Below are 54,153 nucleotides of genomic sequence, written 5' to 3' on the forward strand. Positions count from 1 at the left end.
GACGACGGTGTGCTGTTGGACCCGGCCCTTGTCGAACTCGTTGCCGGAGATCAGCAGCACCCTGTCGCCCGTGGCGAAGAGGTGGTCGAAGGTCTCGGGCCTGTTGTAGTCGGCCACGGCGATCCGCACGCCGCGGGCCGCGAAGTCGGCGGCCTTCGCCTCGTCGCGTACGACGGCGGTGATCTGCTCGGCCGGAACCTTCTCCAGCAACTGGTTGACGACGTGGCGGCCGAGGTGTCCGGTGGCTCCGGTGACGACGATGCTCATGGTGGAGGACTCCTAGTGGGGGTGCGTCTGTCGCTAACCCTAGGAGCGGCGCTAACCCAGGGAAAGTACCCACTTTGAAGTAAGGTACGGGCATGGGAGTTAGTGCTGTGCGGAAGGCGGCCCGTGACGACGGCGAGGCGATGTGCCCCCACCGCCTCGTCCTCGAACACGTCACCAGCCGGTGGGGCGTCCTCGTCCTGATCGAGTTGCTGGACCGCCCCCACCGGTTCAGCGAGCTGCGCCGGGCGGTCGGGCGGTTCGGCCGGGGCGTCAGCGAGAAGATGCTCGCCCAGACCCTCCAGGTCCTGGAACGCGACGGGTTCGTGCACCGGGACGCCAAGCCGGTGATCCCGCCCCGGGTCGACTACTCGCTCACCCCGCTCGGCCGTGAGGGGGCCCTACAGGTCCGGACGCTGGCGCGCTGGACCGAGACCCGCATGGACCAGGTCCGGGAGGCCCGGGACCGGTACGACGAAACAAAGCGCCCGGCACAACCCACCACACGAGACACCCGGCCGGCCTGAGGGGAATTGCCGGGCCGCCGAGACTCGGCGCCACAGCCGCCGCAAGTTGAACAACTTACGTCGCCGGAAGCGGCCGGAGGCGTCGGCTGCTGGGACGCTGGCCGAGTCGGCCGCCTGGAAGGCACGGCCGGGACGGTGTCAGCCGCTCGGTGGCCGGAGGCGTCAGCTGCTTGCGTTGTTGGGTGGCGGTTGGGTGGCGGTCCTGGGTGTGGTGCGGGCGGGGGCCCGGGTGGTGTGGTGCGTCCGGGCCCTCGTTCTGCAATCCTGCCGTACGGTCGGTCGCCGGCACCGCGGAACGTTCAGCCCGCGGCGGCCGATGGCGGTCAGCCGATGACGGTCCAGGTGTCGTTGCCGGCCAGCAGGGCCGCGAGGTCCCCCTTGCCGTGCTGCTCGACGGCCGCGTCCAGCTGCTCGGCCATCCGTGTCTCGTACACCGGGCGCTCGACGCTGCGCAGCACGCCGATGGGCGTGTGGTGCAGGGTGTCCGGGTCGGCCAGCCGGGACAGGGCGAAAGCAGTGGCCGGCGAGGCCGCGTGGGCGTCGTGGACGAGGATGCGGTCCTCGTTGTCAGGCGTCACGGTGACGATCTCCAGATCACCGGTGACCGGGTCGCGCACCACACCCCGGCCGCCGTCAGGCCCGAACCGGACCGGCTGCCCGTGCTCCAGGCGGATCACCGCCTCCTGAGCGCCGTGCTGGTCCTTGAGCGCGTCGAAGGCACCGTCGTTGAAGATGTTGCAGTTCTGGTAGATCTCCACCAGCGCGGTGCCCGGATGGGCCGCCGCCTCCCGCAGCACCCCGGTGAGGTGCTTGCGGTCGGAGTCGATGGTCCGGGCCACGAACGACGCCTCCGCGCCGAGCGCCAGCGAGACGGGGTTGAACGGCGCGTCCAGGGAGCCCATCGGGGTCGACTTGGTGATCTTGCCGACCTCGGAGGTGGGCGAGTACTGGCCCTTGGTGAGGCCGTAGATCCGGTTGTTGAACAGGAGGATCTTCAAGTTGACGTTGCGGCGCAGCGCGTGGATGAGGTGGTTGCCGCCGATCGACAGCGCGTCGCCGTCGCCCGTGACGACCCAGACGGACAGATCGCGCCGGGTGGCGGCCAGACCGGTCGCGATCGCGGGAGCGCGGCCGTGGATGGAGTGCATCCCGTAGGTGTTCATGTAGTACGGGAAACGGGAGGAGCACCCGATGCCCGACACGAACACGATGTTCTCCCGGGCCAGCCCCAGCTCCGGCATGAAGCCCTGCACCGCCGCCAGGATCGCGTAGTCACCGCACCCCGGGCACCAGCGCACCTCCTGGTCCGACTTGAAGTCCTTCATCGACTGCCGGGCCACGGCCTTCGGCACGAGCGAAAGCGCCTCGATCGTGTCCGTGCCGCTCGTGGACGTCTCAGCCATCGATGGCCTCCTTCAGCGCCGCGGCGAGCTGTTCCGCCTTGAACGGCATTCCGCTGACCTGGTTGTAGGAGCGGGCGTCGACCAGATACTTCGCCCGGATCAGCAGGGCGAGCTGACCCAGGTTCATCTCCGGGACCACCACCTTGTCGTAACGTCTCAGCACCTCCCCGAGGTTCCCCGGGAACGGGTTGAGATGGCGCAGATGGGCCTGTGCCACCGGCAGCCCCTGAACCCGCAGCCGCCGCACCGCCGCGGTGATCGGCCCGTAGGTGGAACCCCAGCCCAGCACGAGGAGGCGCGCGCCGTCCGGATCGTCGACCTCGATGTCGGGCACCTCGATGCCGTCGACCTTCGCCTGCCGGGTGCGGACCATGAAGTCGTGGTTGGCCGGGTCGTAGGAGATGTTCCCCGTGCCGTCCTGCTTCTCGATGCCGCCGATGCGGTGCTCCAGACCCGGCGTGCCCGGAACGGCCCACGGGCGCGCGAGCGTCTGGGGGTCGCGCTTGTACGGCCAGAACACCTCGGTGCCGTCGTCCAGGGTGTGGTTGGGGCCCTGTGCGAACCGCACGCGCAGATCGGGCAGTTCCTCCAGCGCGGGGATACGCCACGGCTCGGAGCCGTTGGCCAGGTAGCCGTCGGACAGCAGCAGCACCGGCGTACGGTACGTCAGCGCGATCCGGGCCGCCTCCAGGGCCGCGTCGAAGCAGTCGGCCGGCGTGCGCGGCGCGATGATCGGCACCGGGGCCTCGCCGTTGCGGCCGAACATCGCCTGCAACAGGTCGGCCTGCTCGGTCTTGGTCGGCAGACCGGTCGAGGGCCCGCCGCGCTGGATGTCGATCACCAGCAGCGGCAGCTCCAACGAGACGGCGAGCCCGATGGTCTCGGACTTCAGCGCCACACCGGGGCCGCTCGTCGTCGTCACCGCCAGGGAGCCGCCGAAGGCCGCCCCGAGCGCGGCGCCGATGCCGGCGATCTCGTCCTCGGCCTGGAAGGTCCGCACACCGAAGTTCTTGTGCTTGGACAACTCGTGCAGGATGTCCGAGGCCGGGGTGATCGGGTACGAGCCGAGGAACAGCGGCAGGTCCGCCTGGCGGGAGGCGCTGACCAGGCCGTAGGCCAGGGCCAGGTTCCCGGAGATGTTGCGGTAGGTGCCCACCGGGAAGGCCTTCGCGGCCGGGGCGACCTCGTAGGAGACGGCGAAGTCCTCCGTGGTCTCGCCGAAGTTCCAGCCCGCGCGGAAGGCCGTCAGATTGGCCTCGGCGATCTCCGGCTTCTTCGCGAACTTCGTCCGCAGGAACCTCTCCGTGCCCTCGGTCGGCCGGTGGTACATCCACGACAGCAGGCCCAGCGCGAACATGTTCTTGCTGCGCTCGGCCTCCTTGCGGGTGAGGTCGAAGTCCTTCAGCGCCTCCACCGTCAGCGTGGTCAGCGGCACCGGGTGCAGCCCGTAGCCGTCCAGCGAGCCGTCCTCCAGCGGGCTGGTGGCGTAGCCGACCTTCTGCATCGCCCGTTTGGTGAACTCGTCCGTGTTGACGATGATCTCCGCGCCGCGCGGCAGGTCGCCGATGTTCGCCTTCAGCGCGGCCGGATTCATCGCCACGAGGACGTTCGGCGCGTCGCCGGGCGTGAGGATGTCGTGGTCGGCGAAGTGCAGCTGGAACGACGAGACACCGGGCAGGGTGCCGGCGGGGGCCCGGATCTCCGCCGGGAAGTTCGGCAGTGTCGACAGGTCGTTGCCGAACGACGCCGTCTCCGAGGTGAACCGGTCACCCGTGAGCTGCATACCGTCACCCGAGTCGCCCGCGAACCGGATGACCACCCGTTCCAGTTGCCGGACGTCCTTCGTACCGCCCGGTTTGCGCTGCTCTCCTACGACGGCACCGTCGGCCTGCTCCGCTGGGCTGCTGACCTGGCTGGTCACTGAACTGGACCTCCTTCGAGGCTGCTGTCCGGGCATGGTCGTCCCAGGGACCTTCCCAGGATCAACCCTACGTCGCTTAGGGTCGCCTTCCCGCGGTCATTCGCATGATGGACGGCATTCCGAGACGGCCCGTCGTCCTGACGTGTCACGATGTCCCCCCGGCTCTTTCGATGACGCTCCCGGCTCGTTCCCCGGTACTCACTTCCCGTTCTGGCACACGGCCATCCCGCATCCCGGGAAACGCGACCGGCCGGCCCCCGGCCGGCACCCTGTCAGGCCATCGCGGTCCGGACAGGCCCTCACGAATTCAGATAGGTGAGAACGGCCAGAACCCGCCGGTGGTCCCCCTCGCTCTGCGACAGGCCGAGCTTCAGGAAGATGTTGCTGACGTGCTTCTCCACGGCCCCGTCGCTGACCACCAGCTGCTTGGCGATCGCCGAGTTCGTCCGCCCCTCCGCCATCAGCCCCAGGACCTCCCGCTCCCGCGGCGTGAGCCCCGCGAGCACGTCCTGCTTGCGGCTGCGGCCGAGCAGCTGCGCGACGACCTCCGGGTCCAGGGCCGTACCGCCCCTCGCCACCCGTACCACCGCGTCCACGAACTCCCGCACCTCGGCGACGCGGTCCTTGAGCAGATATCCGACGCCGCGGCTGGAACCGGCCAGCAGTTCGGTGGCGTAGCGCTCCTCCACGTACTGCGACAGCACCAGCACCCCGAGGTCCGAGTGCGCCTTGCGCAGCCGTACGGCGGCCCGCACCCCCTCGTCCGTGTGCGTCGGCGGCATCCGCACGTCCGCGACCACCACGTCCGGCAGCGCACCCTGCGCGGCCAGGTCCGCAATGGTCTTGATCAGCGCCTCGGCGTCTCCGACGCCGGCCACCACCTCGTGCCCGCGGTCGGTCAGCAACCGGGTCAGGCCCTCTCTGAGCAGCACCGAATCCTCGGCGATGACCACCCGCACCCTGTCCTCCACGTCCTGCACGATCCTCCGGCCCCCCACAGCCCGAACCTCCGACGGTGCCCGTCCGTACGGAGGTCCAGCATTCCAGCAATCCCACCGCACCGCGCACGCGGCATCGGAACAACGGCACGAAATTCCGGCGCCGCACGAGCGGCACCGGAAGAGGGGACCGCTTCATGCCTCATTCGGTTGCCTGCCGCCTCGTGGCGCACGCGCGTGTGCTGCGGGGCGATGTGGTGCCGGGCTGTGTGCGGCCGGGCTGTGTGCGGCCGGGCTGTGTGCCGCGGCCCCATGTGCTGAGGGTCCGTGTGCCGCGCGTCCGGGTGTCGCGCGATCGTGTGCCGCGGACCTGCGCGCCGCGCGCCCGTGCTGCCGTGGGCCGTGCGTTTGCGGTCTATGTGGTGCGGGCCTGTGTGCTCGGGGCCCGTGTGCTGCGCGCACCCGTGTGCCGTGTGGCCCGAGTGTTGTGCACCTGTGTGCCGTGCACCTGTGTGCCGTGGGCAGTGGCTGAGGGCCTGTGTGCTGATCCGTGTCCTGCGCGCTGGATCGGCCGCGGGCCTATGTGTGGCCGGCCTATGTGGTGTCGGCCCGTGCGGCTGCGCGTCCGCGGGTCGCACAGTCAGCGTGGCATGGCCGCACGGGGCCGGCCGCCACCCATGTCGGGCGGCGGCCGGCCCCGTGCGACGGCCGGTGTCAGCCTCGCCAGGGCAGTTCCGCCGTCACCCGGGTCGGGCCGCCGGGCGGTGAATCCACCACCAGGATCCCGTCCACCGCGTCCAGCCGCTCCGCCAGCCCGGCCAGACCCGAACCCCCGGACACATCGGCTCCGCCCACCCCGTCGTCCACGACCTGCAGCATCAGCCGGTCGTCCGACCGCCAGACATCCACCGACGCCCAACGCGCCCGGGAGTGCTTGCTGATGTTCTGCAGCAGCTCCGAGACCGTGAAGTACGCGATGCCCTCGATCGCCGGCGCGGGACGCCGTGTCAGGTCCACCTCGACCTGCACCGGCACGGTGCAGCGGGAGGCGACCGCGGAGAGGGCCGCGTCCAGACCGCGGTCCGTCAGCACGGCGGGATGGATACCGCGGGCCAGGTCCCGCAGCTCCTGGAGCGCCGTCTTCACCTCGCCGTGCGCATCCTCCACCATCCGCGCCGCCGACCGCGGGTCCTCGGCCAGCTTCTCCTTCGCCAGCCCCAGGTCCATGGCCAGCGCCACCAGCCGGGCCTGCGCCCCGTCGTGCAGGTCCCGCTCGATCCGCCGCAGGTCCGCCGCCGCCGTGTCGACCACCACGCCCCGGTCCGACTCCAGCTCCACCACCCGCGCCGACAGCCGCGACGGCCCGAGCAGCCCGTGCACCAGCAGCCGGTCCACCATCGTCAGCGCCCGCACGATCCATGGCGTGGCCAGTGTGAACAGCAGCCCGACCAGCGCCGTGACGGTGATCTCGAAGGGGTTGTCGAGGTAGATCCGGTGGTGTTCGTCGCCGTAGAGCTGGATGCCGCCCTGTCCGCCGTACACCGGGAAGAGCCAGAACCACAGCGGATACGTCACCAGCGACCAGCCGATCGCCCAGAAGTTCACCGCGACGACGAAGGAGAACACCGCCCAGGGGAAGTGCAGCAGCGCGTACAGCAGGTGCCGCCACGACGTGCCGCTCTTCAGGACCGCGCCCATCCAGGCCATGACGCCCGGCTTGCGCATCCGCAGCGGCTCGGGTTCGGCGACCTCCAGGTCGAGCAGTGCCCGCGCCCGTGCCCGCTCCAGCAAGCCCAGACCGCGGCATCCCGCCAGCGCCCCCGCGAGGACCGGAATCCCGAGGAAGGTCACCAGCAGCCCCGCCCCCAACGACACCATCGTCACCGCGTACGTGAACATCAGGATGCTGATCGGCAGGCTCAGCAGCACATAGCCGAACTCGCGCCAGCTGCGCGCCGCGAACGGCGCGCGCAGTGCGGCCGGCAGCCGGCGCCGGCCCGCACCGTCGTGTTCGTACCGGTGCCCGTACCCCTGTCCGTACTCCGTGGCCATCGGTGTCGTCCCGTTCCCCTCGTCAGCGGCCTTCTGCCGTACCCCCACCCTCCTGCGCCGCGGGTCCGCGGACCATGGAGGCCGTCGGCGTCTTGGACGGGGGGTTTTCCCCACCCCGGGCCGACAGGGCTCCGTCCGGGTCCGTAGCCCTCAGCGGTCAGGAGGTTTCCGTCCGGTCCCGCCAGGGCAGCTCGGCGGTGACCGTGGTCGGCCCGCCGACCGGGGAGTCGACCACGAACAGCCCGTCGACCGCGCCGAGCCGTTCCGCGAGCCCGCGCATCCCGCTGCCCGCGTCGAGCCGCGCCCCGCCCCGGCCGTCGTCCCGCACCTGGATGAGCAGCCGGTCCTCGGACCGCCAGACGTCGACGGACGCCGTCCGCGCACCACTGTGCTTGCTGATGTTCTGCAACAGCTCCGAGACCGTGAAGTAGGCGATGCCCTCGATCGCGGCGGCCGGTCTCGCCTCCAGGTCGGCGGTCACCTTCACCGGCACCGTGCACCGGGAGGCCACCGAGGACAGCGCGGCGTCCAGGCCGCGGTCGGTGAGGACGGCCGGATGGATGCCCCGGGCCAGGTCGCGCAACTCCTGGAGTGCGAGCTTCACCTCGCCGTGCGCCTCCTCGACCATCGCCGCGGCCGAGTCGGGATCCTCCAGAAGCTTCTCCTTCGCCAGGCCGAGTCCCATCGCCAGACTGACCAGCCGGGCCTGCGCCCCGTCGTGCAGGTCCCGCTCGATCCGCCGCAGGTCCGCCGCCGCGGTGTCCACCACGACCCCGCGGTCGGATTCCAGTTCGGCGATCCGGCGTTCCAGCTCGTCGGAGGGCGACAGCAGACCGCGCACCATCGCCCGGTCCACGTTCGCCAGGCCCCGCGCGAGGAACGGCAGCACCGGCCACAGCACGAACAGCGAGGTGAACGTGATGACGAAGGTGAGGATCCCCCAGGGCAGCCGGATGAAGTCGTACAGCAGGGTCCGCCAGCCCACCGGGTCCTTCAGCGCCATCCACAACCGCTGGAGCAGCCCGCCGCCCCTGCCGAGCGGCAGCGGGCTCGGCTCGTCCACCCGCACCCCGAGCAGCGCCCGGGCCCGCGCCCGTTCCAGCTTGCCCAGGCCCCGTGCGCCGAACAGGGTGGCGGCGAGCAGCGGAAAGCCGATCACGGTGAGGGTCAGCGCGCCACTGGTGACGAGCGCCGTGGTCGAATAGGTGAAGCCGAGCAGCGCCATCGGCAGGTTCGCCAGGAGATTCGCGATCTCCTTCCAGGTGTGCGTGTCGAAGGCGAAACGGGCCGGCGGCAGACGGTCGTCACCGTCGGTCGCGGCCGCCCCGGCGGATGGCATGCGAGCGGTCATACGGGCTAGCGTGCCGTGTGGCGCGCCCCCGCGCCATGAGGTCCGCCGCCGCGGGGCCCGGGGGAAAACCCCACCTTTCGGTCCGGCCCGCGGACCGGGGCGAGCGGAGTCTGTGACGGGCTGCTTACCGTCTCTTTATCAGGGCCTAGACTCCCGTGCGTACAGGTCGTCGAATCGTGTCGCGTCACAGGATTCACCAAGGCACTCAGGTCAACCTGGTCAGGGAGCGAGGGACGGACGTTGCGGGAGACGTTGGGGGACTCGACCGCCGTCGTCGCGGCGGACTACTTCCGGTCCTATTCGGTCGTGGGACTGCTCGCGCTGCTGGGCGTGCTCTTCGTCGGGGTGGCCTTCGGCGCCGGCCGGCTGCTGCGCCCCGTCGTCCCCACACCCGAGAAACTGCTCACGTACGAGTGCGGCGTCGACCCCGTCGGCGAGGGCTGGGCCCACACCCAGGTCCGCTACTACGTGTACGCCTTCCTCTACGTGATCTTCGCCGTCGACTCGGTCTTCCTGTTCCCCTGGGCGACCGTCTTCGCCGACCACGGATACGGCGGGACCACGCTCGTCGAGATGTTCGTCTTCCTCGGCTTCCTCGCCGTGGGCCTGCTGTACGCATACAAGAAGGGCGTCCTGACATGGACGTGACCCGCACCAACCCCGAGCCCGTGCTGCTCCCCGAGCCCGGGCGTCCCCCCGCCGAAGGCAGCGGGCGGCTCGGCGCGCTCGCGCGTCTGGCCCCGGAACCGATGAAGATCGTCCTGAACTGGGGCCGCCGCTACTCGCTCTGGGTCTTCAACTTCGGCCTCGCCTGCTGCGCGATCGAGTTCATCGCCGCGTCGATGGCCCGCCACGACTTCATCCGCCTCGGCGTCATCCCGTTCGCGCCGGGCCCCCGCCAGGCCGACCTGATGGTCGTCTCCGGCACGGTCACGGACAAGATGGCGCCCGCGGTGAAGCGGCTGTACGAGCAGATGCCCGAGCCGAAGTACGTCATCTCCTTCGGCGCCTGCTCCAACTGCGGCGGCCCCTACTGGGACTCCTACGCCGTCACCAAGGGCGTCGACCAGATCATCCCGGTGGACGTCTACGTACCCGGCTGCCCGCCCCGCCCCGAGTCGCTGCTCCAGGGCATCCTCAAGCTCCAGGAGAAGATCGCCGGGGAGTCGCTGGGGGAGCGCTACGAGGCCGGGAGGCCGTCCACCGCCGCCCTGCAGAGCGGCCTGGTCCGCCCGCCGACCGCGGAGGGAGGCGCGCGATGACCGCCGTCGGCTGGCTCCCCGCCCCCGTCGAGGAGATCTTCGGCCCCGAGGCCACGGCGCAGGAGTCCTACGGAGTCCTCACCGTCGACGTGCCGCCGCAGTCCTGGATCCCCGCGCTTGAGACCGCCCGCACGACCCTGACCTGCACCTATTTCGACTGGCTGAGCGCGGTCGACGAACCCGGCACGGGCTTCAGGGTGTCCGCGCACGTCGTCGCCCTGGCCCCGGTCCGGCGCCTGCTGCTCCGCACGACCGTCCCCCACGAGGCGCCGGCGCTGGCCTCCGCCGTCGGTGTCTACGCCGGCGCCGCCTGGCACGAGCGCGAGACGCACGAAATGTTCGGCGTCCGCTTCGAAGGCCACCCCGGCCTGCACCACCTCCTGCTCCCCGAGACCTTCGAGGGCCATCCCCTGCGCAAGGACTTCGTCCTGGCCGCCCGTGTCGCCAAGGCATGGCCGGGCGCGAAGGAACCCGGCGAGTCCGACCACGGCGGACCCAAGCGCCGCCAGATGCTTCCCCCGGGCGTCCCCGACCCCAACGAATGGGGCCCTCTGAAGGGCCAACTCCCCCCGGCCCCGACCCGCCCGACCCGCCGCACCCGCACCACAACGGAAGCCTCCGCCGCACCGACCACCACACCACCCCGCCGGTCCCGCACGACATCGGAGGGCTCCACGAGCCAGACGGAGCCGACAGGTCCCCGCCGCTCGCGCACCGCGGCGGAGGGCTCCGCGAGTCAGAGGGGCGCGGCTGGACCCGGCGTGTCGGGTGCGGCGGCGGAGGGTTCCGCTGGTCAGACGGGGTCGGCGGGTCCCCGTCGGTCGCGTACGGCGGCGGGGGGTTCCGCGAGTCAGAGGGGGGCGGCTGGTCCCGGTGGGTCGGGTGCGGCGGAGGGTTCCGTCGGCCAGACCGCGGGTGCGGCGGCGGCCGAGGGGGCGGCGCCGACGGAGGCATCCGGACCCGGTGCGGCGAGCGCCGCCTCGGAAGGTGTGGCTGCTCGGCGAGCCGAGCGCGCCACCTCGACCACCCCGCGCCGCGCGCGCAGCGCGAGCCAGGGGTCTGCCTCCCAGCGGGCACCGCAGGCCGAGCGGGCTGCGCAGGCCGAGGCAGTAGAGGGGCAGGAGCAGGCTGAGGCAGTAGAGGGGCCGGAGCAGGCTGAGCGGGCGGAACAGGCTGAGGTAACAGAGCAGGCGGCGCGGGCTGAGCGGGCCGAGGCGGTAGACGGGGCTGAGCAGGCGGGGCAGGGGTCGGGGACGTCGGATACGGCCGAACCGACCGACACCGCGGCAGCGGCGAAGCCGTCGGCGCCCACGGGCCCCCGCCGCTCACGCGGCGCGTCGGAGGGGTCCGCCGCACAGCGCGCCGGTGCGTACGCCGAGGCGGGGCAGGAACCCACGGCACCCGACACGGCCACCCGGCGCCCCGCCCGACCCACGGCGCCCCGCAGTTCGGACGCGCCCTGGCACCACGCCCGCCCCGCCTTCGACGAACCGCAACCACCCAGGCCCCCGCAAGCGGAGCCCCACCCCACCGAGGCCACCCCGCAAACCCCGGACAAGGGCGAGGCCGCGGGACCGGACAAGAACGGCCCAGCCCCCAAGGCCGAGGAGAATGGCCCAGCCCCCGAAGCTGAGGAGATCGACCAGGTCCCCCAGGCTGAGGAGAACGGCGGCGCTCGCGAGGGTGAGGAGACGAGCCCGGAGACGGAAACCCGTCCGATGCCCGAATCCGGCCGTGCGTCCCAGGCGTCGCCGGACACCCACACTCATGCCAACGCCAACGCCAACGCCAACGCCAACGCCAACGCCAACGGCGACCGTCGCGAACCCGCGACCGACAAGCCGGCGGCCCAGGAGGCGGCTCCCGAAGGCCCCCGGTCCGAGCGAGCGGAGTCGGAAGGGCCTGCCTCCAAGGAGTCCGCGTCCGAGGCGCCCCGGCCCGGGGGAGCGGCGGCTGAGGAGCCTGGGCCCGACCAAGGGGCGTCTCAGATGCCCGGGGCCGCGGAACCCGGCCGCGAGGGACCGGTCCCCGGAGAATCGGTCCCTGGGGAATCGGCCTCTTCGGACGAGCCGCCCACGGCCGGTCCAGCCACCGGCGCCAACGCCCCTGCCCCCGACGCTCCCGATCCTGACGGCCCCGCCCCCGACACCCCCATAGGAGGCCCGCAGTGAACGGCGTGCTGGACGTCGCCCTGCGACTCCTCGTCGTGTTCGTCGTCTTCCTCACCTTCCCCCTGATCGTCGGTCAGACCGAGCACAAGGTGATGGCGCACATGCAGGGCCGCCTCGGCCCGATGTACGCAGGCGGCTTCCACGGCTGGGCCCAACTCATCGCGGACGGCGTCAAGTTCGCGCAGAAGGAAGACGTCGTCCCGAACGGCGCCGACCGCCGCATCTTCCAGCTCGCCCCGGCCGTCGCCCTCCTCCCGTATCTGCTCGTCCTGCTCGCCATCCCGATCGGCCCCGGCGAGGGCGCGGTCGGCCAGGTCCTCGACGCGGGCGTCTTCTTCGTCCTCGCCGTGATGGGCGTCGGCGTCCTCGGCTCGCTCATGGCGGGCTGGGCCAGCGCCAACAAGTTCTCCCTCCTCGGCGGCCTGCGTACCGCCGCCCAACTCCTCGCCTACGAACTCCCGATGCTGCTCGCCGCCGCCTCCGTGGCGATGGCGGCCGGCACGGTCTCCCTCCCCGGCATCCTCGACGCCTTCGAGTGGTGGTGGCTGCCCTGGCAGATCGTCGGCGCGCTCGTCTTCTTCGTCGCCGGCCTCGCCGAACTGCAGCGCCCGCCCTTCGACATGCCCGTCGCCGACTCGGAGATCATCTTCGGCGCCTACACCGAGTACACCGGCCTGCGCTTCGCCCTGTTCCTGCTCGCCGAGTACGCCGGAATCATCGTCCTGTGCGGTCTGACCACCGTCCTGTTCCTGGGCGGCTGGCACGGCCCGTGGGGCGCCGACGGCCTCGGCTGGGTCTGGACCCTGCTGAAGACGGCGCTCCTCGCCTTCGTGGTCATCTGGCTCCGCGTCACCTACCCGCGGCTGCGCGAGGACCAGCTCCAGAAGCTCTCCTGGACCCTCCTCGTCCCCCTTTCCCTCGCCCAGATCGCCCTCACCGGCATCGTCAAGGTGGTGATCCAGTAGCCATGGCCCCCATCCCTGGCAGCGGCCTCGCCAAGGGCCTGGCCGTCACCCTGCGCACGATGACGAAGAAGACCGTCACCGAGCAGTACCCCGACGTCCAGCCCGACCTGCCGCCCCGCACCCGCGGTGTGATCGGCCTGTTCGAGGAGAACTGCACGGTCTGCATGCTGTGCGCCCGCGAGTGCCCCGACTGGTGCATCTACATCGACTCCCACAAGGAGACGATCCCGGCCGCCACCCCCGGCGGACGCGACCGCAGCCGCAACGTCCTCGACCGCTTCGCCATCGACTTCTCCCTCTGCATGTACTGCGGTATCTGCATCGAGGTCTGCCCCTTCGACGCGCTGTTCTGGTCCCCGGAGTTCGAGTACGCCGAGACCGACATCCGCGAACTCACCCACGAACGCGACAAGCTCCGCGAGTGGATGTGGACCGTCCCGGCCCCGCCCGCCCTCGACCCCGGCGCGGAGGAACCCAAGGAGATCGCCGCCGCCCGCAAGACCGCCGAGAAGCTGGCCGCCGCCCAGGCCGAGCCCCAGGAGGGAGACACATGAGCCTCGCCGCCCCCACCCATGGCTTCCTGTCCCCGACGGGTGTCGAGATCGCCTTCCTCCTTGTCGGCCTGGTCACCTTCGGCGCCGCGCTCGTCACCGTCACCACCCGGCAACTGGTGCACGCCGCCCTGTGGCTGGTGGTCACCCTCGGCGGCCTCGCCGTCGAATACCTCCTGCTCACCGCCGAGTTCATCGCCTGGGTGCAGGTCCTCATCTACGTCGGTTCCGTCGTCGTCCTCCTCCTGTTCGGTCTGATGCTCACCAAGGCCCCCATCGGCCGCTCCCCGGACGCGGACTCCGGCAACCGCTGGGCCGCCCTGACCGTGGCCGTCGCCGCCGCGGCCGCCCTGGTCTGGGTGGTCGTCGACGCCTTCCGCTCCACCTGGATCGACCTGGACGGTGCCGCCGCCGGAACGACGAAGGTCACCGGCGAAAGCCTCTTCCGGCACTGGGTCCTTCCCTTCGAGGCCCTGTCCGTCCTCCTCCTCGCCGCCCTGGTCGGCGCGATCGTCCTGTCCCGCAAGGCGAAGGCGGACGCGGCCGGCCCGCAGGTCCCCGGCGCCCGCGACGGCCGGGCCGCCGCCGAGGAAGCCGAAGGAGTCCGCTGATGCACCTCGCCTATCCCGTCGTGCTCTCCGCCCTCCTGTTCTGCACCGGCCTGTACGGCGTCCTCGCCCGCCGCAACGCGATCCTGGTCCTGATGTCGGTCGAGCTGATGCTCAACGCCGTCAACCTCAACCTGGTCGCCTTCGACGTCTGGCTCAGCAAGGCCGCCGCGGAGACCCTGCACTCCGGCCAGGCCCTGGCCCTGTTCACCATCGCCATCGCCGCCGCCGAGATCGGTATCGGCCTGGCGATCGTCCTCGCCGTCTACCGCAACCGCGGCACCTCCGACATCGACCGGCTCCGCGACACCGCCGAGGGCCACGAGAGCGACGGACCCGACCGCGGCGACCCCGCCGCCGAGAAGGCTGAGGCCACCGCGTGACCACGACCACCCTCGCCGTCCTCGTCCCTCTCCTGCCGTTCCTGGGCGCCGCGGCCGGGCTGCTGCTCGGCCGCACGGCCCCCGGCTTCGTCCGCCCGCTCGCCGTCCTGCCGACCCTCGCCTCCCTACTGCTTGCGGTCCTGGTCGCCATGCGGCAGGGCGGCGGCGACGCCATCGACTCCGCCACCGAGCTGACGCCCACCGGCTCGGTCCCGATCGAACTCGCCCTGCACATCGACGGCTTCGCCGCCCTCGTCGCCCTCCTGGTCGGCTTCGTCGCCACGTGTGTGCAGGTCTACTCGACCGGCTATCTGCGCGACGACCCGCGCTACCCCTCCTACGCCGCACTCGCCTCCCTGTTCACCTCCGCGATGTTCCTGGTCGTCTACTCCGGCGACCTGATCGTGCTGCTGGTCGGCTGGGAAGTCATGGGCATCTGCTCCTACTTCCTGGTCGGCCACTACTGGGAGACCCCGGAGGCCCGCGCCGCCTCCCTCAAGGCCTTCCTCGTCACCAAGCTCGGTGACGTGCCCTTCCTGATCGGCCTGTTCGCCCTCGCCACCGACGCCGGGTCCTTCCGCATCACGCGTGTCCTCAACACCGTCGCGAACGGCGGACTCGACCACCCGACCGTGATCGCCCTGCTGCTTCTCGCGGGCGTGGCGGGCAAGTCGGCGCAGTTCCCGCTGCACACCTGGCTCCCCGACGCGATGGCGGGCCCCACGCCCGTCTCCGCGCTGATCCACGCCGCGACGATGGTCGCCGCCGGTGTCTACTTCGTCGCACGTCTCCTCCCCGTCTTCCAGGCATCCACGGCCGCGATGGTCGTCCTCGCCGTCATGGCCGCCGTCACCATGGCCGGTTCGGCGCTCGCCGCGCTCGCCCAGGACGACATCAAACGCGTCCTCGCCTACTCCACGATCGGCCAACTCGGCTATATGACCGGCGCCCTGGCCGTCGGCGACCGCGGTGCCGCCGTCTTCCACCTCCTGTCCCACGGCGCCTTCAAGGCGCTGCTGTTCCTCGCAGCAGGCGTGATCATCCACGCCGCCGGCACCAACTCACTGGCCGCCATGTCCCGCATGGGCCGTCTGCGCGACCGCGTCCCCGACGCGTACTGGACGATGACCGTGGCGCTCCTCGCGCTCGCCGCGATCCCGCCCTTCAGTGGCTTCTTCTCCAAGGAGTCCGTCCTCGGCGCGGCCGAGCACGTCGCCACCGGCCACACCGAGCACGCCCCCGGCGGCGCGGGCTGGATCGTCCTGCTCGCCGGACTGCTGACCGCCCTCCTCACCGCCGCGTACGCGACCCGTCTGTGGCTGCTCGCCTTCCGCGGCCGGGGAACCGAGGCCCCGGACCACGGCCGTCAGCCGCTCACCATGACCGTCGTGCTGTGGGTGCTCGCCATCCCGTCACTCGCCTTCGGCGGCTTCGTGTTCCGGCTGCTGCCCGACTGGTTCGGCGGTGGCAGCCTGGCCCCGACCCTCACCACCTCGGTGCTCGGCACAGGCCTCGCCCTGGTGGGCGGTCTGGTCACCTACGGTGCCTGGCAGCGCACCACCGCCTTGGCCGCGCGCACCCCGATGGGAGCGGTCGCCGCCCACCCCGAGGCCGACGCCGCACTGGTCGAGGCGGAGGCCATCGCCAGCCACCGGCCCGCCTACGGCGACGTGGCCTACGCCCCCGATCCGGCCGATCCCGGGCGGCTGCTGCTCGGCCCGCTCCACCGGCCCGCCGCCACCGGCTTCCACCTGGATGCCGTGTACGCGGCGCTGTTCGTCCGACCGGTCCAGGCCGGAGCGAGTCTCGTCCGGTTCCTCGACCGCGAGGTCGTCGACACCTACGTACGCGGCGCGGCGGCGCTGCCCCGGCTGCTCGGGGCCGCCGTACGGCGCGCCCAGACCGGCAACGTACAGACCTATGTGAGCGCGCTGCTCGCTGGCACCGTCGTCCTGGCGGTCGCCGTCCTCCTCGTCGCCACGGGAGCGTGAGCAGGCGTGATCGATATCAACGAGTCCGTGATGCAGTTCCTTCTGGCGTTCGTCGTCGTCGGCCCGCTCCTCGGCGCCGCCGCCGCTCTGCTGCCCGCGCCGCCCGGACTGAAGGGGAAGTCGCCCGAGCAGGCCGTGCTGCGCCACGGCGTGACCGTGACCGGGGCCATCCTCGCCGCCACGATCGTCCTCGCGCTCGGCTTCGACCACGACCATCCGTCGAAGATGCAGGCCACGACCGACATCAGCTGGATCCCCGCTCTCGACGTGCGGATCCACCTCGGCATCGACGGCATCTCCCTCCCCCTTCTGGTCCTGACCGCGCTGCTGACCTTCCTCTGCGCGCTCTACTCCTACTTCAAGCTGCCTGCGGGCCCGTCCCCGAAGGCGTTCGTCGCCCTGGTGCTCCTGCTGGAGTCCGGCACTCTCGCCACCTTCGCGGTCCTCGACCTGCTGCTCTTCTTCCTCGCCTTCGAGATGGTGCTCATCCCGATGTACTTCCTCATCGCCCGCTGGGGCGGCGAGGGGCGGACCCAGGCCGCCTGGAAGTTCATCCTGTTCACGCTGCTCGGGTCCGTCGTCATGCTGCTCGGCCTGCTCCTGATCGGAATCAAGGCGGGCACGTTCGACATGATGGCACTCGCCACTGACAACGGCCGGTCGCTGACCACATCCGTGCAGGTCATCGCCGTTTTGGCGGTGGGAATCGGGCTCGCGGTCAAGACGCCGATGTGGCCGCTGCACAGCTGGCTGCCGGACGCCCACACCGCCGCGCCGACCGTCGGCTCGGTCCTGCTGGCCGGTGTCCTGCTGAAGATGGGTACGTACGGGTTCGTCCGGATTCTGCTGCCGGCGGCGCCCGACGGCTTCCGCACCTTCGCCCCCTACCTCGCCGCCTTCGCCGTCGTCGGGATCATCTACGGATCCCTGGCCTGCCTGGCCCTCGCCAAGCAGGGCGCGAAGGGCGACCTCAAGCGGCTCATCGCCTACTCCTCCGTGGGCCACATGGGCTTCGTCCTGCTCGGCATCGCCACGATGACCCCGACCGGCGTCAACGGCGCGCTGTTCGCCAACATCGCCCACGGCCTGATCACCGGCCTCCTCTTCTTCCTGGTCGGCGCGGTCAAGGAGCGCACGGGCAGCACCGACCTCGACGCCCTTTCCCTCCCGTCGCCCGGCCACCCCTCGTCGAACGGCTCCACCGCGCCGCACCTTCCGGCCGGCGCCGCGCTGTACGGCAAGGCACCGCGGCTCGGCGGCCTGCTGGCCTTCGCCGCGGTCGCCTCCCTCGGCCTGCCCGGACTGGCCGGGTTCTGGGGCGAGATGCTGGCCCTGTTCGGCGCGTTCCGTCCCGCGGCCGGCCTCAGCCGTCCCGCGTTCCTCACGTTCATGGCCATCGCCGCGTTCGGCACGCTGCTGACGGCCGCGTACCTGCTCATCGTGGTCCGCCGCGTCTGCATGGGCCCCGTACCGCAGCAGGAACCGAAGCTCGCCGACGTCCGCACGTACGAGTTCGCGGCCTGGACGCCGCTCGTCGCCCTCACCGTCGTGGCCGGACTGTGGCCCAAGGCACTACTCGGGCTGACCGACCCGGCCGTGCAGCAACTCCTCGCAGGAGGCACCCGATGAGCCACCCGGCCCAGCCCCTGGCCGAGTCGCTGGTCCAGTCCGTCGACTGGCTCGCGATCGCCCCGCCCACCATCGCGGCGATCGTCGGTCTCGGCGTCCTCGTCGCCGACCTGTTCGTGCCCGACGCGAAGAAGGCCGTACTCGGCTGGTGCGCGGTGGCCGGACTCGCCGTCTCGGCCCTCCTGCTGCTGCCCCTCCTCGACGCCGACCGCAGCACCTTCTGCCAGACCGGCGACCCGCGGCTGTGCAGCTACACGGCCGACCGGTTCACCCTCGTCATCCAGTTCCTCGTCCTCGGCGGCGCCCTCCTGGCCGCCCTGCTGTCGGTGACCGCACTCAAGGACGGACGCAGGAGACTCCCCGAAGGGGAGTTCTGGTTCCTGCTGCTCTCCTCCGCCGCGGGCGCCGCCCTGCTGCCCGCCTCCCGGGACCTCGCCACCCTCGTCGTGGCTCTGGAGGTCGCCTCGCTGCCCGCGTTCGCCCTCGTCGGCATCCGGCACGGCGACCGCAGGTCCTCGGAGGCCGCCCTGAAGTTCTTCCTGTCCTCGGTCACCGCCACCGCGGTCAGCCTGCTGGGCATCAGCTTCGTGTACGCCGCGACGGGCACCCTCTACCTCACCGGGATCGCCGACCGCATCCAGCACGTCGACGGACAACTCCACACGCTCGCCCAGACCGGCGTCGTCCTCACCCTGGTCGGCTTCGCCTTCAAGACCGCCGCGGTGCCCTTCCACTTCTGGGTGCCCGACACCTACGTGGGAGCGCCCCTGCCCGTCGCCGCCTACCTGTCGGTCGTCGGCAAGGCCGTCGGCTTCTCCGGCCTCATCCTCGTCACCGTCGTCGCCTTCCCGTCGTACGCCGACGCCTGGGGCCCAGCCCTCGCCGCGCTGGCCGCCCTCACCATGACCGTCGGCAACGTCGGTGCCCTGCGCCAGCAGGCCACGCGCGCGTACAGCGCGGTACGGCTGCTCGCCTGGTCCTCCGTCGGCCAGGCCGGCTACCTCCTGGTCCCGATCGCCGCCGCCGGATACTCCGCGGACGCCCGCACATCGATCGGGTCCACGGTCGCCTACGCCCTCATGTACGCCGCCGTGAACCTCGGCGCCTTCGCCGTCGCCGCCCTGGTGGGCCGCACGAGGGCGCTCAACCGCGTCAGCGACTACCGCGGCCTGTACGCCTCCAACCCCATGACCGCCCTGCTCCTGGCCTTCTTCCTGCTGTGCCTCGCGGGGCTGCCGCCGGGCGTCATCGGCCTCTTCGCGAAGGTCACCGTTTTCTCGGCGGCCGTCGACGCGGGCCTCGGCTGGCTGGCCGTCGTCATGGCCGTCAACGTGGTCATCGCGCTCGTCTACTACCTCCAGTGGACGGCGCTGCTGTTCCGTGCCCCCGAGCAGGAGCCCGCGCGGCACCGGGTCCCCGCTCCCCTGACAGCCGCCATCGCCCTCACCGGAGCCCTCGGCATCGCCCTGTCCGGGGCGCCCCAACTCGTCCTCCGCTTCGCCGGCACCGGCCTGTTCTGAGCACCCCGCACGCGCGCGGAGCAGCCGGACCACGCGCGCGTGCCCGCCGCCGCGGTGGCCGTCACCCGGACGGCCGACCCGCGGCGCCGCCCTCACAAGGGAACTCGCGGCCCTCGCCTGGCGTTGACCAATACGGGAGGGTCCACTGGACGTGACACCACGGCACCAGTGGCTTCGCAGATCAGCAAGCACACCAGCAAGCAAAGGGTTCCCCTGCTGCACGATTTGGAGGGCGTACCGTGCACCGCCGGCACAACGGGCTCAGGACCGCAGTACTCCTCGGGGGACTGTCCGCACTCATCATCGTCATCGGCAGCTTCTTCGGCCGTACGGGCCTGATCGTCGCGGTGCTGATCGCCCTCGGCACGAACGCGTACGCGTACTGGAACAGCGACAAACTGGCGCTACGCGCGATGCGTGCCCGCCCGGTGAGCGAGTTCGAAGCCCCGGCCCTCTACCGCATGGTCCGCGAGCTGTCCACGCAGGCCCGTCAGCCCATGCCCCGCCTCTACATCTCACCCACGGAGGCGCCGAACGCGTTCGCGACGGGCCGCAACCCGCGCAACGCCGCCGTGTGCTGCACCGAAGGCATCCTGCGCATCCTGGACGAGCGCGAGTTGCGTGGTGTCATCGGCCACGAGCTGAGCCACGTCTACAACCGGGACATCCTCATCTCGTCGGTCGCCGGCGCCCTCGCCTCGGTGATCATGTTCCTGGTCAACTTCGCCTGGCTGATCCCGATCGGCCGCTCCGACGACGACGAGGGCCCCGGCCTGCTGGGCATGCTGCTGATCATCATCCTGGGCCCGCTCGCCGCGAGCCTCATCCAACTGGCCATCAGCAGATCCAGGGAGTACGAGGCGGACGCCTCCGGGGCCCAGCTCACCGGCGACCCGGTCGCCCTCGCCAACGCCCTGCGCAAGCTCGACGCCGGCACCAAGCAGCTGCCCCTGCCGCCCGAGCCGAGGATCGAGACCGCGAGCCACATGATGATCGCGAACCCGTTCCGCCCGGGCCAGGGACTGTCCAGGATGTTCTCGACGCACCCGCCCATGGCCGACCGTATCGCCCGACTCGAAAGGATGGCGGGCCGCAACCGCTGACGACCGTCCTGAGCACCGTCTGACCTGTCCTGAGCGGCGTCGCTCGTCCTCGTCCCGTCTGAGAGGAAACTGAGAGACTGCTGTGCCAGGCTGGCGCGCCCCGCCACGCTGAGGAGCGCCCCGATGGGTCTGATCAACGGCTTGCCCGCCCATGTCCTGCTGGTTCACATAGTCGTCGTGCTGGTACCGCTCGCCGCGCTGGCCTTGGTGGTGGCCGCGCTGTGGCCGCGCGCGGCTCAGCGCCTGGGCCCGCTGCTGCCGCTTCTGGCCCTGGTCGCCCTGGTCAGCGTGCCGTTGACCACACAGGCCGGCGAGTGGCTGGAACGGCACGTGAACAACGACGCGCTGGTACGGCGGCACACCGAGATGGGTGATGGTCTGCTGCCCTGGGTCCTGGGGCTGTTCGTGCTGGCCGCGGTCGTGTGGTGGGCGGCAAGGAGCGCACCGGCGGAGACCGGGCGAGCCGGCCGTGTGCGCTGGTCGGCCCCGCCCGTCCGGATCGTCGTGGGAGTCCTTTCGCTGGCCGTCGCGGTGGGAGCGGTGGTGGACGTCTACCGGATCGGCGACTCCGGAGCGAAGGCCGCCTGGCACGACGCCGTCTCCAAGACGGCGACGGGGACAGACGACGGCTCCTGACCTGGACGGGCCCACCCGGCATGGGCCCGGACCTCACTCCTGACCGCGGCGGCGCAGCCGGGTCAGCGTCCGCCGAAGGCCTGATCGGTCGGGACGACCTCCTGACCCAGGGGCATGAGGGAGATCGGAATCAGCTTGAGGTTCGCCCAGCCGAAGGGAATCCCGATGATCGACAGGAAGAGCGGGATGCTCGTGATCAGGTGACCGAGGGCGAGCCACCAGCCCGCGAAGACGATCCAGATCACATTGCCGATGCACGAGGGTGCCCCGGCGTTCTGCTTCGGCACCGTGGTGCGGCCGAAGGGCCAGAGCACGAAGCCTGCGATCCGGAGCGAGGCGATGCCGAAGGGGATGGTCACGATGAGGACGAAGCAGATCAGCGCGGCCACGGCGTAGGCGATGGCCATCCAGATCCCGCAGAAGATCAACCACAGGACGTTGAGGACGAGGTTGATCGGTTTCATGATCGCTGCCCCTTCAGGAGTGACGCTCGTACGCGGTCTCACCAGCCAGTATCCGGCGCCCAAGTATGAAGCCGTAACCGCAGCGGCCTTGTGGGAGAGTTGTGAGCGCAGGGAAGCGATCCTGTTCGGCACCGCCGGCGTCAAGCTGATGCCGGTGCCCCCGCTCCCACCGGGCCGTGGGGGCGTCCCGCGAACCGGCTTGTTCGTGGCGTCGCGCACCGCGATGACGGACGCGCGGCCGGAGGAGGGGAGCGGCAGGTGGGGGCACCGAGTATGCCGTCATGGTGTACGAGGGCCGGACTGCTCGTCCTGGAAGCCCTGACCGGCGGAGGGGGCGCGTTCGGCCGGTTCTTTCTGCCCGACGTCCGCGTCCTCGACGACCGCTCCTGCGTGCGCGGCCTGCGCGGTTCCTGACCGGGAAAGGCATCGAGGTCCGGTCGGCCTGACCGCCCCTTAACCGCCGCCGCCGAGCACGGTTTTCCACAGGTTCGGGGTTGTCCACAGGCCCGCCCGTTTGTCAGAGGCGGCCTGCATCATGAAGCCATGACCGAGATCGAGCAGTTGCTGACACAGGTGGCCGCGCAGGCCCGCACCTCCCGTCCGTGGGGCTGGCCTTCGCTGCCCAGGCCCGTCGAGCCGGCCGCGCCGGCCCGTGCGGAGGCCGCTCTGGGCTTCGCCCTGCCGCCGCTGCTCGCCTCGCTCTACAGCCGTATAGCGGACGGCGGCTTCGGCCCGGAGTACGGCCTGCTGCCCCTGCTCGACAGCCCGCCCTCCGGCGAACCGGCCGCCGTCGCCCAGTACCTCACCAACCGAGAGGAGGGCCGCAAGGACCCGGACTGGCCCTGGCCCGAGGGCGTCCTGCCGATATCCCACTGGGGATGCGGGATGTACGCGTGCGTGGACTGCCGCACCCCCGAAGCCACCGTCCTGCTCTACGAGCCGAACGCCGACGAGGCCGACCACGCCTGGTATGTCGACGCGCCCAGCCTCACCGACTGGCTGCACGCCTGGCTCGACGGCACCGGCTGGTACGAGGAGAGCAACGACGGCATGGACCTGGAACCATGGGCCGACTTCCGGAGCCGCACAACCCCCTCACCCACCCCCTGAAACCGGTCCCCGCCACCGGCGTCCCGCCTCCCTGCGGTCAGGGCGCGGCCTGTACCGCTGCCCCAGCGCCCTTGAGTACGCCCCCATCCGCCGCGTACGCCGTCAGCGGCTGCCCCCACTGCCGAGCACCCGCGCCCACGGCCCCCGCGCGCCCGGCCACGGTGAACGCCGACATCACACACCCCACCGGCACGAGCGATCGGAAGGAGGTCGGCATCGGTCAGGACGACAGAAGTACGGAGGTCAGAGATACGGAGGTCAGAGACCAGAAGGACAGGAGGTGAGGTCAGGAAGACCCGGAGGACAGGTGTAAGGCGGCCGGGAGGTCAGGATCAGGCGGTCAGGCCGAGCGTGGTCAGCCGGTCAGGGTCGGTGAGGACGTCGAGCCGGGTGATGCGGCCGTCTCGGATGGTGAAGGACATGACGGACAGCGGTCGGCCTTCGGCGAAGGAGACAACCCCGGGTGTTCCGTTGACCAGTGCCAGACGCGCGTCCGCCGCGAAGCGGGCGAAGGCGATGGCCTGGGATGCCACGTCGGTGGCGCCGCGCCGCAGGATGGCGGGGACGAGCGTGCCGCCGTCGGAACGCGCGACCACATCGGGGTCCAGCACGGTCAGCAGCGCCTCGAAGTCGCCGTTGCGGGCGGCGGTCAGAAAGGCGTTGACGACGTCGCTCTTGCGGGCGTTGTCCGTGTCGGCCGAGGGGGCGGCGCCGTGGACACGGCGGCGGGCACGGCTGGCGAGCTGCCGGGTGGAGACCGCGGTACGGCCCAGCACGGGCGCGATGTCGTCGAAGGGCACGTCGAACAAGTCGTGCAGGACAAAGGCGAGTCGTTCGGCCGGGGAGAGCGTTTCCAGCACCACCATGAGGGCGATGCCCACCGCGTCCGCGACCAGGACCTCCCGCTCGGGATCAGCGCGGTCGAGCCGGGTGACCACCGGGTCCGGCAGCCGGACCTGCCCGTCCTGCTCGGGCAGCGGATCCTCGCGCCGGGAGGTACGCGAGCGCAGCATGTCCAGGCACACCCGGCCGGCGACCGTGGTGAGCCAGGCGCCCAGGTTCTTCACATCGCTCACGTCGGTGCGGCTGAGCTTGAGCCAGGTCTCCTGGACGGCGTCCTCCGCCTCGGCGAGCGACCCCAGCATCCGATAGGCCACCGCCCGCAGCCCGGGCCGCTCCGCCTCGAAACGGTCGGCCAGAGAAAAGTTGCCGCTCATCCCGTCACACCCCCGCGCCGCGATCCGTCGGTTCAGTGACAGACGCTAACGGATCACCTGGAGAGCAACAGATGAACACCGCAGCCGCGAGCACCGCCCGGATGAAGAACCCCGCCCAGGTCCTGCCGGAGGCCATGAAGGGCATCCAGAACATCTACAAGGCCATGTACCAGGGCGGTGTCGACCCGCGGCTCCTGGAACTGGTCCATCTGCGGGCCAGCCAGATCAACGGCTGCAGCGCCTGCGTGTTCGCCGGTGTGGCGGGCGCGAAGAAGCACGGCGAGAGTGACGAACGCCTTCACTCCGTGGCCGCTTGGCGCGAGGCTCCGTTCTTCACCGCGCAAGAGCGTGCCGCACTGGCTCTGACCGAGGCCGCCACTCGGATCGCCGACCGCTCCGGCAAGGCCGTACCCGACGAGATGTGGGACGAGGCGGCGGACCACTTCAACGAGGAGCAGCTTTCCGCGATCATCCTGATGATCAGCCTCACCAACTTCTTCAACCGCATCAACACCACCATCGAAGAGCCGGCCGGCACCACCTGGTGACCGACGCCGCCGAACCGCCGCCACGGCCGGCTGCAACCGATCAGGGCAGTCGTGGCGTCTTCCGGAGCGACAGGGCACGAACACGCGCGGGTCGTACGGCACCGGTCACGGGCCGTCCGGCCTGCGCGGTACAGCCGGCGTTGACGGAGATCACAGCGCTGGACAGTGCGAGCACAGCGCGGGAGGGCAGGTTCACGGCATGAGCATCATCGGTTGGATCATCCTGGGACTGTTGGCCGGCGCCATCGCCAAAATCCTGCTGCCGGGGCGCGACCCCGGGGGCTTCATCGGCACGACCCTGATCGGCATCGCGGGCGCGTTCATCGGCGGCTGGATCTCGGCCCGCTGGCTGGACCACCCCATCACCAAGGACTTCTACGACGGCGCGACCTGGGCGGCCGCGATCGGCGGCTCGCTGGTGCTTCTCGTCCTCTACCGCATCCTGTTCGGCAACTCGCGCGACTGACGACTGATCGATGCCGGATTCGACCCCGGTGGACGAGAAGGGTGGGCCGCCTCGGATGCCCACCCTTCCTCGGGGTCGCGTCGTTCCCGTACCCGCGCGGGGCGCGGACCGGCGGGACTACCGGTAGTTCACGAACTGCAGCGCGAAGTCGAAGTCCTGGCCCTTCAGGAGGGCGATCACGGCCTGGAGGTCGTCCCGGCTCTTCGAGCTGACGCGCAGCTCGTCGCCCTGCACCTGGGCCTTCACGCCCTTCGGGCCCTCGTCGCGGATGATCTTCGCGACCTTCTTCGCGTTCTCCTGGGAGATGCCCTCCTGAACCGACGTGAAGATCTTGTACTCCTTGCCGGAGAGCTGGGGCTCGCCCGTCTCCAGCGCCTTCAGCGAGATGCCGCGCTTGATCAGCTTGGACTGGAAGACGTCGAGGACAGCCTTGACCCGCTCCTCGGAGTTCGCCTGCATCAGGATCTTCTCGCCGGACCAGGCGATCGAGGCGCCCACGCCCTTGAAGTCGTAGCGCTGCGAGACTTCCTTGGCGGCCTGGTTGAGGGCGTTGTCGACCTCCTGCCGCTCGACCTTCGAGACGATGTCGAAACTGGAGTCGGCCATGTCCTGTGGCTCCTTGTATCGGGGTGCGTATCTGGTGCGTGCCGGCGTGCGCGAAGGCAGCCGCCGAGCCCGGTGCGAGACCGGGCCGCATCCGCACCAGCCTAGCCATCCGACGTGGGCCGGGTGCCGATCAAACGGGTGGCGGAGCACCCCTCGGCATCGGGTATTGTTTACGTCGTTGCCAGGGGGCACCGCCGAAAAGCGGACCCCATCCGGCAGCACAACCCGGCGGTGTGCCCGAGCGGCCAAAGGGAGCAGACTGTAAATCTGCCGGCTCAGCCTTCCCAGGTTCGAATCCTGGCGCCGCCACAAGACCGAAAGGGTCTGTGACCAGCAGCAATGCTGATCGCAGACCCTTTCGGCGTCTACGGGCCCAACTTGATCGTTATGCGTGCTTTTTCCCAGTGTGTCTCACCCTGATTCGGGTGCTGACCAGTCCCTGTGGGGCAGGCGTGGGGCAGCTTCTGGCCCTCCTAGCTGCCGTTCTTCAGCGCCCGCTCGATGCGCGCGTTCGCTGTCGCGGCGCCGCCGTCCAAGCACTTCGCGTACACCCGGAACAGCACGGCCACACTGTGGCCGGCGCGCGCGGCCACCTCCTGTGGTTCCACGCCAGAGCTGAGCCACGTGGACACGGCAGCGTGGCGAAGATCATACGGACGCTTTGCCAGCAGCGACGCGCACTGAGCGGGCGTGAGAGCACGCGCACGGGCTTCCGCCCACACCTCGCCGTATCCGGTGTCCTGGATGAGCCCGCCCCGCTGCGTCCGGAACAGCCGCCCGTCGGGGGCGACGCCGTACGCCATGACGTGCCACCGCAGCAAGTTCACGAGATCGGGCGGGATCGGCACGGTGCGGACCGCCTTCCGGGGCCGATGCTTGAGCCCGCGCCGGTCGTGTGCTTCGCCGCTGTCCGTCCAGGCTGACCCCGAGCGGGGACGGGTCTCCCGCAGTCGCAGCGTGCCCCATCCCAGGCGAGGCAGGTCGCAGTCCTGGAGACGGAGACCAATGACTTCCGCCGGCCGTGCCGCCGCGTAGTACATGCAGCCGAAGAACGCGACCAGGCGCCGCCCACGGGGGCTCTGAGTACGCACGGCATCGAGCAACGCGAGAGCCTGCCGGGGGTCCGGCACTGAGGCGGGGTCCAGTTCCTCCGCTACCTGCTCGGGAGACTTCCACTGCACCTGTGGCAGGGGGTTGTCCGTCAGCCGCCCGGCGTCAACGGCGTAACCGAGTGCGTTGTGAAAGATGGCTCGCTTCCGGCGGATGGTCGACGCCGCCGCTGTGGTGCCGTCCAACTTCTTGGTCAAGGCATCCAGGGCGGCGCGTACCTGCATACGGTTGGCCAGCGCGGACGTGGGCAGGGACTTCCGTTCGAGCCACGCCAGCACGGCGGCCACCTCGTCGGGCGGGTCCTGGTCGCGGCGACTCACGTTGAATGCCCAGCCGTAGAGGGCCGTCCGTACCGTCTGGGCATCAGCCATACCCTTGGTGTCCCTGACGAGAGCAGGCGTAACGGTGGCCATGGCTTCCGCGAGCGTCCGGCGTGTGGAGCCGGGGGAGTGCTGCCACTTCATCTCGATGTACTCGCGGGCATGCTGGTACCAACTGACGTCGTTGCGCTGTCGCAATTCGGAGAGGGGCGCCCCGGCGGACTCATCGAACGGCTCGCCAGCGTGCGCCGCTCGCAGCAGCTCGGCGCGGCGGCCCTCTGCCAGTGTCTTGGTGCGGAACGTCTGAGAGTGCGGAGTGTCGCCCGTCTTCCAGCGCAGTTCCGCGGACGTCTGTCCACGGTCCTTCCGCTGCCGGACGGACCAGATTCGAACGTCGTACGTCGTCCCCATCGGTGCCTTCCTGCGAACGGGGCCCGGCATGAGCCGGGCCCCGTGGGTGGGTTGGTCAGTCGGTGCGATCAGTAGGCGGGCGAGTCCAAGTTGTTGAGCCAGTTATCCAGGTCGGTGCGGCGGACTCGCAGGTGACCGTTGGGCAGCTTCACGAGTCGCGGCGCCTGCCCACGGGCGCGCATACGGTAAAAGGCGGCGCGGCTCATGCCGATCTCGGTGAGGACTTCGGGGAGCTTGAGCATCTTGGTGCCAGCCAAGGTGATGACTCCTTCGCGGGGTGAGTCGTCCGGGGTCCCTCTCAGGGCCGCTACTTCCGCTACCGCCGCTACCTCGCAGGTCAGGGGCTTGATCGAGGTAGCGGGAAGGGGTAGCGGTAGCGGATGGGTAGCGGCGCGGTAGCGGCAACCGGCCCCGGTTGCCGCTACCGCGTTGTTGCTGGTCAGGCCACGTTTTCGGTGCCGGGTAGCGGAGGTAGCGGACTTTCCGGGGGTGGGGGGCAGTAGCGGGCCCACGCGTCCCACAGATCGGCGCTGTAGTAGCCCTTGAGGACGCTCCCGGCGGTCTTGATGTTGCGGGAGGCGATGGGCTCGTTGTCGGCCGTCATGTACTCCGCGAGCATCCGTGACAGGCGCCGGTTGTCGAGCGGCTTGCCGTGCAGGTCCGCCCACGGGGCGTCGTCCATGGCGTTGAGCCGGTCCAGAATCGCGACCGTGGGCAAGCGGTCGATGCCGACCATGACGTGGTCCCGCAGATCGGTCAGCAGCCGCACGCCCAAGCTGCCTTTGTCGTTGACCTTGGACGCGGTCACCAGGGCCACGCAGGCTTCGCGGGCCCGGTCGGGCCAGTCACCGCCGACCGCGTCGGCGATGGCGAGCAGGGGTTCCCACACGTCGGCGGGCCGGTCGGTGACTCCTTCGGGCATGTCCGGCCACGCCCCCATGACGAACCCCCGTGCGTGCTCGGCCCATTGGGCCAGCCGGTCACGCAGCGCGTGCCCCTCGGCTTCGTGGACGCGGGCCCGGAAGGCTTCCACACGCTCGTTGCGGGCCCGTCGGCGCATGCGGATGACGACTGATCGGGTCATGATCGTGTCCGGCAGCGAGCCGAGTCCGGCGACCGCGACCGCGCAGTACGACGGGAAGGCTTGCACGGTCTGGTTTCCTCCGTCGCCGATGCACCGGTAGGTGACCCCGGTACGGCGGTGCCCGGCATTCAGGAAGCCGCGCAGTTCCTCGTTGTCCCCCGCCTTGGGGCCGAAGATCGTGTCGATCTCATCGAACAGGATCGTCGGCCGACCGTTCGCCCCGGACACCGACCGGAACAGGGCGGCGGCGGACGCGTTCACGGCCGTCATGGGCTGCGGGACCAGCGTCTCTACGATCTCCAGCGCCCGAGACTTCCCCGACCCCGGCTCCGGGGACAGGAACGCCAGACGGGGCGTGGAGTCGAAGCAGTCGAGCAGGTGGGCATGCGCGTCCCACAGGGCCACGGCGACGTAGGCGGCTTCGGTCGGGAAGACGTTGAACCGGCGGTGGAAGGCTTCCACCTCGTTGAGCAGCGCGGCTCCGTCGATGGTGGGGGTCATGCGGCGGCCCTTCCTTCCGTGGTGGTGGCGTGCGGGCAGGTGCCGACCCGTACGCGGGCTTGCAGCTCGATGACGGCAGCGCGGCCCCGGGCGCGTTCGTGATGCCCGCAGGCACACAACCAGTCCGCGACCGGTACACCCGCGCACCTGATCTGAAGCCCCGGCGTGATGCCGGTGACGGTGACCGTCTGCGGGTCAGAACCAAGAGCAGTACGGACGCCCTTGCGGGCGGCGCCTGTCGGCTCGCTCACGGCCGTCCCGGACGCGGCTGGTTCGGCGGGGCGGGGGTCCGTCGGGGTGGTGGTGATGCTCTTCAGAGGGGGGCGGGAGAGGGGGTTCATGCCGCCCCCTGCCTGCGCTGGTTGTGTGCGATGGACCAGTTGAGGGCGCTGCGGAGGGTGGAGCGGCACTCGGACGCGGACAGTCCGGCCGCCTCGCCTCCCTCCTGAAGAGCCAGTTCGACCACGTGCCGGGGGAGGTCGCCCCACGCGACGAACCGTCCCAGGGCGCGCGCGGCCCGGAACAACTTCGCTTCCCGCTCCCCGACTTGGGCCGAAGCGACGTTCCGGGACTCGTTGGCGAGTGCTACATCCGCGTATCGGCGGGATTGCCCCGTGGTGGCCGTTGAGGGCACCTGAGACGGCTTGGGGGCGGGTTGCAGGATGGTTTGCAGCCAGACGGGCAGAGGAGCCGTCTCAGAGCCGCACAGAGCCTCGTAGCGTCCGGCGGGAGTGATACTGCCCGCCGCGACGACGTATCCGCCCCACGCGCGGGTGTCGACCGAATCCGCCACGGTCCCCGCGGTGTTGGACAGCCGCACCCCGTCCGGGGCGGTGAAGTACAGGTGCGTTCCACCGCTCGCGGTCCGCACACGGTAGGTCTCCGGGACGGTCTGTCCGGCGCGCTCGCAGAGCGCTCGAAAGGTTGTCGCGCCGTCAGGCGCGTCCGAACTGCCCTTGTGCTCTGGCGTGTCCAAGTCCACGACCAGCAGCCCGGAGGGGCCGCACGCGATGCCGATGTTGAACGAGGCCCGTGACCAGGCGGCGCGGATGCGGTCGGGGTCGGTGGTGGCCCGCTGCTCCCACTTGCGGTGCCCGCCGGCGCATTCCCCGGTGCGGGTGCAGGACTTCTCCCCGTGCAGCGCGGGCGGCTTGCCTCCGGGGCGTAAGGGGAAGACGTGCCAGCCTCGGGCGGCGGCATCCAGCGCTGCGGACAGCAGCGCGGAACGAGCGTCATGGGTCATGCTGGATGTCTCCAGTTCGGTGTAAGCGTGCTGGATGACAAGGGCGGCCCCGGATCTTTGGCGAGACGCGGGGGCCGCCCTTGGCGTAGCTAGTGGTCGTGGATGCGGCGCCTGTAGGCGCGTTGACGGCATGCCGGCGAGCAGTACCGCGGGGGCCGCCCGGTGGCAGCTGCCGCGATCGGTTTTCTGCACTCCGGGCAGCGGTTTCGCCGTTCGCGGGGGCGGGTTTCGTCACGCGTTTCGTCACACGGTTCGGGCAGAGACGACGCGTTGTGGGTGGTGATCTCCCACAGGGCACGGGCCACGTTTTCGGTGCCGAGCGTGCCGCGGGGGCGGCTGGGGGTGTCCCAGCCGGGGCGGGCGGGCAGGTCAGCGACCTTGCGCCAGCCAGCGGCGCGCAGGCTCGCGCCGCTTTCGCCGTCTTGGGTGTAGGTGATGGCGCGGCGGTAGCCCGCGCTGCGGGCGGTGCGCCACGCGGCTGCGTACAGGGCAGAGCAGGCGTTCGTGGTGGTGCCGTCCGTCGCAACGCGGGTGACCTCGATGGTCAACCCGTTGTCGAGATGGCGGTTGACGGGACGACCCACGATGGCCACGCCGACCAGGGCGCCATCATCGGTGTGGACCCCAAGGGAGAACTGATGCCCTTGCGGCGGGTCGTGGTGGCGATGGTGAGCTTCGATGTAGGCGCAGGCGGCTTTCCACTTCATCGGGCGGATGTGCAGCCGCTTCGCATTCGGCGGTGCGGTCACAGAACGCACGCCCTAGCGCTGCTGGTTGTTGGTCTTGGCCCACAGGCCGGTGGTCCGGCTCTGTACGTTGCGCTGGTCCTGGTGGACGGGTCCCTCGTAGTGGTGGTGGTGCTCCTCGGGCAGCACGTTCTTGGCGCGTTTGGCGAGCCGGGCGAGGGCGAGCACGAGGGCGGCCGGGGCGCCGAAGACGATCGCGCAGACGATCGGGTCGGCGAACTGGGACACGTACATGAGTACGCTCGCGGTGCCGCCGATCATGGCGGTGGTGGCGCCGCCGGCGAGCATGAGCACGCTCGCGTCCGTGGCGCCCTGGCTCATCGGCGGGCGGCCCGGCTGTGCGACGGGCGGGGTACTGCCGTAGGCGGGCACGGGGCTGTCGTCGCGGTGCGCGGTGGGGGTCTGGGGTGCGGGCCGGTAGGCGTCGGCGATGATCCGCGCGGCTTCGGCGGCGGCTTCGTCGTCGCTCATCCCGGTGTCCGGGCGGGCCGTGCTGGGACTGTGCTCGGGGTACATGCGGAATCCCTTCCGGTGCATGCTCGGGGAGGCGGGGGCACCCCCTGCCGGGTGGGTTGTGGAGGGGGTTTCAGGGTGTTGAGCTGGGGTGCCTCCCCGCCTCCCCGAAACGAGTTTTTCGCTGATCAGCGTGGGGGAGGCGGGGTGGGGAGGCGGTTGGGGAGTTCTCCCCGCCTCCCCGGTGCGGGACGGCTTGCCTCCCCGTGATCAGACGGCGGAAGCGGAATCCTCGCCGTCGCGGTTGGTGAGGGCACGCAGGACGTGATCGCGGTGGATGACCATGACCCCGTGGGACTTCTTCGGTTCCTCGCCGTGCTCCTCCAACAGCCGCTTCAGCCGGTCGTTGGTCCACTCGTCGCCGTACGCCGTGGCGTCCAGCGCGTGCAGCCGCTTCAGTACCTCGTTGGTCCGCAGCCTCGGCGTGTCACCGAGGACGGCGGCCACGTCGGCGAGTGCGTCGCGTTCCTCGCCCCGGTCGACGGCTTGCAGGGTGGCCACGCCATCGCGCAGGGCCTTGGCCCGGTCGGCGATCTCGGCTGCCGGCTCGTCGTCGATGAAGTGGGTGCGGACCGTGATGGACGCCTGCCCGGCGGGGATGGTGATGCCGTCCGAGGCGACCACGAGGGTTCCCTTGTCCAGGCCCTGGCGCAGCAGGTGCGGAGCCGCGCCGGCGTTGACGGCTTTGGCGCCGAGCGCCATCTCCGCCTGAGACTCGGTGCCTACCACGAGGGAGGCGCGGGTGTGGGCGCCCTCGCGGACCAGCTTGGGAAGGTTCTGGTCGGTGGGGTCCTGCGTGCCCTGCCACATCAGCACATCCACCGCACGGCCCTGGTTGTGAATCTTGCGGACGGCCATGAAGTATCGGGAGGTGGCCTTGGCGCCGCCGTAGGGCCGCTTGTCGTCGCCGACGACCGGGCACATGAACGCGAGCTGTGCTTCGTCCACCAGGACGATGAGGGGCGGGAAGACGGCGGTCGGGTCCATCCGGCGGGTCTCGATCCGCCGGTTCATCTCCTCGACCGCGTTCTCGACCATCTCGGTTGCCTGGATGACGTGGTCGTCGGAGGGTCCCTCGATCAGTACCTGTGCGATGCCGTCGAACATGGCCCAGTCGCCGATGCCTTTCAGGTCGGCGATCCAGAACTGCACCGACCGGTCCAGCGCCAGCCACAGGGCCAGAGCCCGCAGGGAGGCGGTCTTGCCCTGGTTCGACAACCCGGTGATGAGCAGGTGGCGCTGATACAGGCTCAAGGCGGCGGCGTCGCCGCGCAGGTCCTGGCCCCACGGGGCCTTGCCGGTCTTGTAGTTCGCGGTCAGGGTCTCGTCTGTGACCAGCGGGGACGGGCCGATCGGCTCGTCCAGTGCCCCCGAGTCGGCGATCCACAGCCGGACCGTGCGGGCCGCCTCGGGGATGGTGATGAACACCTCGTGCTCGTGCCGGGTCAGGTTCTCAGCGAGCTTGCGCCGCCGGTTCTGCACCTCGATGGTGGAGACCCCGGAAGGGAGGGTGACGTCGACTTCCACACCGCATCCGGCGATCCGGATCGGCCCGAGCATCGCCGCGCCCGCATCACCCATCTCCTTGATGGCGTTGCGCAGCGCGGGAACTCCCAGGTCACGCAGGGCCTTGACCACGATCGACGGCGTGATCGGCTCACCCTCGCCCGACCGGGCGTTGGCGGGGAGCGCCCATTGGGGGGCTGCCTGCTGCTTGCTGCCGACGGTCCACAGGGCGAGCAGGGCGAGGAACGGGCCGATCGCAAGAGCCGGTCCCCACACCACTTGGACGATCGTGATCATCAGGTTGATGAACTTGATGACCGCCATCAGCGGGGTGACGACTTCGGTGGCGTCCTTGGTGGCTATCGCCATCGCGATACCGAGCAGCACCAGACCGCCGACGCCCATACCGGCACTGACGGCCGCGCCCTTGGCCGCATCCAGCGGGGAGTGCAGCAGCTCCATGCGGCGCCGGTGGCGTGCCTCGCGGTAACGCTGCCCGCGCTCCTCCCACTCCGCAGCCGCCTCGTGGTTCCCGGCGGCTTCCGCGGCCCGCAGCATGCGTTCGTAGCGGGCGGCGGTCCGCCCGTCCCACGTCCGCTTGGCCACGATCCGCGCCCCACCAGCCACGTAGAGGCTGTGCCGGGCGACCAGGCGGGCCCCGGTCCGGGTCGCCTCGTGGGTCATCACGGTTTTGATGGCGCGTCCGGAGCGCACCCACAACGGCACGACCGGCGCCGGGGACGGGTCGGGGACGACGGTGAGCACGGTCGGCGCATCCGCACCGGCCGGGGGGTCGGTGTTCTTGTGCAGGTGAACGACAGTGCCGCTCATAGCGGGAAGACTCCTTCTGCCCCAACCGGGGCGGGAAGCTGAGAGAGGGGGTGGCAGGCCCCGCCCGGCATCAGCACGGGCGGGGTCAGGGGCAGTACGACGGCCGTAGCGGGCCGTGCTCACCACCAGCCGGAGGACTTCTTCGCGGCCTTGGCCTTGGCGTTCTCGGTCACGATCCGGGCCCGCTCGGCCTGCAACGCGGCCATCTCGGCAGTCAGCCGGGTCTCGGCAGCACTCCATGCCGCATCGATCCGCTGCTCCGCACTGCCAGTGCTGCGGCCCTTGACGATCCGGTACGACCCTCCCGCGAGAGCCCCCAGGACAGCGCGGCGCTCGCGGCCGTCCAGCGGCCACATCTCCCGGTTGTGGACCGCTTCCAGCTTGCGCGTGGTCTCCCGGATCGCCTTGTCAAGGCGACGCGTGTCGGGCTTGCCCATGGTCAGGGACTCCTCAGGGGGTCGCAGGGATCGGGGAAGGCACAGGGGGTGCAGGTGCCGAGCGACGGGGGGATGACGTAGCCCGCATCGCGCCGGCACTGCGGGCACAGGCGGCGGGCGGCATTCGCCTTGGCCAGCGCCGCCCACTTGGCCGGCGTCATCGGCCGGACGGGCTTGGCGGCGTCGATGCGGTACAGGTAGGCGACCAGCGGCCCCCGGCGGCGGCGCGGCCGTTCGAGCTGCGCGGCCACCTCTTGCCCGCCGGGTCGTAGCCCGCGGGCGCGGAGTTGGCGGCGGGTGGCGTAGCCGTCGGGGGCGAGGTGCCACCGGAAGACCGGTAGCGCGGCCATCAGGCGGCGGCGCCGCGCGTCTTGGCGAGCTGGGCGTAGACGCTGCCCACGTAGGACGCGGACCGAGTGGCCGCGACCGCTGCCTCACGGATGGTCAGACCGTTCTTCCATGCTGCCTCGATGGCTGCGCGGGCGGCGGCGGCATCCAGTCGCTCCGCAGGCGCGGGGGTGGTGTCCACCCCGGTCGGGAGCGGCTTGTCCGTTGCGTCCACGGTCCGGGTCGGCATGGGCCCTGCGGTGTCGTTGAACAGCCACTCGACCTGCTTGCGGGACTCGCTCTCCCAGGTGGCCGGGGCGGGCCCGGTGACCTGCGATGTCATGGTGGACACGGCAGGGCCGGTTTCCTGGCCGGATGCCTCGCCGGCGGGCAGTGCCGGGGCGACGGCCGCCGACGTGTCCACCTGGTCGTGTTCCAGGGGCACGGTCACCGGCTCGACCGGTCCCCATACCGGCAGTTCCCACTGGGACTCGGGCGTGACGCTGGCCAGTGCCCGCCCGGTGCCGTCGCCCTGTCGGGCGGCCTCCAGCGTCGACCACGCCCCGGACAGCCGCTCGGCTGTCCGGGCCTGGACTCGTGCGACGCGGGCCCCTGCCTCTGTCACGGCCTCCAGCCGGGTCTCCTCGGTGCCAGCCTGGGCCCGCAGCCTGGCGCGGGAGACGGCCGCCTGGTCCCGGGCTTCCTGCTGGATGCCTCGGATCGCATCCAGCGCGGTCGGCGTGAGGGCGGTGCGCTCCCACAGTCCGTGGACCAGCCACAGGGCTTTGGCGGCGATCGGCAGCCAGGCCACGGCCAGCCACGCGCCGACAGCGTGGTCGGCGGTGAGGGCGTGGGTGATCAGGACGCCGGTCGCGATCAGGCCGAACGACCAGCCGACGCCGGTCACGGTGCGGGAGTGGTCGCCCTGCGCGGCGAGGCGGCGTTCGTAGGCGAGGGTGGCCAGCCATCCCCCGTCGATTCCCAGACCGACGACCAGGGCGACCGGCCACGGCATCGCGGAGCCGAGCCACATCACGACCACGGCCAGGGTGAGCACCATGGACACGGCCGTCATGGCGACGGCGGGCAGTACGGTCTTGGCTTTCACGCCGTGCCCCCGTCCGCGTCGTAGTGGCGGTAGGTGGTCGGCGGCTTCTTCGTGAGCTGCTTACGCAGGTAATCGGTGTGCCAGCCCAGTCCCCAGTCGGCGGTCGGCGGCTCGCCCAACGCCCCGGTCAGGGCAACGACCGCATCCAGCACACGGTCTTCCAGCAGGAGCTGGAACGCTTCACGGTCGCCGAAGGTGGCCGGTGCGGGAATGTTGATGGCTTCCAGGACGGCGGCCAGGAACTCGCGGGTGTCGTCGTTCACGCCGCACCGTCCGACGCGACGTTGCCGGCGGTGCGGTTGGCCAGCGTGCGCCGCTCGGCCAGCACCCGCGCCAGGGCGCGGCGGATGCGGCGGGTGTCCAGCTCGTTCGGGGTGTGGTCCAGGGCGATGATCTGCGCGTCGATCAGGTCGACGTCCGCCAGGATGACGGGCATCTCCTGCTCGATCGCGTCCAGTTCCGCGTCCGTCGGTTCGATCCAGTCGGCGAACGCGGTAACAGCGTCCTGAACAGTGACGATGGGGTTCATAGGGTCGTGTTCCTCTCGGATAGGAACGGCCCGAACAGCACCCCCGGAGTAGCCGCTCCGGGGGTGCGCGCCGTTGAAGTCGGAATGTCCGGCTCCCCTCAGCGCTGCTCGTACGAGACGAGCAGCGGAGGCAACCGGCCGCCGCGACCAGCACGGCGGAAAGGCTGAGGTTCGAAGCACGGCAAATGCCGCGGAAGGTTCTGCGGATTCCAGATCACGCAATGCCAGTCACCGCCCCAACGGGGCGGATCCGGGCAGGTCACCCGGCCCGACATGGGCGGTCGGGATGGTGACCCGCACCCATCGACCGCACGTGTTCATGCGGCTGGGTCGGCACTCTGTTGAGTTCTCCACAGCGCGTACTCCGGGCCGTGCGTCCGGGCGCTGCCCCGCACACCGTGATTCAGGACCAGCCCGCAATCTGGTGCGCACCAGTAGAGTGCATCTGGTGCGCACCAGTGTCAAGGTGGTTCGCTGATTCGAGTGGCGGATGAACCGCCGCGGTGCATCTCCAGAAGACCTCTGGAGACAGGGCCGCCGGTAGCCAACAGGACTTAACTTCCGGCCTGTTAACCCCTGTTGACCTGCACCAACGTGCGTCATGCTGACAAGGTGGTGCGAGGGAACCAACGCCGGGAGGTGGGCTCGTGAGTGCGGGACTTCGGAGGGCGCGGACTGCGCGCGGGTGGTCGCAGGAACGATTGGTTCGCGAAATCGAGCAGTTCGCCCGACGGAACCTCACAGACGTTGCGTCAACCGCGAGTCTGCGGGTCTACGTGTCCGAGTGGGAGAACGGCAAGCGCACCATCTCCGACCGGTACGCGCGCATCCTGCGTCAGCTTCTCGGCGTCACGGACGCGGAGCTGCGGGACTCCGACCCGGCGCCCGTGGCACCGACCGCCGACGGCTACGACGACCTACTCAGCCGGATCGATTCGGCCAGCAGTGTCAGCGAGTCCATGGTGAAGATGTTCAACGACCAGACCGAGCTACTGCGGACCATGGACCGCCAGAGAGGCGCTGCGGCCCTGGTCGATCAGATGTCCGGCCACCTGTCCGCCCTCGAAGACGCGCTCAACTTCGCCGTGCTGCCGGCCGCCCGCCGACCCGTTGCAATCGCGCTCGCGGGCGCCTCAACTCTCGCCGCGTGGCAGGCAATCGACTCGGGGGCCGTTGAGCGGGCGTGGCGGCACTACGAACTTGCCAAGCGCGCGGCGCGCGACGCTGAGGAGCCCATGTACCTTGCCCACGCCATGGGCGAGCAGGCGTACGTGCTCTGCGAAGCGGGACGGCCGGCGCTCGCCGTAGACCTCGTGCGGGACGCTCAGCGCGCCGTTGGGCAGGCCGGTTCCGCCCGACTCCGGGCATGGCTGTACGCCGCGGAAGCCGAGATGTGCGCGCACGCCGGGCTGCCGGACGACAGCCGGCGTGCGCTGGAAGCGGCCATGGCCGTCATTCCACAGGGCCCCGAGGACCGAGACCCGGACATGCTGAGCATCTTCCTGAACGGTGCCCATCTCGCCCGGTGGCAAGGCAACGTGCTCGCTCTTCTCGGGGAGGAGTCGGCAGTCACTAGCCTTTACGGTGCGCTTGAGGTCATGGACCCGACGTTCGTGCGCGCCCGAGCCGGCCTTCACGCCGACCTGGCGCAAGCTCACCTCACGCGAGCCGAGTACGACGACGCTGGCACGCACTTGCGGCAGGCTCGCTTGTTGGCGGGCCGTACCGGCTCGGTCCGGCAGCGTCGTCGCGTCGACCTGCTCACTGCGCGGTTGTGAGTCCCTGCGTGCGTCGAGCCGCCAGGATGTGCAGCAGGGCAACGAGGGTGCCTGAGCCCAGCAGCTCACCCCGGGCCATGAGCCCGGGAACGTCCGCCAGCGGTACCCACTCGATGTGGCCGGCCTCTTCCAGGTCGGTCGGCTCACCGACCTTCTCAGCGCCGTGTCCCACGAAGATTTCGTGTGGCGAGTCGACCATGCCGACCATGGGCTGATAGCTCACGACGTGTTCCAGCGACTTGGGCCGCCATCCCGTCTCTTCGACGGTTTCCCGCACCGCCGTGTCAGCGGGGTCTTCCCCCTGGTCAACGATGCCGCCCGGAAGCTCCCAGCCGAATTGCTGCGGAACGAAGCGATACCGCCACATCATCAGAACGCGGTCCTGGTCATCGATGACGGCCGTGACCGCGACGTGGTGAAGCCGCACGACGTGATGCTCGAACCGCTTCACCCCGGGCGGTTCCACATCCCAGAGCTGGAGCTTGACCCATCGGTTGTCGTACACGTCGCGCTCGCCGTGGATACGCCAGGGTTCCAGTCCTTCCGGACGCTGAACGCTCACCGCGCCCGGTACCCGGTACGAACTCCGTCCCCGCACCTCCAACTGTCCTTCGGAGACGAGACGGGCGAGCACCTGCCGTAGAGCCGTCCGGCCGATGCCGAGTTCTTCCACGAGCATGCGTTCTGAGGGGAGCTTGTCGCCGGGGGCGTACTCGCCTGACGTGAGCCGCGCGCGAAGCGTTTCGTAGACCTTGGTCGTCTTCGGTCCCATCCGCGGAGCACTCTCCGTTCTGACGTGGTGCGTACCAGCGTAGCGGGGATGGGTCACGCTTCCTCCGGTCGTCGGGTGGGCCATGGGGCATGTGTGGGGCAGTGGAGCCTCCAAGGGTGGAAACATGAAGGTCACAGGGTGATCGTCGCGCAGACTGTAAATCTGCCGGCTCAGCCTTCCCAGGTTCGAATCCTGGCGCCGCCACGCTGAGAGAGACCCCCTCTGACCAGGCAATTAACCTGGTCAGAGGGGGTCTGTCGTTGGCTCCCCCTGTTCGATTCGTTGTGGACGGGACATGGACGTGTCTCACCTCGTACCGCCCATATCCCACTGTTGATCAGTGCGTGTCCCCCAGGTGTCCCCCGGGGGAGAGCTTGATCATTCCGGCTCGTTCCACTCCCGAAGGGCTGCGTCGATCCGACTGTTCGCACGCTCCCGCGTCTGATCAAGCACCTTGGCGTAGACCTTGTGCAGGACCGCGATGCTGTGCCCAGCACGGCGGGCGCACTCCATCGCGTCCACCCCGGAACTGAGCCAGAACGACACCCCAGCGTGCCGGAGGTCGTAGGGGCGACGGGCCAGCAGCGAGGCCGTTTCTGCCTCGCTCAGCACGTCCTTCCGGGCCTTGGCCCACACCTCCCCATAGCCGGTCTCCTGTAGCAGGCCGTCGCGGTTCGTCCGGAAGAGCCGGCCATCGGGTGCCGTGCCCTGCGTGGCGATGTGCTGTCGCAGCAGTCTGACGAAGTGCGGCGGGATCGGCACCGGACGGGAGTCCTTCTTGGCGCGAGCCTTGAGGTGGCGCGTCTCATGCGCCGTTCCGTCGTCGGTCCAGCTCCGTCCGGCCCGGACAACCCCTTGCCGCAGGGTGAGCATCCCCCACCCCGTCTCCGGGAGGTGGCATTGGCTCACGCGCAGTCCGGCGGCTTCGGCCGGACGCATGGCCGCGTAGTACAGGCACCCGAAGAACGCTTCCAGGTGCCGCCCACGCGGGCCCTGCTCACGTACCCCTGCCAGTAGCGCGCGGACCTGGCGAGGGTTGGCGACGCTCTCGGGGTCCACCGCTTCCACCGACTTCGGGGCGGTCCACTTCACAGCCGTGATCGGGTTGACCGGCATGGTGAAGTACCCCTCTTCCACAGCGAGCCCGAGAACGTCACTCAGGCAGGCTCGCTTGCGCTTCGCGGTGCGCGGCGATGCCTCCTTCCCGTCCAGTCGGAGGGACAGCGCGTCGAGAGCCAGGCGTACGGTCGCCGGGTCCTCCAGCGCGGAGACCTGCAGGGAGTGCTTGGAGATCCAGGCGAGGGCTCGGGCCACGTCGTCCGGCGGGGTCGCGTCCCAGCGGTTGCGGTTGTACGCCCACCCGTACAGCGCGCGCCGCATAAGCGCGGTGTCGGGCATTCCCGTCTTCGTCTTCACGAGAGCGGGGGTAATGGTCGCCAGCGCATCGGCGTAGTTCTTGCGCGACTTCGCCGGAGCCAGCGCCCACTTGCGGCCGACGTACGCGCGGCTGTGCTCGTACCACGTGATGGAGCCCTGCTTGGCGCGCAACTCGGATACGGGCAGGCCCGTTTCCTCGTCGAACTGGTCGCCGCGCCGCACGGCAGACATGAGTTCCGAGCGGCGCCCTTCGGCCTGGACTTTGAGCGTGTAGCTCTTGGAGTGCTTACGCTCCCCGACCATCCAGCGCAGCCGGTAGGGCTTCGGGCGATCCTTGCGAACCTCGATGGAGTAGAGGCGAACGTCGTAGGTCAGTGCCATATGAACTCCAGAGGGGCCCGCCGGAAGCGGGCCCCTCGTGTCTTGTGTCTGTGGGAGGCGGTCAGGCTGCGGCGTCTTCCATGGACGCCCACCACGCGTCCAGGTCGCTGCGGCGGCAACGGAGCTGCCCGTTGGGCAGTTTGATGAGCTTGGGAGCCTTGCCGCGGGCGCGCATGCGGTAGAACGCGGCGCGGCTCATCTTGATCTCTTTGAGGACTTCGCGAAGTTCGAGCTTCTCGGTGCTGGGCAAGGTCGTGACTCCTTCTCGGGGTGAGGCGTCCCGGGGCCCTTCTGGGAAGTCCGCTACATCCGCTACGCCGCTACATCGCAGGTCAGCGGGGGTGTTTGTGTAGCGGACGCGCGGGATGTAGCGGCTACGGCGCTACGCGGGGGCGTGGCCGTAGCCGCTACATCGCGTGATTGCCGCTACAGGTTTTGGGTCTCTGACCTGGGGTGTAGCGGATGTAGCGGCAGTAGCGGACCTACGGGGACGGGGGCGGGCAGTAACGGGCCCACGCGTCTTCGAGGTCTTCGCTGTAGTAGCCCTTGAGGACCCCTCCGGCCGTGCGGATGTTCCGCGAGGCGACGGGGGTTCCGTCGACGGTGACGTACTGGCTGAGCATCTTCGACAGGCGCCGGTTGTCGAGTGCCTTGCCATCGAGGTCGGCCCACGGGGCGTCATCGAGGGCGTTGAGCCGGTCGAGTACGGCGATGGTGGGCAGGCGGTCGACGCCCACCATCACGTGGTCGCGGAGGTCGGTGAGCAGGCGAATGCCGATGCTGCCCTTGTCGTTGACCTGGGAGGCCTTGACCAGCTCCGTGCAGGCTTCGCGGGCGCGGCGGGGCCAGTCGCCCCCGACCGCGTCCGCGACGGCGAGCAGGGGTTCCCACACGTCCGCGGGGCGGTCGGTGACCCCGTCGGGCATCTCCGGCCACGCGCCCGCGATGAACTCGCGCGTCTCTTCGGCCCACTTCGCGAGCTGGTCGCGCAGGGCGAAGCCTTCCTTCTCGTGGATGCGCGAGCGGTACGGCTCCGCCTTCTCGTTCCGGGCCCGCCGGCGCATGCGGATGATGACCGAGCGGGTCAGGATCGTGTCGGGCAGTGAGCCGAGACCGGCGACCGCTACGGCGGTGTAGGAGGGGAAGGCCTGCACGGTCTGGTTGGCGCCGTCCCCGACGCACCGGTACATCACCTTGCCGCGCCGGTGGCCTGCGTTGATGAACCCGCGGAGCTGTTCGTTCTCTCCGGCCTTGGGGCCGAAGATGGTGTCGATCTCGTCGAACAGGATCGTGGGGCGCTTGCCGTCTACCCCGGAGACCGCGCGGAACAGGGCGGCGGCGGACGCGTCGACCGCGGCCATGGGGTTCGGTACGAGGGTTTCCACGATCTCCAGTGCCCGAGACTTGCCGGACCCCGGTTCGGGGCTGAGGAAGGCGAGGCGGGGGGTGGACTCGAAGCAGTCAAGCAGGTGGGCGTGCGCGTCCCACAGCGTCACGGCGACGTACGCGGCTTCGGTGGGGAAGACGTTGAACCGCCGGTGGAAGGCTTCCACCTCGTTGAGCAGCGCGGCGCCGTCGATGGTGGGCGGGGCGGGGGTCTGGTCGGTCATGCGGCCCGTCCTTCCTGGGGGTTGCGCAACGGGCAGGTGGCGCGGTGCCCGTGGTCACCGTGCGGGTCAGTGCCAAGGGCAGTTCGGACGCCTTCGGCGACGCCCTTCGGGTCGCCCACGGCCGCTGCGGGCGCGGCGAGTTCGGCGACCTGCCCTCCACTCGCGGGGGGTTGGCCTTCCAAGGGGGAGGATCGGGGGGCGTTCATGCTGCCTCCCGGGGGCGGGCCTTGCGGATGGAGCTGTCCAGGGCGCTGCGGATGGTGGCGCGGCACTCGGCAGCGGTGAGTCCCCGCCCCTCTCCCGCCCCTTGGAAGGCCTCTTCCACCACGTGCCGGGGGATGTCGCCCCATGCGACGAAGCGCCCCACCTTGAAGGCGCACCGGTTGAGCGTGGTGTTGCGTTGCTTGTCCGGCGCCGCGGACACGACGGCGCACTCGGCTTCCAGTGCGGACAGGGCCGCGCGGCTCCCGTCGACCGCAGGGAGCCTCAGCGGCCCCGTAGAGCGCGTGGGGGCAGGTTTCAGGATGGTTTGTAGCCATCCGGGCAGCGGGGCCGCCACGGAGCCGCTGACGGCTTCGTACGCTCCGGTGTCGGTGGTGCTGCCCGCGGCGACGACGTAGCCGCCCCACGCGCGGGTGTCGACCAACTCACCGATGGTTGCTGCCGTGTTGGCCAGCCGGACGCCGTTGGGGGCGGTGAAGTACAGGTGCGTGCCGCCGCTCGCGGTCCGCACTCGGTAGGTGTCGGGGACGGCGTGCCCGGCGCGCTCGCAGAGCGCCTCAAAGGTCGTCGCGCCGCAAGGCGCGTCCGCACTGTCTTGGGTCTTGGGCATGTCGAGGTCGACGACGACCAGCCCGGAGGGACCGGTGGCAATGCCGATGTTGAACGTGTCGGCCGACCAGGCGGCGCGGATGCGCTCCGGGTCGGTGGTGGCGCGCTGTTCCCACTTCACGTGCCCGTCGGCGCACTGGCCGGTGCGGGGGCAGGTGGCTTCGCCGTGCAGGGCGGGCCGCTTGGTGCCGGGGCGGAGGGGGAAGACGTGCCAGCCGCGGGCGGCGGCTTCCAGGGCCGCCGCTAGGGGGTCTCGCGGGATGGTGCGGGCATGGGTCATGCTGGGGGTTCTCCTGATCTCTTGGAGGGACGGGAGGACCGGGGCGGGTGCAGGCTTTGGAGAGACGGCGCCCGCCCCGGGCGTAGTTAGTACTGGTCGCGCAGGTCGCAGAAGTCGCAGTCACAGTCGTCGGGGTGCGGGCAGTCGCAGCCGCACGGGTGTCCGGCGCCGACGCAGTAGCACTGACACATGCCCTCCCCGCATGGCTGTTCGTCCTCGTCGTCGCTCGTGTCGTAGCCGAGCGGGCTGAGGGCTGAGTGGACTTGGTCGAGGGCTTCGGCAAGGCGCTGCGCGCGGCTGATCGCGACGCGTGTCGTCTGCACTGCGGATGATGCGGCCTGGTCGGGGTCCTTGCCTCCGTCCACGGTGAGCCGGTCGGCCTGGTGTGCGTCGGTCACGGGCACAAGCGCCTGCGTGATGGCCTGAGGCAGCATGCGTGACAGGTGCGCGAGCGTCCCGATCAGGCTGTAGGCGTCGCTGGGGTACTGCCAGTCCGCCCCCGGCGCGCGGGTGCGGTGGTTGATGGCGCGGACGGCTTCGGCGGCCTGGTCGGCCAGGGATACGGGGCTCTCCGGGTGGCTCATGCGGCGCTCCTGTCAGGTGTGGAAGTGGTTGCGCTTGATCACGGCTTTGCGGATGTTGACCGTGCTGCCGTCGCGCCCGCCGCTGATGGCGCGGACGGGCATGCGCCACGCGAGGACGGCGAGGGCGATCCACATCGCCGCGCCGGAGGTGAACCCAGCGGCGGCGTTGATGACCTCGCCGACGCCCCAGCCGACGCCGGCGGCGAGGGCGCCCCCGCCGATCCCGGCGCCGACGAAGCGCTGAGCGATGGGGTCAAGCAGGGGAAGCGGCGTCAGGTCGCGCGGCTCCGGCATAACCGTGGGCGGCGGGGCGAGGTGCTTGGGCATGGGGACCATGCGCCCGTAGGCGTCCGGCACCCAGACGACCGGGCCGCGTTCGGCGGCGAGTTCGACGGCCGCCGGGGCGGGTGCGTACAGCTCCAGCGAGGCCGGGTCGTACGCCGGGGCGGTGGGCGTGTCCGGCCGCAGGGTCGGGAGGTGTTCGTTCACGGGTCGGTCTCCTCTCACTTGCCGAGGGCGGAGAGGGCGTCGGCGGACGCCTGTACGAGGTTGTGGATGGGCTCGTACGCGCCGGTCCCTGCGACGAAGAACCCGAACAGGAACAGGACGATGGCGGAGCCGCCCCCGGCGGACTTGGTCTTGACGGCGAGGGCGGACGCAGCGCCGAACAGCAGGACGGCGGAGATGTTCAGGACCATGAGGAGCCTTCCGGTCAGGGGGTGTCGGTGCCCGCGCGGTAGATGCGGGCCCAGCGGTTGTAGAGCCAGCGGCCGACGCGTATGCGCTTGCCGGTGGCGTGGCAGCGGCGGCAGTCCTTGCCGCGCTTGAGGCGTCCCTTGCGGTCGTGCTTGAGGGCGTGGCCCATGCCCCGGCACTTCCGGCAGTTGCCGAACGGCGAGGCGGCACACACAGCGACGTAACACAGCGTGACGCCGAGAATCAGGGTGATAGCGAGCAGGGCAAGGCTCATGAGGGGCCCTCCGGGGCGGTTTTCAGGGGTTTCCGCAGGTGGGCCGCTATCCGCTAGCGGCCTGATCAGAGTGGGTTTGGGGCGCTAGCGGGGCCGCTAACGTTAGCGGGGTGTGCCGCTAGCGCTAGCGGCCCCGGACACTCAGCCCGCGTCCCGGTTTCCGTCACGCTCCGCAATCGCCGTGACGATGTGAGAGCGGTCGATGCCGCGCCGGTTGACGACCTTGCCCTTCACCCGGCGGCCCACCTGGATGGTGGAGACGCCGTGCGGCTTGAGCGCGGCGGCGAGCCCCTCGGGGTCCCAGCCGTCGTAGACGTCCTCGCGCAGGTCGGCGAGCCGGGCGACGACGGTCTCGGACCACACCTTGGGCTCATCGGCGGGAACGACGGCGAGGATGTCGGCGAGCAGGTCGTAGCCGCTGCCCGCAGGCTCCGGCTCCTGCCCCAGCGCATGGCCGGACAGGGTCCCGGCATCCTCGCGTGCCTTGCGGGCCCGCAACGCGATCCGCTCCGCGGTGGGCGCGTCCACGTAGACGCTGCGGATGATCCGGGCGTCCGAGCCGTCGCCGACGAAGTAGGCAATGCCCTTGTCAGCCCAGGCGAACATGGTCGCGCGCACGCCCCGCTTGTAGGAGGAGGTGCCCAGCACCATGTCGTTCTCGGTCTGCCCCATGACCTTCATGCACAGCCGCACACCAGCGTTCGCAGAGATGCCCGTAGGCAGCGACTTCGCGTCGGGGCGCTGCGTGGCCAGCATCAGCACGATCCCGGTGGCCGGTCCCCGCTTGACCAGGTCGGTGCAGATGTCCTCGAACTCCTTGCCGTACTTGTCGTGCTCGAACCACACCTGGCACTCATCCACGCAGATGACGATCGGGTGCAGTCCAAGGCTCGGCTTGGAGGCGAGTTCGCTGGTCACCTTGGACTCGGGGCAGATGTCCCGCGGCAGCGAGCGGATCACCTTCGCGCGGCGCCGCAGTTCACCGCGCACCTCGCGCATGTCGGCAATCGCGTACTCGATGTCCTCGTCTTCCTCCCCAGCACGGTGCCGGTAGGAGACGTGCTCGCCGACCGGGTCAAGGTCGCCCGTGCCCTTGAGGTCGTAGGTGTGCAGCTCCGCCCGCGGGTCCAACGCCGCGATCAGCGCGAACAGGCGCAACAGGAACGTCTTGCCCATGCGCGGGATCGCGCCGATGATCGCCGCGATGTACATGAACGTCAGGCCCACCCAGCGCCCGCGCTGGTCGGTGGAGAAGTCGACCGGCTTGAACAGGTCGACCAGTCCGCCCTTCATGAGCGGCCAACTGGGCTGCGTGGCCCGGTTCATGTCCTGGTCGCCGACCCACAGCACGAGGCGCCCGGTGTGCTCATCTGCCACCGCCTCCGGCCACACACAGCCGAGAGGGCGGCGCAGGCCGGACGCGAGCCGCTCGCGCCGCTCGATGATGTCCGTGACCGTGACGCCGTAGGGGAGGTTGCCCTCCGCGCGCCAGCCGGGGCCATCGCGGGTGATCGGGGCGGTGAACTCGAATCCGTCACGGCCCTTGCCCTGCGCCTGGTTGATGGCGGGGATGCCCAGCGAGCCGAGCGCACGCAGCACGATGTCCGACGTGAGCTTGACGGCCGTGGGCAGCTCCACCGCCCGGTGGATGACCGGGTCATCCGCCTTGCGGCCGGCGGCCCCGAGCGCCATCACGACCGCGCCGACCGACAGGGCCTGAAGCCAGTCGGGGGCGAGCACGTAGATGGCAAGCGCGGAACCGAGCCCGATGAACATCGCGAGCACGGTCACGAGGGTGCGCAGCCGGACCCGTCCGTCACGCTGCCGCGACAGCTTCAGGTACTCCGCGGCGTCCTCGCGCCGGACCGCAGCGAGGCGGACCGGTTCGCCCTCGCGGTCGGCCATCCACCGCAGGGTGCCGCCCACGAACCGCGCGGCCCCGGTGGGGGCTTGCAGGGTCAGGCGGACGGCGTAGACCGGGGAGCGCAGCGCGTGATAACCGACGGAGTGGGCGTAGTGGCGTGCCACCCACGCCGATGCGGTCCGCAGTTCCGCCACGGACTTGAGCCACACGGGAACGACCGCACGGCGGCGCGCGCCCGCGAGCCGACCGAGGTAGCCCGGACCGGTGGCGGTCGGGGTCGGCAGGTCGACCATCACGCGCGCGGTCGGGTCGCCCGACTCGCTAGCCGACCGACCGGTCTCGGAGTCGGCCGACGGGTCGGCGTCGGGTCGGGCGGTCGGGTCGGCCGACTCCGAACGGGCCGACCGGGCCTTGTCGAGGTCGACTACCTCGCCCCCGGAGTCGGCGTTCATCTCGGCTTCGAGTCGGTTGAAGAGTTCGTTGTCGTCGTCGGGGTGCTTCACTGAAGGTCCCTTCCAAGGGGAGGAAGGGCGGGGCCGGTCCGTCGCTGTAGGAGGTGAGCGGACGGGCCCCGCCGGATGGTGGTGCGGTGTGTTCAGGCGGCGCGCTGTTCCTCGGGGTAGGCGCAGGGCACGCACATGCCGAGCGACATGGGGATGACGTATCCGGCGTCCTGTCGGCAGGCGGGGCAGGTGCGGCGGGCCCGGTTCGCCTTGGCGAGCGCGGCCCGCTTGCCCGGCGTCATCGGCCGCACGGGGCGGGCCAAGTCGACGCGGTAGAGGTAGGCGACCAGGGGGCCGCGCCGGTAGCGCGGACGCAGCACCTGAGCCGCGATCGGCTGCCCGCCCGGACGTAAGCCACGGGCGCGGAGTTGGCGGCGCGTGGCGAGCCCGTCGGGCGCATAGCGCCACGGGTAGGTGGGGATGCCGTGGCGCGCGCCGGTCGGGTCGTAGCACTTGCCGAGCGCCCCGGACATCAGGCGGCCACTCCCACCGCGGGCGCATCGGTGCGGGCGCCGGCGCGTCCGGCACGACGCCCTGTGACGGTGGCGAACAGCCAGCCGAGCCCAGCGCGGCGGGTTCCGGCACGGGCTTGCTTGGCCGCGTACATCGCCTCATCCGCCCGCCGCAGCAAGCCGGAGAGGTCATCTGCAGGGAAGTCCGCGGCCCGCACCCAACCGAGAGAGACCGTGGTACGAACGGCCGGGTCCTGGTCAGCAACCGGCCGGGCGAGCACGCCGTGCAGCACGGCGAGCATGTCGGCCGCACTGCCGTGGTCGTCGATGAGCACGGCGGCGAACTCATCGCCCCCAAGCCGCCCGGCGACCCCGGTACGGCCGACGTGGTGGGCGAGCCGTTCCGCGGTCGCCTTCAACAGCGCGTCTCCGGCTGCATGCCCGTAGGTGTCGTTGATGTGCTTGAACTTGTCGACGTCGGCGAGCACGACGACCGCGCGCGGGTCCTTGAGCAGGGTCGTGGCGCGGCGGGTGAAGCCGTCGCGGGTGCGTAACCCGGTGAGCGGGTCACGCCGGGCGGTATTGAGGCAGCCTCGCAGCCACCACACGTGGACCGCCCAGCCTGCGGCGATGGGCAGCACGGACAGCAGGACCGTGGCCAGCGTGTTCACGCCGCCACCCCCTCAGCGTTCTCGCCGGACGCCGTGGCGTCGGGAGCGTCCACGGAGTGCAGCGCGCGGCCGTCGGCCCGCTCGCTCTTGAGGGCGTCGCGCAGCGTGCGGGCGTTGGCCTGCGACACGTGCAGCGTGGTGCGCAGACGGTCCGCGGTCAGCTCCGCGTCCGCCCATGTCGCGGTGACCGTGCGCGCCTCGGTCAGCGCGTCCTCGAAGGTGCGCTGAGCCTTGGCCTTGCTCTTGGCGGGAGCCCGGCGGCGCGGGCGCGGCTTGGCGTCGACCGGGGGCGGCGGCGGAGTCTCTGCCGGGGGCGGTACAGGCGTCTCCTGCTCAGCGGCGGGGGCCAGGTCGCCCATGCGCAGCATCACGCGCTCGCGCCGCGGGGTGCTGCGGCGCCAACCGCGGCCGTAGCGCTCACGCAGGTCCGCACGGGCCAACTGCCGTTCCTTCTCTCGCGCCAGCGCCTCCGTGTAGGAGGTGATCTCCCACAGCGTCATGCGGCGCCACAGTGCGAAGGTGGAGGGGAAGGCGAGCAGCCAGCGGGAAAACCGGATCTTTTCCATGCGGCGACCGGTGGCCGCGCCGATCCGGACGGCGTAGATGTGCGCGCCGATCTCGGAGAACACGACCCACAGCAGCGGCATGGTGCCGTGCGCGACCTTGGCCCACATGCCCTGTCCGGCCGCGATGTTCAGTCCGCAGGTGACCAGCGTGAGCGCCCAGGGCACGAACCGCACCCACGCAAGCGCCATGTCCATCCGGATCAACAGCAGGTTGGCCACGGTGAACACCGGGATGGCCACGTCGATACCGACCGGCAGCATCCACGGAGCGTGGAAGCCCCAGCGCAGCGCGGCAGCGGACACGGCGTCGAAGGAGGAGATCAGACCGAGTGCGCCGACTCCGGCCGCGGCGAGTGCGCCGACTCCGGCAAGACCCATCTCCGGGCGAGTGAGCGGCGGCACCCCGGACGCGGGCGCCTCGGGGGTGGGGGTTGTGGTCATGCGGCCACCCCCTTGCGTGCCGCGCGGCGGCGCCGGGCGGGGCGGGTAAGGGGCGTGACGTCGAACAGGTCCGGGTTCTCCTCGATGACCTGCGCGGCGATGCGGATCAGGTCGTCGGGAAGGTTGGGGTCGTCGGCGAGGATGTCGCGCGCTGCGTCCTCGCGGGCCGCGCGCTCTTCGTCCGTCTCGCCCTCGACCCCGAGCCACAGCTCAACCGGGGTGCCGAGCGCCAGTTCCGCGAAGTCCTCGGCAGAGATGGCCTGCTGTCGGCCGATGTACGTGCGCATGGAAGTCTCCAGACAGTGGAGGGACGGGAAGACCGCCGGGGCGGGCGCAGGCTTTGGAGAGACGGCGCCCGCCCTGCGGCGGAAGGAAAGGTCAGACCCGGACCCGGCGGGGCCGGTTGAAGAGGTTGATCAGGCCCCCGGCGACGGTGGTGACCGAGGTGAAGGACACGAAGACGACCGTGGCCCAGTTCGCGCCCAGGTCGCTGACGTAGCGGCCGTTGACGACGGCGGCGGCGACGCCGAGTACGAGGAACAGCAGCGTGGCGAGCGCGCGACCGGAGGTCATCGGCTTGAAGCCGCGGGCGACCAGCTCGATGTCCGTCGGGCGCACCGGGCGCAGGGTGTGGCCGTTCATCTGAACGTCGACCAGGTTGCCGGAACGGTGGGCGGCGACGCCGGCCACCGTGCCCAGGGCCTTGTCACGGGGCTCCGGCTCCTCTCGACCCCGCCCGTACGGGACCGCTCCGCAGAGCGCCCGGACGCGCGGGGCGAGCAACCGGCGCGGCGCTAGCCGCCGCGATTCGGTGGAAGGTGACCGGTCGTCCGCAGCACTCCGAGGTGCCTACGGACCGGGGATGAAACGGCGCCGCCGTGCCGGTCGATCACGGCCGCGCCCATCGCTTTCGTCGACTCACTGAGACTCCTTCAGACCGCTGAACAGGGGATACGCACTGCAAGGGGGACCGTGTCCCCACTCTCCGGCCGTTGCTCGCGGTCACCGGGCCACCTCGCCAGTACGGGCCGAAACCCTGTTCCACCTGGCCTTTAGCGGGATTGCAGCGTCCCCGCCCTCTGCACGTGCGGCATGAGCCGCTTCCGCCGAGTTGTTCCGTTCAGTGGATGAAGTACCTGTTTTACAGGTACTGCATAGGGCCCCGTCAAGTACGGCGACGGAACCTCTTGGATTTGTGCCGGGACTTCTTGGCGCACCATCAGAATCGCGGCAGGTCAGGGGAGTTGGTCACCCCCTACATGGACAGCTCGGGGAGTTCTGGCTACCGTCAAGAAGTCCCTAGACGTCCCTCGGGGGGTGCAGATGTCCAACGAGCGTTTGCGGTCGGCCCTGTTGGCCCAGAACATGACGATTCAGGGCTTGGCCGAAGCGATCGACGTCAACCCGAAGACCATCGAACGCTGGATCACGCAGGGCAAAGTGCCGTACCGGCGCCACCAGTACGCGACGGCCGCAGTGCTCAAGGTCGACGTCACGACGCTGTGGGAGGACGGTCGGGCCGTCGACACCGCAACGGATCTGACCAAAGCGGAGATTGCCACGGTCTACCCGCACCGGCACACGGTGCCGTCCGACCTGTGGCGCGAGATGTGCGAGCGTGCTACTGAGCGCATCGACATCCTTGTGTACGCGGGCATCGGCCTGGCGGAGGACCCGCGCTTTCTGTCAGTCCTCAAGGCGAAATCGCAGAGCGTCGCCATTCGCGTCCTGATGGGCGATCCTGCATGCGAGGCCGTCATCCGGCGCGGGATCGACGAAGGCCACCGCATCATGGATGGCAAGATCCGAAACGCGCTGGTGAACTATCGCCCTCTGTTCACCAGCCATCCTGAGATCGCCTTCCGGCTACACGACACCGTGCTCTACAACTCGATCTACCGTGCGGATGACGAGATGCTCGTCAACACGCATGTGTACGGCATCGGCGCCTACCTGGCTCCGGTTCTTCACCTGCGGAAACTTCCCGGGGGCGGGCTTTTCGACACCTTCGCCAATAGCGTTCAGCAGACTTGGGAAGGCGCGAGGCCAGTGACTGAACACGACATCACAGGAGCATGAGCCATGGGACGTATCGACTACCTGCACGACCCCGACGCCCCGCCGGCCAATTCGGTCGTGCCGTCCGTCGTCGCGTTCGTCCAGAACGACGCGGGCCAGGTGCTCATGATCCAGCGGTCCGACAACGGACGCTGGGCACTGCCCGGCGGCGGGCACGACGTGGGGGAGTCCATCAGCGACACCGTGGTGCGCGAAGTCTGGGAAGAGACCGGCATCAAGGCCGAAGTCGTCGACATGTCCGGGATCTACACAGACCCTGGTCACGTGATGCAGTACGACGACGGCGAGATCCGGCAGCAGTTCAGCATCTGCTTCCGTGCGCGGCCGGTCGGCGGTGAGGTGCGTACGAGCAACGAGACGACACAGGTCCGCTGGGTTGACCCAGCGGACCTGGCGAAGCTGGACGTCCACCCCACGATGCGGCTCCGGATTGAGCACGCTATGGACCGGATACGGCCGACTCCCTACATCGGCTGAAGCTTGGCGGCGGCAACCCGTTCGAGCACGCGTGAGGTGCACGCGAGAATCTCCGGCTCAGCGCGGCGGATGAACGTTCCGATCAGGCTGTCCGGCCCGTAGCGTCCGGCGATCTCGTTGACGCGGTCCACGGGGTTCGTCGGCGTGCCATCCGGCGTCGTGTTCATGTCGCAGTAGCAGAGAGCGTCGTTCAGGTGCGCGCTCTCGCGCGGGAACTCGCCCTCCAGCTCCTCACGCAGGCCCCGGGCCTCTGCTTCCATCCACGCACAGGAATGGTGGGCAACCAGGTTCACGACTCGTTCGTCGGCCTGCGCTACGTCACGGAGGTAGCGGGCCCCATCGAGCGGGTGAAACCCCGTCTTCGCGAGATCCGGCGAGTAGCCGATGTCATGCAGGACGGCCGCAGCCTCCAGCAACTCGGCATCATCCCCGAGGACCAGTGCGACGGACCGCGCCCGTTCGGCGACGCCCAATGAGTGCTGCCACCGCCTCGGTAGCGGCTCGGCGAGCAGGGACTCAGCGAGGGGGTAGGCCCACTCCGTCAGTTCCGACAAGCTAGGAACGCTCCTCTCGATTCGGCACGGCACGGACCGTCCGCACCTTGCCCTGTCCTGCACTCGCCAGCACGCCGGCGGCCTCCAGCCTGTCCAGTGCCTTGGTCACGGTGGGGCGGGAGACTCCGAACCTGCCCATCAGGTCTGACGCGCTCAAGAAGGCTTCACCCGCCTTGAACCCCTCGGCGGGGATGAGATCGGCGATGCGTTCGTCCAACGGCCGTCGGTCGACTTGCTCACCCTCACGTACGACGCGCCACCGTCCGCCCCGTACCGGTTCGGCAACACCGTCCTTCTCCAACGCCTTGAACGCGCGAAGCACCACCCCGCGCGAGACGTCGTGATCCCGCATGAGGTCGGCGGCGGGCGGAAGGTGCGTCATCCGCGCATCCGACTTGATCTGGGCCTTCACCACTTCCGCGACCTGCAAGTACGTATCTCGCGGACTGGCCTGCGGCACGTGGCCTCCCCTTCATCGCTCCTCGGGCTTCTGCCCAATCGTGGCACGTCGGCTGGTCGCGCCCATAGGTCTCGACTCAGGCCGGAAGGCGGAGCGAATCAGGGGCCGTTTCCCCCAGGTGTCCCCCGACGGCGACACGTTCCGGGGAAACCCCAGGTCGCAGCCGGTGAACGGAGCCCGCTGTAAATCTGCCGGCTCAGCCTTCCCAGGTTCGAATCCTGGCGCCGCCACACGGGAACGAAGGGCCCGTGACCTGTCAGAGGACAGGTCACGGGCCCTTCGTCGTGTGGTCACGGCATGCGCCCTGGCATGGCCTGGCGGAGGGCCCGGCGCTCGTGCGCCTTCCCGTCGTGGAGGGCGCGGCTCCGGGTGGGCCCGGTGTCGTGATGAAGATCATAAAGGGCTCAGCCGTGCCAACAGGGCCTGGTTGCCGTCGTTGCGGAGCGACCGCGGGGTTCGGACGTCGCCCGAGCGGATCAGGCGCGGTGGCGGTGGTGGGGGACCTACGTAGCCTTGATCACGTAGGGAGACGGGCCACCCGTTCCGGGGTGTTGCTGTGCACTGCTGCCAAAAGGAGACATGCCATGACCGCTTCCTCTGTGGGCTCCCGGCGTTCGGAGGCCGATGTCAGCGGCTTCACGGCCTCACCGCAGATGGCCCGGGCGTTGCAACAGATCCTGGCGGATCTCGTCGAACTGCACATCCAGGGGAAGCAGGCCCACTGGAACGTGGTCGGCCACAACTTCCGTGACCTGCACCTGCAACTCGACCAAATCGTCGACGACGCCCGGGAGTCGGCCGATGTCATCGCCGAACGCATGCGTGCTCTCGACCACTGGCCGGACGGCCGCTCCGACACCGTCGCTGCGAACACCACACTCCCCGCGTTCCCGGAGGGTCAGGTGAGCGTGAGCGCCGTCGTGGATCTTGTCACCGCGCGCCTGCGGGCCACCGTCGACACGGTACGTACCTATCACGACCAGGTCGACAACGAGGACCCCTCCACCGCCGATCTGCTGCACGCGATCATCGACTCCCTGGAGAAGCACGCCTGGATGGTCAGCGCGGAGAACCGCACCGGCTGACACCGACCCCCGTGGGGCCCCGTGGGCTCGCCACGGCGCTGCCCGCGCGCGGCCGGGTTCGCGAGG

General features: G+C 70.3%; 59 protein-coding genes, 2 tRNA genes and 1 pseudogene (1 of these 62 cut by a window edge). 23 read left to right on the forward strand and 39 right to left on the reverse strand.

From position 1 onward, the window contains the following. Positions 1 to 267 carry the 5' end (the start) of an SDR family oxidoreductase gene (locus AC27LF_RS21385; RefSeq protein ID WP_479659145.1) on the reverse strand. Its footprint begins 588 nt before the window's first position, so 267 of the gene's 855 nt are visible here — the first part of the coding sequence; the start codon lies at positions 265 to 267; the stop codon falls past the left edge of the window. 92 nt (positions 268 to 359) lie between these two features. On the opposite strand from AC27LF_RS21385, the gene AC27LF_RS21390 reads away from it, so the two are divergent. After that, positions 360 to 791 (forward strand): winged helix-turn-helix transcriptional regulator, encoded by a 432-nt coding sequence (locus tag AC27LF_RS21390; protein WP_479659144.1) that lies wholly within the window; start codon positions 360 to 362, stop codon positions 789 to 791. Positions 792 to 1,114: 323 nt separating this feature from the next. Here the strand turns inward: AC27LF_RS21390 and AC27LF_RS21395 are convergent, their stop codons facing one another. From AC27LF_RS21395 to AC27LF_RS21415, 5 genes are all read right to left on the reverse strand, one after another. Then, entirely contained in the window at positions 1,115 to 2,194 is a 1,080-nt protein-coding gene (locus AC27LF_RS21395) for a 2-oxoacid:ferredoxin oxidoreductase subunit beta (protein ID WP_479659143.1), read from the reverse strand. After that, positions 2,187 to 4,115 (reverse strand): 2-oxoacid:acceptor oxidoreductase subunit alpha, encoded by a 1,929-nt coding sequence (locus AC27LF_RS21400; RefSeq protein ID WP_479659142.1) that lies wholly within the window; start codon positions 4,113 to 4,115, stop codon positions 2,187 to 2,189. Before AC27LF_RS21400 ends, AC27LF_RS21395 begins: the two co-directional genes overlap by 8 nt. Before the next feature lie 299 nt (positions 4,116 to 4,414). Further along, on the reverse strand, positions 4,415 to 5,074 hold the full coding sequence (locus AC27LF_RS21405) for a LuxR C-terminal-related transcriptional regulator (protein WP_479659232.1): 660 nt from the start codon (positions 5,072 to 5,074) through the stop codon (positions 4,415 to 4,417). Positions 5,075 to 5,767: 693 nt separating this feature from the next. Further along, positions 5,768 to 7,105, reverse strand: coding sequence for a sensor histidine kinase (locus tag AC27LF_RS21410; protein WP_479659141.1), 1,338 nt, complete (start codon positions 7,103 to 7,105; stop codon positions 5,768 to 5,770). Between the two features lie 157 nt (positions 7,106 to 7,262). Further along, positions 7,263 to 8,456, reverse strand: coding sequence for a sensor histidine kinase (locus tag AC27LF_RS21415; protein WP_479659140.1), 1,194 nt, complete (start codon positions 8,454 to 8,456; stop codon positions 7,263 to 7,265). A gap of 240 nt (positions 8,457 to 8,696) precedes the next feature. Here AC27LF_RS21415 and AC27LF_RS21420 point away from each other — a divergent pair, with 240 nt between their 5' ends. The 12 genes from AC27LF_RS21420 (at position 8,697) to AC27LF_RS21475 (ending at position 21,275) form a co-directional block, all read left to right on the forward strand. After that, positions 8,697 to 9,104, forward strand: a complete 408-nt coding sequence (locus AC27LF_RS21420) for an NADH-quinone oxidoreductase subunit A (RefSeq protein ID WP_479659139.1) — start codon at positions 8,697 to 8,699, stop codon at positions 9,102 to 9,104. Beyond that, a complete protein-coding gene (locus tag AC27LF_RS21425; protein ID WP_479659138.1) occupies positions 9,095 to 9,718 on the forward strand; it encodes an NADH-quinone oxidoreductase subunit B in 624 nt (207 codons plus the stop codon). Before AC27LF_RS21420 ends, AC27LF_RS21425 begins: the two co-directional genes overlap by 10 nt. After that, on the forward strand, positions 9,715 to 11,889 hold the full coding sequence (locus AC27LF_RS21430) for an NADH-quinone oxidoreductase subunit C (RefSeq protein ID WP_487227804.1): 2,175 nt from the start codon (positions 9,715 to 9,717) through the stop codon (positions 11,887 to 11,889). The genes AC27LF_RS21425 and AC27LF_RS21430 overlap by 4 nt, the downstream gene beginning before the upstream one ends. Further along, positions 11,886 to 12,854 (forward strand): complex I subunit 1/NuoH family protein, encoded by a 969-nt coding sequence (locus tag AC27LF_RS21435; protein ID WP_479659137.1) that lies wholly within the window; start codon positions 11,886 to 11,888, stop codon positions 12,852 to 12,854. The genes AC27LF_RS21430 and AC27LF_RS21435 overlap by 4 nt, the downstream gene beginning before the upstream one ends. Before the next feature lie 2 nt (positions 12,855 to 12,856). Continuing rightward, positions 12,857 to 13,408, forward strand: a complete 552-nt coding sequence (locus AC27LF_RS21440; RefSeq protein WP_479659136.1) for a NuoI/complex I 23 kDa subunit family protein — start codon at positions 12,857 to 12,859, stop codon at positions 13,406 to 13,408. Continuing rightward, positions 13,405 to 14,016: an NADH-quinone oxidoreductase subunit J family protein gene (locus AC27LF_RS21445; protein ID WP_479659135.1), complete on the forward strand. Its 612-nt coding sequence runs from the start codon at positions 13,405 to 13,407 to the stop codon at positions 14,014 to 14,016. Before AC27LF_RS21440 ends, AC27LF_RS21445 begins: the two co-directional genes overlap by 4 nt. Continuing rightward, positions 14,016 to 14,396, forward strand: coding sequence for an NADH-quinone oxidoreductase subunit NuoK (gene nuoK, locus AC27LF_RS21450; protein ID WP_404029332.1), 381 nt, complete (start codon positions 14,016 to 14,018; stop codon positions 14,394 to 14,396). Before AC27LF_RS21445 ends, nuoK begins: the two co-directional genes overlap by 1 nt. Beyond that, positions 14,393 to 16,387, forward strand: coding sequence for an NADH-quinone oxidoreductase subunit 5 family protein (locus AC27LF_RS21455; RefSeq protein WP_479659134.1), 1,995 nt, complete (start codon positions 14,393 to 14,395; stop codon positions 16,385 to 16,387). Before nuoK ends, AC27LF_RS21455 begins: the two co-directional genes overlap by 4 nt. A gap of 6 nt (positions 16,388 to 16,393) precedes the next feature. Then, entirely contained in the window at positions 16,394 to 18,016 is a 1,623-nt protein-coding gene (locus AC27LF_RS21460; protein WP_479659133.1) for an NADH-quinone oxidoreductase subunit M, read from the forward strand. Next, positions 18,013 to 19,536: an NADH-quinone oxidoreductase subunit N gene (locus tag AC27LF_RS21465; protein WP_479659132.1), complete on the forward strand. Its 1,524-nt coding sequence runs from the start codon at positions 18,013 to 18,015 to the stop codon at positions 19,534 to 19,536. The genes AC27LF_RS21460 and AC27LF_RS21465 overlap by 4 nt, the downstream gene beginning before the upstream one ends. Positions 19,537 to 19,775: 239 nt before the next feature. Next, the gene (gene htpX, locus AC27LF_RS21470; protein ID WP_479659131.1) at positions 19,776 to 20,639 is read left to right on the forward strand and encodes a zinc metalloprotease HtpX; all 864 of its coding nucleotides are present in this window, start codon (positions 19,776 to 19,778) and stop codon (positions 20,637 to 20,639) included. A 123-nt stretch (positions 20,640 to 20,762) separates the two neighbouring features. Next, the gene (locus AC27LF_RS21475; protein WP_479659130.1) at positions 20,763 to 21,275 is read left to right on the forward strand and encodes a DUF2231 domain-containing protein; all 513 of its coding nucleotides are present in this window, start codon (positions 20,763 to 20,765) and stop codon (positions 21,273 to 21,275) included. Positions 21,276 to 21,337: 62 nt separating this feature from the next. Here AC27LF_RS21475 and AC27LF_RS21480 read toward each other — a convergent pair whose 3' ends face one another. After that, positions 21,338 to 21,739, reverse strand: coding sequence for a YccF domain-containing protein (locus tag AC27LF_RS21480; protein ID WP_388716420.1), 402 nt, complete (start codon positions 21,737 to 21,739; stop codon positions 21,338 to 21,340). Between the two features lie 258 nt (positions 21,740 to 21,997). Here AC27LF_RS21480 and AC27LF_RS21485 point away from each other — a divergent pair, with 258 nt between their 5' ends. Both AC27LF_RS21485 and AC27LF_RS21490 read left to right on the forward strand, forming a co-directional pair. Beyond that, the gene (locus tag AC27LF_RS21485) at positions 21,998 to 22,153 is read left to right on the forward strand and encodes a hypothetical protein (protein ID WP_479659129.1); all 156 of its coding nucleotides are present in this window, start codon (positions 21,998 to 22,000) and stop codon (positions 22,151 to 22,153) included. A gap of 129 nt (positions 22,154 to 22,282) precedes the next feature. Further along, on the forward strand, positions 22,283 to 22,849 hold the full coding sequence (locus AC27LF_RS21490; protein ID WP_479659128.1) for an SMI1/KNR4 family protein: 567 nt from the start codon (positions 22,283 to 22,285) through the stop codon (positions 22,847 to 22,849). A 332-nt stretch (positions 22,850 to 23,181) separates the two neighbouring features. On the opposite strand, the gene AC27LF_RS21495 is transcribed toward AC27LF_RS21490, so the two are convergent. Next, positions 23,182 to 24,066: a sigma-70 family RNA polymerase sigma factor gene (locus AC27LF_RS21495; protein ID WP_479659127.1), complete on the reverse strand. Its 885-nt coding sequence runs from the start codon at positions 24,064 to 24,066 to the stop codon at positions 23,182 to 23,184. Positions 24,067 to 24,137: 71 nt separating this feature from the next. On the opposite strand from AC27LF_RS21495, the gene AC27LF_RS21500 reads away from it, so the two are divergent. After that, a complete protein-coding gene (locus AC27LF_RS21500) occupies positions 24,138 to 24,614 on the forward strand; it encodes a carboxymuconolactone decarboxylase family protein (protein ID WP_479659126.1) in 477 nt (158 codons plus the stop codon). 199 nt (positions 24,615 to 24,813) lie between these two features. Continuing rightward, a complete protein-coding gene (locus tag AC27LF_RS21505) occupies positions 24,814 to 25,080 on the forward strand; it encodes a GlsB/YeaQ/YmgE family stress response membrane protein (protein WP_404029314.1) in 267 nt (88 codons plus the stop codon). Positions 25,081 to 25,197: 117 nt separating this feature from the next. On the opposite strand, the gene AC27LF_RS21510 is transcribed toward AC27LF_RS21505, so the two are convergent. Then, on the reverse strand, positions 25,198 to 25,686 hold the full coding sequence (locus tag AC27LF_RS21510; protein WP_479659125.1) for a YajQ family cyclic di-GMP-binding protein: 489 nt from the start codon (positions 25,684 to 25,686) through the stop codon (positions 25,198 to 25,200). 227 nt (positions 25,687 to 25,913) lie between these two features. Between AC27LF_RS21510 and AC27LF_RS21515 the strand changes: the two genes are divergently transcribed. After that, positions 25,914 to 25,995: transfer RNA gene (locus AC27LF_RS21515), tRNA-Tyr, on the forward strand. Between the two features lie 164 nt (positions 25,996 to 26,159). Here the strand turns inward: AC27LF_RS21515 and AC27LF_RS21520 are convergent. From AC27LF_RS21520 to AC27LF_RS21580, 13 genes and pseudogenes are all read right to left on the reverse strand, one after another. Then, positions 26,160 to 27,527 (reverse strand): tyrosine-type recombinase/integrase, encoded by a 1,368-nt coding sequence (locus tag AC27LF_RS21520; protein ID WP_479659124.1) that lies wholly within the window; start codon positions 27,525 to 27,527, stop codon positions 26,160 to 26,162. A 68-nt stretch (positions 27,528 to 27,595) separates the two neighbouring features. Continuing rightward, the gene (locus AC27LF_RS21525) at positions 27,596 to 27,784 is read right to left on the reverse strand and encodes a helix-turn-helix transcriptional regulator (RefSeq protein ID WP_479659123.1); all 189 of its coding nucleotides are present in this window, start codon (positions 27,782 to 27,784) and stop codon (positions 27,596 to 27,598) included. A gap of 182 nt (positions 27,785 to 27,966) precedes the next feature. Beyond that, entirely contained in the window at positions 27,967 to 29,112 is a 1,146-nt protein-coding gene (locus AC27LF_RS21530; protein WP_479662478.1) for a DUF3631 domain-containing protein, read from the reverse strand. Continuing rightward, positions 29,109 to 29,453: a hypothetical protein gene (locus AC27LF_RS21535; protein ID WP_479662406.1), complete on the reverse strand. Its 345-nt coding sequence runs from the start codon at positions 29,451 to 29,453 to the stop codon at positions 29,109 to 29,111. The genes AC27LF_RS21530 and AC27LF_RS21535 overlap by 4 nt, the downstream gene beginning before the upstream one ends. Continuing rightward, a complete protein-coding gene (locus AC27LF_RS21540) occupies positions 29,450 to 30,355 on the reverse strand; it encodes a bifunctional DNA primase/polymerase (RefSeq protein ID WP_479662407.1) in 906 nt (301 codons plus the stop codon). Before AC27LF_RS21540 ends, AC27LF_RS21535 begins: the two co-directional genes overlap by 4 nt. A gap of 89 nt (positions 30,356 to 30,444) precedes the next feature. Then, a complete protein-coding gene (locus AC27LF_RS21545; RefSeq protein ID WP_479662408.1) occupies positions 30,445 to 31,104 on the reverse strand; it encodes an XF1762 family protein in 660 nt (219 codons plus the stop codon). Between the two features lie 12 nt (positions 31,105 to 31,116). Beyond that, a complete protein-coding gene (locus AC27LF_RS21550) occupies positions 31,117 to 31,617 on the reverse strand; it encodes a hypothetical protein (RefSeq protein WP_479662409.1) in 501 nt (166 codons plus the stop codon). A gap of 207 nt (positions 31,618 to 31,824) precedes the next feature. After that, positions 31,825 to 33,951 carry an FtsK/SpoIIIE domain-containing protein gene (locus AC27LF_RS21555; RefSeq protein WP_479662410.1) on the reverse strand — a complete coding sequence of 709 codons (2,127 nt, stop codon included), beginning with the start codon at positions 33,949 to 33,951 and terminating at the stop codon, positions 31,825 to 31,827. A gap of 119 nt (positions 33,952 to 34,070) precedes the next feature. Then, positions 34,071 to 34,388, reverse strand: a complete 318-nt coding sequence (locus AC27LF_RS21560) for a hypothetical protein (RefSeq protein ID WP_479662477.1) — start codon at positions 34,386 to 34,388, stop codon at positions 34,071 to 34,073. A gap of 2 nt (positions 34,389 to 34,390) precedes the next feature. Continuing rightward, positions 34,391 to 34,738 (reverse strand): RRQRL motif-containing zinc-binding protein, encoded by a 348-nt coding sequence (locus AC27LF_RS21565; protein WP_479662463.1) that lies wholly within the window; start codon positions 34,736 to 34,738, stop codon positions 34,391 to 34,393. Positions 34,739 to 35,160: 422 nt separating this feature from the next. Beyond that, positions 35,161 to 35,823 (reverse strand): annotated as a pseudogene (locus AC27LF_RS21570) (protein spdB); the annotation flags it as partial. Further along, positions 35,820 to 36,086 (reverse strand): TraB/GumN family protein, encoded by a 267-nt coding sequence (locus tag AC27LF_RS21575; protein ID WP_479662230.1) that lies wholly within the window; start codon positions 36,084 to 36,086, stop codon positions 35,820 to 35,822. The pseudogene AC27LF_RS21570 and the gene AC27LF_RS21575, both read right to left, overlap by 4 nt. Next, complete coding sequence (locus tag AC27LF_RS21580; RefSeq protein ID WP_479662231.1) at positions 36,083 to 36,352, reverse strand: DUF6284 family protein; 270 nt, start codon at positions 36,350 to 36,352, stop codon at positions 36,083 to 36,085. Before AC27LF_RS21580 ends, AC27LF_RS21575 begins: the two co-directional genes overlap by 4 nt. 647 nt (positions 36,353 to 36,999) lie before the next feature. Between AC27LF_RS21580 and AC27LF_RS21585 the strand changes: the two genes are divergently transcribed. Next, positions 37,000 to 38,130: a helix-turn-helix domain-containing protein gene (locus AC27LF_RS21585; RefSeq protein WP_487227772.1), complete on the forward strand. Its 1,131-nt coding sequence runs from the start codon at positions 37,000 to 37,002 to the stop codon at positions 38,128 to 38,130. On the opposite strand, the gene AC27LF_RS21590 is transcribed toward AC27LF_RS21585, so the two are convergent. Next, entirely contained in the window at positions 38,114 to 38,902 is a 789-nt protein-coding gene (locus AC27LF_RS21590) for an NUDIX domain-containing protein (protein WP_479662233.1), read from the reverse strand. The genes AC27LF_RS21585 and AC27LF_RS21590 overlap by 17 nt on opposite strands. A 97-nt stretch (positions 38,903 to 38,999) precedes the next feature. Here AC27LF_RS21590 and AC27LF_RS21595 point away from each other — a divergent pair. After that, a tRNA-OTHER gene (locus AC27LF_RS21595) sits at positions 39,000 to 39,106 on the forward strand. Positions 39,107 to 39,280: 174 nt separating this feature from the next. Here the strand turns inward: AC27LF_RS21595 and AC27LF_RS21600 are convergent. The 14 genes from AC27LF_RS21600 to AC27LF_RS21665 form a co-directional block, all read right to left on the reverse strand. Further along, positions 39,281 to 40,660, reverse strand: a complete 1,380-nt coding sequence (locus tag AC27LF_RS21600; RefSeq protein ID WP_479662234.1) for a tyrosine-type recombinase/integrase — start codon at positions 40,658 to 40,660, stop codon at positions 39,281 to 39,283. Between the two features lie 61 nt (positions 40,661 to 40,721). Beyond that, positions 40,722 to 40,910, reverse strand: a complete 189-nt coding sequence (locus tag AC27LF_RS21605) for a helix-turn-helix transcriptional regulator (protein WP_479662235.1) — start codon at positions 40,908 to 40,910, stop codon at positions 40,722 to 40,724. Between the two features lie 232 nt (positions 40,911 to 41,142). Beyond that, positions 41,143 to 42,270, reverse strand: a complete 1,128-nt coding sequence (locus tag AC27LF_RS21610; protein ID WP_479662236.1) for a DUF3631 domain-containing protein — start codon at positions 42,268 to 42,270, stop codon at positions 41,143 to 41,145. Between the two features lie 202 nt (positions 42,271 to 42,472). Then, complete coding sequence (locus tag AC27LF_RS21615; protein WP_479662237.1) at positions 42,473 to 43,381, reverse strand: bifunctional DNA primase/polymerase; 909 nt, start codon at positions 43,379 to 43,381, stop codon at positions 42,473 to 42,475. 86 nt (positions 43,382 to 43,467) lie between these two features. After that, entirely contained in the window at positions 43,468 to 43,965 is a 498-nt protein-coding gene (locus AC27LF_RS21620; RefSeq protein WP_479662238.1) for a hypothetical protein, read from the reverse strand. Positions 43,966 to 43,977: 12 nt separating this feature from the next. Beyond that, positions 43,978 to 44,454, reverse strand: coding sequence for a hypothetical protein (locus tag AC27LF_RS21625; RefSeq protein WP_479662239.1), 477 nt, complete (start codon positions 44,452 to 44,454; stop codon positions 43,978 to 43,980). Positions 44,455 to 44,468: 14 nt separating this feature from the next. Next, positions 44,469 to 44,663, reverse strand: coding sequence for a hypothetical protein (locus tag AC27LF_RS21630; protein ID WP_030585650.1), 195 nt, complete (start codon positions 44,661 to 44,663; stop codon positions 44,469 to 44,471). Positions 44,664 to 44,677: 14 nt separating this feature from the next. After that, positions 44,678 to 44,935: a hypothetical protein gene (locus AC27LF_RS21635; RefSeq protein ID WP_479662240.1), complete on the reverse strand. Its 258-nt coding sequence runs from the start codon at positions 44,933 to 44,935 to the stop codon at positions 44,678 to 44,680. Between the two features lie 141 nt (positions 44,936 to 45,076). Then, the gene (locus AC27LF_RS21640) at positions 45,077 to 47,302 is read right to left on the reverse strand and encodes a cell division protein FtsK (RefSeq protein ID WP_479662476.1); all 2,226 of its coding nucleotides are present in this window, start codon (positions 47,300 to 47,302) and stop codon (positions 45,077 to 45,079) included. Between the two features lie 92 nt (positions 47,303 to 47,394). After that, positions 47,395 to 47,775: an RRQRL motif-containing zinc-binding protein gene (locus AC27LF_RS21645; RefSeq protein ID WP_479662242.1), complete on the reverse strand. Its 381-nt coding sequence runs from the start codon at positions 47,773 to 47,775 to the stop codon at positions 47,395 to 47,397. After that, entirely contained in the window at positions 47,775 to 48,425 is a 651-nt protein-coding gene (locus AC27LF_RS21650; protein WP_479662243.1) for a GGDEF domain-containing protein, read from the reverse strand. The genes AC27LF_RS21645 and AC27LF_RS21650 overlap by 1 nt, the downstream gene beginning before the upstream one ends. Further along, entirely contained in the window at positions 48,422 to 49,432 is a 1,011-nt protein-coding gene (locus AC27LF_RS21655) for a DUF2637 domain-containing protein (protein ID WP_479662244.1), read from the reverse strand. The genes AC27LF_RS21650 and AC27LF_RS21655 overlap by 4 nt, the downstream gene beginning before the upstream one ends. Beyond that, a complete protein-coding gene (locus AC27LF_RS21660) occupies positions 49,429 to 49,719 on the reverse strand; it encodes a hypothetical protein (RefSeq protein WP_479662245.1) in 291 nt (96 codons plus the stop codon). The genes AC27LF_RS21655 and AC27LF_RS21660 overlap by 4 nt, the downstream gene beginning before the upstream one ends. Positions 49,720 to 49,810: 91 nt before the next feature. Continuing rightward, on the reverse strand, positions 49,811 to 50,122 hold the full coding sequence (locus AC27LF_RS21665; protein WP_479662246.1) for a hypothetical protein: 312 nt from the start codon (positions 50,120 to 50,122) through the stop codon (positions 49,811 to 49,813). 633 nt (positions 50,123 to 50,755) lie between these two features. Here AC27LF_RS21665 and AC27LF_RS21670 point away from each other — a divergent pair. Next, entirely contained in the window at positions 50,756 to 51,511 is a 756-nt protein-coding gene (locus AC27LF_RS21670; RefSeq protein WP_351981859.1) for a helix-turn-helix domain-containing protein, read from the forward strand. Between the two features lie 3 nt (positions 51,512 to 51,514). Continuing rightward, complete coding sequence (locus AC27LF_RS21675; RefSeq protein WP_479662247.1) at positions 51,515 to 51,988, forward strand: NUDIX domain-containing protein; 474 nt, start codon at positions 51,515 to 51,517, stop codon at positions 51,986 to 51,988. On the opposite strand, the gene AC27LF_RS21680 is transcribed toward AC27LF_RS21675, so the two are convergent. Next, positions 51,976 to 52,542, reverse strand: coding sequence for an HD domain-containing protein (locus AC27LF_RS21680; RefSeq protein WP_479662248.1), 567 nt, complete (start codon positions 52,540 to 52,542; stop codon positions 51,976 to 51,978). The genes AC27LF_RS21675 and AC27LF_RS21680 overlap by 13 nt on opposite strands. 1 nt (position 52,543) lies before the next feature. After that, positions 52,544 to 53,002 (reverse strand): GntR family transcriptional regulator, encoded by a 459-nt coding sequence (locus AC27LF_RS21685; RefSeq protein WP_479662250.1) that lies wholly within the window; start codon positions 53,000 to 53,002, stop codon positions 52,544 to 52,546. A gap of 584 nt (positions 53,003 to 53,586) precedes the next feature. On the opposite strand from AC27LF_RS21685, the gene AC27LF_RS21690 reads away from it, so the two are divergent. After that, the gene (locus tag AC27LF_RS21690) at positions 53,587 to 54,087 is read left to right on the forward strand and encodes a Dps family protein (RefSeq protein ID WP_479661771.1); all 501 of its coding nucleotides are present in this window, start codon (positions 53,587 to 53,589) and stop codon (positions 54,085 to 54,087) included. Positions 54,088 to 54,153: the final 66 nt, after the last annotated feature.

The sequence above is a fragment of the Streptomyces diversicolor genome (genome assembly GCF_057537855.1).

Excerpts from the sequence above, each read along its gene's own strand:
- AC27LF_RS21390 (WP_479659144.1), top strand. The coding sequence starts at position 360 with ATGGGAGTTAGTGCTGTGCGGAAGGCGGCCCGTGACGACGGCGAGGCG.
- AC27LF_RS21395 (WP_479659143.1), bottom strand. The coding sequence starts at position 2,194 with ATGGCTGAGACGTCCACGAGCGGCACGGACACGATCGAGGCGCTTTCG.
- AC27LF_RS21410 (WP_479659141.1), bottom strand. The coding sequence starts at position 7,105 with ATGGCCACGGAGTACGGACAGGGGTACGGGCACCGGTACGAACACGAC.
- AC27LF_RS21415 (WP_479659140.1), bottom strand. The coding sequence starts at position 8,456 with ATGACCGCTCGCATGCCATCCGCCGGGGCGGCCGCGACCGACGGTGAC.
- AC27LF_RS21425 (WP_479659138.1), top strand. The coding sequence starts at position 9,095 with ATGGACGTGACCCGCACCAACCCCGAGCCCGTGCTGCTCCCCGAGCCC.
- AC27LF_RS21430 (WP_487227804.1), top strand. The coding sequence starts at position 9,715 with ATGACCGCCGTCGGCTGGCTCCCCGCCCCCGTCGAGGAGATCTTCGGC.
- AC27LF_RS21440 (WP_479659136.1), top strand. The coding sequence starts at position 12,857 with ATGGCCCCCATCCCTGGCAGCGGCCTCGCCAAGGGCCTGGCCGTCACC.
- AC27LF_RS21445 (WP_479659135.1), top strand. The coding sequence starts at position 13,405 with ATGAGCCTCGCCGCCCCCACCCATGGCTTCCTGTCCCCGACGGGTGTC.
- nuoK (WP_404029332.1), top strand. The coding sequence starts at position 14,016 with ATGCACCTCGCCTATCCCGTCGTGCTCTCCGCCCTCCTGTTCTGCACC.
- AC27LF_RS21465 (WP_479659132.1), top strand. The coding sequence starts at position 18,013 with ATGAGCCACCCGGCCCAGCCCCTGGCCGAGTCGCTGGTCCAGTCCGTC.
- AC27LF_RS21475 (WP_479659130.1), top strand. The coding sequence starts at position 20,763 with ATGGGTCTGATCAACGGCTTGCCCGCCCATGTCCTGCTGGTTCACATA.
- AC27LF_RS21480 (WP_388716420.1), bottom strand. The coding sequence starts at position 21,739 with ATGAAACCGATCAACCTCGTCCTCAACGTCCTGTGGTTGATCTTCTGC.
- AC27LF_RS21490 (WP_479659128.1), top strand. The coding sequence starts at position 22,283 with ATGACCGAGATCGAGCAGTTGCTGACACAGGTGGCCGCGCAGGCCCGC.
- AC27LF_RS21495 (WP_479659127.1), bottom strand. The coding sequence starts at position 24,066 with ATGAGCGGCAACTTTTCTCTGGCCGACCGTTTCGAGGCGGAGCGGCCC.
- AC27LF_RS21500 (WP_479659126.1), top strand. The coding sequence starts at position 24,138 with ATGAACACCGCAGCCGCGAGCACCGCCCGGATGAAGAACCCCGCCCAG.
- AC27LF_RS21505 (WP_404029314.1), top strand. The coding sequence starts at position 24,814 with ATGAGCATCATCGGTTGGATCATCCTGGGACTGTTGGCCGGCGCCATC.
- AC27LF_RS21510 (WP_479659125.1), bottom strand. The coding sequence starts at position 25,686 with ATGGCCGACTCCAGTTTCGACATCGTCTCGAAGGTCGAGCGGCAGGAG.
- AC27LF_RS21520 (WP_479659124.1), bottom strand. The coding sequence starts at position 27,527 with ATGGGGACGACGTACGACGTTCGAATCTGGTCCGTCCGGCAGCGGAAG.
- AC27LF_RS21530 (WP_479662478.1), bottom strand. The coding sequence starts at position 29,112 with ATGACCCCCACCATCGACGGAGCCGCGCTGCTCAACGAGGTGGAAGCC.
- AC27LF_RS21535 (WP_479662406.1), bottom strand. The coding sequence starts at position 29,453 with ATGAACCCCCTCTCCCGCCCCCCTCTGAAGAGCATCACCACCACCCCG.
- AC27LF_RS21540 (WP_479662407.1), bottom strand. The coding sequence starts at position 30,355 with ATGACCCATGACGCTCGTTCCGCGCTGCTGTCCGCAGCGCTGGATGCC.
- AC27LF_RS21550 (WP_479662409.1), bottom strand. The coding sequence starts at position 31,617 with ATGTACCCCGAGCACAGTCCCAGCACGGCCCGCCCGGACACCGGGATG.
- AC27LF_RS21555 (WP_479662410.1), bottom strand. The coding sequence starts at position 33,951 with ATGAGCGGCACTGTCGTTCACCTGCACAAGAACACCGACCCCCCGGCC.
- AC27LF_RS21560 (WP_479662477.1), bottom strand. The coding sequence starts at position 34,388 with ATGGGCAAGCCCGACACGCGTCGCCTTGACAAGGCGATCCGGGAGACC.
- AC27LF_RS21565 (WP_479662463.1), bottom strand. The coding sequence starts at position 34,738 with ATGGCCGCGCTACCGGTCTTCCGGTGGCACCTCGCCCCCGACGGCTAC.
- AC27LF_RS21580 (WP_479662231.1), bottom strand. The coding sequence starts at position 36,352 with ATGAACCCCATCGTCACTGTTCAGGACGCTGTTACCGCGTTCGCCGAC.
- AC27LF_RS21590 (WP_479662233.1), bottom strand. The coding sequence starts at position 38,902 with ATGGGACCGAAGACGACCAAGGTCTACGAAACGCTTCGCGCGCGGCTC.
- AC27LF_RS21600 (WP_479662234.1), bottom strand. The coding sequence starts at position 40,660 with ATGGCACTGACCTACGACGTTCGCCTCTACTCCATCGAGGTTCGCAAG.
- AC27LF_RS21610 (WP_479662236.1), bottom strand. The coding sequence starts at position 42,270 with ATGACCGACCAGACCCCCGCCCCGCCCACCATCGACGGCGCCGCGCTG.
- AC27LF_RS21615 (WP_479662237.1), bottom strand. The coding sequence starts at position 43,381 with ATGACCCATGCCCGCACCATCCCGCGAGACCCCCTAGCGGCGGCCCTG.
- AC27LF_RS21620 (WP_479662238.1), bottom strand. The coding sequence starts at position 43,965 with ATGAGCCACCCGGAGAGCCCCGTATCCCTGGCCGACCAGGCCGCCGAA.
- AC27LF_RS21630 (WP_030585650.1), bottom strand. The coding sequence starts at position 44,663 with ATGGTCCTGAACATCTCCGCCGTCCTGCTGTTCGGCGCTGCGTCCGCC.
- AC27LF_RS21635 (WP_479662240.1), bottom strand. The coding sequence starts at position 44,935 with ATGAGCCTTGCCCTGCTCGCTATCACCCTGATTCTCGGCGTCACGCTG.
- AC27LF_RS21645 (WP_479662242.1), bottom strand. The coding sequence starts at position 47,775 with ATGTCCGGGGCGCTCGGCAAGTGCTACGACCCGACCGGCGCGCGCCAC.
- AC27LF_RS21655 (WP_479662244.1), bottom strand. The coding sequence starts at position 49,432 with ATGACCACAACCCCCACCCCCGAGGCGCCCGCGTCCGGGGTGCCGCCG.
- AC27LF_RS21660 (WP_479662245.1), bottom strand. The coding sequence starts at position 49,719 with ATGCGCACGTACATCGGCCGACAGCAGGCCATCTCTGCCGAGGACTTC.
- AC27LF_RS21670 (WP_351981859.1), top strand. The coding sequence starts at position 50,756 with ATGTCCAACGAGCGTTTGCGGTCGGCCCTGTTGGCCCAGAACATGACG.
- AC27LF_RS21675 (WP_479662247.1), top strand. The coding sequence starts at position 51,515 with ATGGGACGTATCGACTACCTGCACGACCCCGACGCCCCGCCGGCCAAT.
- AC27LF_RS21690 (WP_479661771.1), top strand. The coding sequence starts at position 53,587 with ATGACCGCTTCCTCTGTGGGCTCCCGGCGTTCGGAGGCCGATGTCAGC.